This is a genomic window from Belnapia mucosa, assembly GCF_016775475.1.
GTDB lineage: Bacteria > Pseudomonadota > Alphaproteobacteria > Acetobacterales > Acetobacteraceae > Belnapia > Belnapia mucosa.
In genome coordinates this window covers 53521-109567 of record NZ_JAEUXJ010000007.1, presented here as the reverse complement: position 1 = coordinate 109567, position 56047 = coordinate 53521, and the positions used below count along the sequence as shown (strand labels likewise).

Sequence of the window (56047 nt, the reverse complement as noted above, 5' to 3'; positions counted from 1 at the left end):
GCGCATCAGCCATTTCGGCCTGCTGGAGATGTCCCGCCAGCGGCTGCGGCCGAGCCTGACGGAGACCACCTTCGTCACCTGCCCGCATTGCCAGGGCCGCGGCCAGGTCCGCAGCCTGGAGAGCAGCGCGTTGCAGGTGCTGCGCGCGATCGAGGAGGAGGCGGCGCGCCGCCGCTCCGCCGAGATCTGCATCCATGTCGCGGCCCAGGTCGCCTTCTACCTGCTGAACCGCAAGCGCGATCGCCTGCAGGCGATCGAGCAGCGCTTCGGCATGTCCGTGGTGTTCGAGCCGGATGAGGCGCTGATGCCGCCCGCCTTCCGGCTGGAACGGCTGCGCGCTGCCGAGCCGGGCCGCATGCCCGAGGCACCGCCCGCCGCGCTGCGGATGGATTACGCGCCGGAGCCCGAGCCGGAAGCCGAGCCCGAGGAGGAGGAGGCGCCCGAGCCCGAGGCCGCCGCCCCCAGCGCCGAGGAGGCCGAACGCCAGGGCGAGCGCCGCCGCCGCCGCCGGCGCCGCCGTGGCGGCAACGGCACCCGGCCCGATTCGGGCCCCCGCGCCGAGGGTGAGTCCGAGGAGGAAGGCGAGGAGGCCGAGGCCGCCTCCGAGGCCAGCCCCGAGGCCGAAGCCCCGGCACCCGAGGGCGAGCCGGTCGCCGCCGAGGCGCAGCCGGCCGCCGAAGCCCAGCCGGAGGCCGAGGCCGATGGCGAGGCGGAAGCCGGGCGCGACGGCCCGCGCCGCCGCCGCCGTGGCCGCCGCGGCAGCCGTCCCGAGCGTGCCGGCGAGGAGGCCGCGCCGCAGGAGGCCGAGCCTGCCCCCGCCCGCTATATCGGCCCGACCCCGGCCGACCCCTTCGCCGGGCATGTCGATGACATCATGGCCGCGATGGAGGCGGCGGAAGCGGCTGCCGAAGCCGCCGCCGCGGCCCGCCGCTCGGCCCGCTCCGCGCCGCCGCCGGTCGAAGCCATGGCCGGGCCCGCCCCGGTTGAGGCCGAGGCGCCCGCCGAACCGGCTCCGCCGGAGGTCGTGCCGGTCGAGGCTCCCGCCGAGCCGGAGGCCGAGGCGGCGCCGGTCGAGCCCATGCCCGTCGAGCCCATGCCCGTCGAGCCGCCGCCCATTGAGGCTGCTCCTCCTGCCGAGGCTGCGCCCGCCGCACCGGAGCCGGCACCGGAACCCGCTGCTGCCGCGCCGGAGCCCGCGCCAGAGCCCGAAGCGGCGCCGGTGGCCGAGGCGGCCCCCGAGCCCGCCCCGGAGTCGGAGCCCGAGGTGGTCCAGGGTCCGGTCATCCAGCCCGTCAGCGTGGATGCGCTGGACGAGTCCGCCCCGAAGCGCCGCGGCTGGTGGCGCCGCTGACGCCTTGAACAGCCCCGCGCCGCCCGGTCAGGCCGGGCGGCGCGGCGGTGCGTCCCTTCCGGTTAGATAACCCGCAAGGCCCAGCGCCAGCGCGGCCGCCAGCACCCCGAAGGCGATCGGCCATGCCCAGCCGGCCGGCGCCGCCGCCACCGCCCAGCCGGTCACCGCCGGCAGGGCGGCGCTGCCCAAGGTCTGAGCCAGGTTCACCGTCGTCGCCCCGCGCCCGACCAGATGGTCGGGGAAGAGCGAACGGCCATGCGCCACCACCACCACCGGGTAGCAGCTCAGCAGGCAGAGCAGCACCAGCAGCCCCGCCGCCACCGGCAGCGGCGCCGTCGGCCAGGCGGCCAGCGCCAGCAGCACCAGCACCGCGCCGCTCGCCATGCCGGCGACCAGCCATTTGCGGGTGTTCAGCCGCCGCTCCAGCGGCCCGACGCCGAGCAGCCCCAGCACCAGCGCCACGCCCATCGCCCCCAGCACCAGCCCGCGCGGCCCGGGCGCCAACCCATGCACCTCGGACAGATAGGGCCCGGCCCAGACCGCGAGCACGGTCGCCATGGCGGCATAGCCGACCAGATGCATCGCCAGCACCGGCAGCAGGCCGGGCGTCCGCCAGACCGTCAGCTGCCCGCGCAACGCTCCCGCCAGCGTCTCGGCCGGGCGCTGCGGCCTTGGCCGGTCGGGCGGGTCGTCCCGCACCCAGAGCCACCACAGCAGGGCGAGGCCGAGGGTGACGGCGGCCGAGGCGGCATAGGCGCCGCGCCAGCCGAGCCAGCCCGCCAGCCAGGCGAAGGGCGCCCCGGCCAGCAGCACCCCGGCCTGGCTGAAGGCGAAGACCCGGGCCAGCGCCGTGGTCAGCCCCTCCCCCGCATGCCAGCGGGCGCAGAGCACCACGCTCGCCATGAAGGAGGCGGCGCAGCCGAGGCCGAGGAGGAAGCGGCCGGCGAGGAACCATCCGGCATCCGGCGCCAGCCCCTGGGCCAGCGCGCCCAGCGCGGCGGGCAGGCTCAGCGCCGCGACGGTCAGCCGCGGCCCGATCCGGTCGAGCGCCAGCCCGACCGGCACCTGCAGCACCAGCAGCGCCAGGAAGAAGGCGCCATTCGCCGCCCCCAGCAGCCCCGGCCCGGCGTCGAGCGAGGCCGCCAGCTCCGGCCCGATCACGCCAAGCGCGGCGCGGTGGAACTGGCTGGCGCTGGTCATCAGGGTCAGGGCCAGCAGCAGCCGGGTGGCCGGACTCACGCCGCCACGCCCAGCGTCTCGCCCAGGCGGCGCGCCCCTTCCGGCGTCAGCCGCAATCGGCGCCGCGCCAGCGGGTCGCCCTCGCGCTCCGCCGGCAGCCGCGTCACCCAATGCTGGCGGAGGCAGCAGGCGGCGATCTCCCGTCCGAGCCCGCCGGCCAGATGCGCCCGCCGTTCCGACCAGTCCATGCAGTCGCAGGCGAAGCGCCGGGCCCCCCGCGCCGCGGCGAGATCGACGCCAAGCCGGGCCAGCCCCGCCTCGCCCGCCGGCGTCGCCGCCCAGCCGCCAGCGGCCGGGATGATCCAGCCGCGTCCGGCGAGGCCGGCATGCAGCGCGACGCCGAGCCGCCCGGCCAGATGGTCGTAGCAGAGCCGCGCGGCGCGGAAGGCCTCGCCATGCGGCCAGCGGCGGGCGGGCGCCACCGCCTCGGTCAGGCCGCCCAGCGTCTCCAGCATCGCCGCCACCTCCTCGGAGGCGAGGCGGTGGTAGCGGTGCCGCCCCTGCGGATGCACCGCCACCAGCCCGCCCTCGGCGAGGCGCGCCAGATGCGCGCTGGCGGCCGGCGCGCCGATGCCGGCGACCCGCGCCAACTCCCCGGCGGTGAGGGATTCGCCGCCGAGCAGCGCATGCAGCATGGCGGCACGGGCCGGCTCGGCGAGGAGGATGGCGGTGGCGGCGAAGGCGGCGGGGGTGGTCATGGGCGCAGCCTAGCGCGGATGCCGCCCGGCCGCTTCGCCGCAGGGCGAAGGACAGGCTTGTTGCGGCATGGCAGTCTGCGGCATGGGAGGACCCGCATGATCGCCGTGATATTCGAGGTGGAGCCGGCCGAGGGTCGGTTCGAAGACTATCTGGACCATGCCGCCCGGCTGAAGCCGCTGCTGGAGCAGGTGCCGGGCTTCATCTCCGTCGAGCGCTTCCGCAGCCTGACCAACCCGGCGAAGCTGCTCAGCCTGTCCTTCTGGGAGGATGATGCGGCGGTGGCCTGCTGGCGCAACCAGGCGGCGCATCGCGCCAGCCAGGCGGCGGGGCGAGAGGGCATCTTCGCCGGCTACCGGCTGCGGGTGGCGGCAGTGCTGCGCGACTACGGCATGGCGGAGCGACGCGATCAGGCGCCGGCGGATTCGCTCGCCTTGCACGGAGGGTTCTAGGCGGTCAGCCGCCGCAGCCGCTGGCGACGATCTCGCAGGCCGCGCTGCGGTCCCGGCTGCTGCAATCGGCGATGGCCTGGCTTTCCGCCACCTCGCGGGTCGGGCCGGCGCCGCCGGCCGCGAAGGTGACGGTAAAGGTGCTGGGATCGGCGGTGCGGATCAGCCCATTGGCCCGCTTGGCCTGGGCCACCGCGCCGCAACGGTCGGTGAATTCCAGGGCGAGGCGGCAGGCTCCGCCGCGCGCCTGGCAGTGCCGCTCCGCATGGCCATGGGCGGCCAGCCGGTCGGCCATTCCGTAGGACAGGCCGAAGCTCGTGCTCGGCGCCGGCGCCAGATAGATCGCGCCGGTCCGGCCGCCGGCGGGGCGCGTCGCCATGGCCTGGGTGCCGAGGCCGCGCACCTGCGGCACGTACTCGGTGCGCGAGGCAACGGCCAGGCGCTGGCCGGTCGGGCCGGCCAGGGCAGCGTAATTGGCGCTCGCGGGCGGCGGCGGGGTCGGCGCCGCCGCGACCCCGCGGCCGGTCGCCGCGCCGCTCCGGCCGGCATGGCGCTGGAAATCCTGGGCCGCGGCGCAGCGGATCAGGCAGGCCTGCACCGGCGGGGGATTGGCCCGCACCGTGGCAGTGGCGGCGCCGCAGGATCGCAGGCAGGCCGCCGGTGCGGTCACCGTCTGGGCCGCGGCCGGGCCGGCGAGGAGAAGGGCGAGGGAGGGGAGGAGGATTCGCATCGGCTTACCGATAGGTGTCGGCGCTGGCGGGTGGGTGGATCGGCATGGCGATCAGCCCGGCCTCATGCGCGAGGGACAGGCCGAGCCAGCTCCACCAGGCCATGCCGCCGATCAGCAGCAGCGGGACCAGGGGACGGCAGATCTGGGCGAGGTAGCCGCCGATGCCGAGGGCGAGCCAATAGACCGGCCGCACCATGTCCCGCCCCAGCAGCTTCGCCAGCTCCCGCCCGGTTTCGCTGAGCTCGAAGGCATCAGGGTCGGGGATCAGGCCGGCCTGGTTCAGCGCCCAGCCGAGCGGCGCGGCGACCAGCAGCGCCAGGCCGAGCATGCCGAAGACGCCGCCGAAGCCGAAGACGCGGTCCCGGCTCGAACCCTCGGCGGCGTTGCGCTCGATCTCGGCCGCGATGTCGCGTGGAGGGCGACCGATTGTCGTGCGCAATCCCGCCGCGGAGGCGGCATTCGGGCGTTCGCTCCCCATGGCGTTACGACTGGCTCCAACGCGGAACTGCGTTGGGGATAGTTTGAATACCTAACTGGTTTCGTCAACCAGAGATTGTTAACAAAAGGTAGTTCCTGCGCCGCAGGGCAGGAAAGTCAGCCTCCGCGCCGGAGGAAGGCGGCGATCCGGGCCGGCGCCGCCGCCATCGCCGCCTCCGGCCCGCAATAGGACAGACGCAGGAAGCGGCTGCCCCGGTCGGCATCGAAATCCACCCCCGGCGTCGCCGCGATGCCGGCCTCGGCCAGCAGGCGGCGGCAGAATTCGGGGCTGTCATTGGTCAGGTGGCCGATATCGGCCCAGAGATAGAAGGCACCATCCGCCGGCGAGAGCCGGTCCAGCCCCGCCGCTGGCAGGCCTGCCAGCAACGCATCGCGGTTGCGGCGATAGCGGGCGAGGTTGGCCTCCAGCTCCGGCCGGCAGGCGAAGGCCGCCTCGGCCGCCACCTGCGCCACATGCGGCGCATTGATGAAGAGATTCTGCGCCAGGCACTCCACCGGCCGGACCAGATCCTCCGGCAGGACCAGCCAGCCGATGCGCCAGCCGGTCATCGAGAAGTATTTCGAGAAGCTGTTGACCACGACCGCGCTGCCCGAGAGGGCGGCGGCGCTCCGCTCCTCGACCGTGCCATAGGTCAGGCCGTGATAGATCTCGTCCGAGATCAGCCGCACCCCCTCTGCCTCGCACCAGCGGGCGATGGCGGCGAATTCGGCAGCCGGCAGCATGGTCCCGGCGGGGTTGCAGGGGCTGGCAAGGATCAGCCCGGCCGGGCGGGGGTCCAGCGCCTCCAGCATCGCCAGGGTCGGCTGCCAGCGGGTCGAGGCATCGCAGGGCAGGATCTGCGGCTGCATGCCGAGCGCGGTGAGGATGTTCACATAGGGCGGGTAGTAGGGCGCCGCCATGGCCACCGCATCGCCCGGATCGAAGGCGGCGAGGAAGGCGAGGGGAAAGGCGCCCGAGGCGCCGACCGTCACCGCGATGCGTTCGGGCGGCACGGCGGCACCGTAGCGCTCGGCGTAATGCGCCGCGATGCGTTCCCGCAGCGAGCGGAGGCCGAAGGCCTCAGTATAGCCCATCGGCGCCCCGGCCTCGAGCGCGGCCACCACTGTCTCGGCTGCGCCGCGCGGGGCGCCGGTGCCGGGCTGGCCGACCTCCATCCGGATGATGCCCTGGCCGTCCGGGAAGGCGCCGGGCGGCAGGATGGCGGCCCGGGCATTGGCCGCCGCGATCACATCCATCACCAGGAAGGGCGGCGCCGCGGCGCCGCGGCCGATCTTGAGGGCCATTACTGGTCGATGGCGCCCAATGCGACGCCGGTGCCGCGCGGGTCGCTGAGGATGGTGCAGCGGTCCGGGTAGCCCGGCAGGTAGTTCACGCAGGCGCCGAGCTGCACCCGCGCCGCGCCCACCGAGCCGGCCTCGATCGCGGCCAGCGGGGCCTGAGAGCGGAGCAATTGCAGCGCCGCCGTCCCCGCCACGCCGATCGGCGCATAGTCCTGGCCCGAGGCGGCGACGCCCAGCCGGTAGCCCTTGACGTTCGGGTTGTAGGCGATGGCGGCCGAGAGCAGCGGCGCCCGCACCTGGCCGATATTGGCCGCCGGCGCCAGCAGGAAACCGAGGCCCGGCGCCATGCGCCCGGTGCCGAACAGGTTGTTCATGGTGAAGGCGCAGCTCACGCCATTGCCGCTGCGGTCGAAGATCACCAGCCCGGCCGAGGCGCCGAGCGGCCCGGGCGTCGCCGCCGGCAGGTCGGCGGCGAGGATGGCTTTCGGGTCGCCGCCCCGCTGCCGCCAGGCGGTGACGGCGGCGAGGCCGCGGCGATGCGCCTGTTCGAGACTGGCCCCGCCCTGCAGCGCGGTGAAGGCCGCCGCCGCCGCCAGCCCTCCATCCGCCGGGGGCGGCAGGAAGGCGATGCGGTCGCCGTTGCGGGAGGGCAGTTCCAGCGGCGGCACCAGATTGGGCAGCGCGGCCCGCAGCTCCTCCAGCGTCAGGTTGCCGCCGGCGGCGCGGGAGACCACCTCCAGCCGCCGGGCGAGCGTGCCCTGGTGCAGGTCGCCGACGCCGGCGATGCGGAGCTGGCCGAGGGTCGCCGCCAGCTCCGGCTGGGTCATCGTCTCGCCGGCCTGGCGGGGCGCGCCATTCGGTCCGGCGAAGGCCGCCCGCGCCCCGGGATCGGCCAGCAGCGGGCCCGAGACGGCGGCGAGGTCGGCGGCCAGGCCGCGGCTGACCTCGGTGCCGAAGCGGGCGAGCTGCTCGGCCGGGGCCATCAGCTCCTCGAAGGGCCGGCCGGGGTTGCGGGTGTGCAGGCCGAACAGCCCGCGGGCCAGCAGCGGCACGGCGGCCGGGCGATCGGCGCCGGCCGGGGTGGCGCTGCGCGGGCCGGGCAGGAAGAGCACCGCCTCGGTCGCCGCCTTCTGCGGGTCGAAAACCAGGCAGGCGCCGCCGCCGCCTAAGCCCACGCGGGAGGGCAGGGTGACCGAGAGGACGAAGCCGGCCGCGACCGCCGCATCCGTCGCCGTGCCGCCGGCCGCCAGCACATTGCGGGCGGCGAGCGCTGCCGCCGGATCCTCGGTGGCGACCCCGCCCAGGAAGCCGCGGACGAAGCCGGGCGCGCCGGCGGGCGGGCCGCTGCCGATGATCCCGGAGACCAGATTGCTGGTGGTCTCACAGCCCGGCAGCGCCAGGGCGGCGGCCAGCAGCAGGGCGCGGCCCCCGGCGCCGCCGCGCCGCCGCGCATCCCGCCCCGGAGACGCCGCCATGCGGAGGCCGTTCGTCCTGGTCTCGGCACTGCTGGTCATGCTGCTGTCCCTGGTCCCCTTCATGGCGGCGCGGGGCCAGGGCGCGGCGGCGGCGATCCGCGATGCCGCGGCATCGCCCGCCCCCCATTCCGTGCCGCCGGCATGGACGCTGGCCTGGTACGCATCACGCTCAATCCCAGCGCGGCCCATAAACGCCTTCGCCACCAGCGGCAACCGCCTGTTCGCCGCGGCGGCGCTTCGCGGTAGGCTCGGCACGGGGCGGAACGCCCCAGCGGAGACATCCCCGGTGACATCCATCAAGGCCGCCTTCCTCGCCATCACCCTCCTCATCGCCGGGGCGGCCCGGGCCGAGGGTCTCTCGCCCGAGCAGCGGGAGGAGGTGGTGGGCATCCTGCGCGACGCGCTGAAGCAGGACCCGACCATCCTGCGCGATGCCCTGGCAGCGCTGGAGGCGGCCGACCAGCGCGAGCGCGAGGGCGCCACCCGCAGCGCCATCGCCGCCCATGCCGCGGCGCTGTTCCGCGACCCGGCCGACCCGGTGAAGGGCAACCCGCAGGGCGCCGTCACCGTGGTCGAGTTCTTCGATGCCCGCTGCGGCTATTGCAAGCAGCTCCAGCCGGCGATGGAGCAGCTGCTGCGCCGCCAGCGCGATGTCCGGCTGGTGCTGAAGGACCTGCCGATCCTCGGCCCCAGCAGCGTGCTGGCCAGCCGCGCCCTGCTCGCCGCCCAGCGCCAGGGCAAATATGCCGAGCTGTACGATGCCCTGCTGAAGCTGCGCGAGGATCCGACCGAGACAGTGCTGCGGCGGGAGGCGGAGCGGGCCGGGCTCGACTGGGCGCGCCTGCGGCGGGACATGGACGACACCGGCATCCAGGCCCGCATCGCCGGCAATCTCCGCCTCGCCCAGGCGCTGCGGATCGAGGGCACGCCAGCCCTGGTGATCGGCGAGACGCTGGTGCCCGGCGCGGTCGATCTGGCGACGCTGGAGCGGCTGGTGGCCGAGGCGCGACGCGGAGGCTAGGGCGATGCCGCACTGGATCTGCCAGACCTGCACCATCCAGTTCCCCGAGAGCGAGGCGCCGCCGCCGCGCTGCCCAATCTGCGAGGACGAACGGCAATACGTCCCCGCCCGCGGCCAGGCCTGGACCACACTGGACCGGCTGCGCGGCAGCCACACCAATGGCTGGCGGGCGCTGGAGCCGGGGCTGCTGGCGGTGCAGGCCATGCCCGCGCTCGGCATCAACCAGCGGGCGCTGCTGGTCCAGACGCCGGCAGGGAATATCCTCTGGGACTGCATCGCCCTGCTGGATGCGGCGACCGAGGCGATCATCGGCGGGCTGGGCGGCCTGGCCGGTATCGCCATCAGCCATCCGCACTACTATTCGACCATGGTGGAATGGGGCCGCGCCTTCGGGGTGCCGGTCTGGCTGCATGCCGCCGACCGGCAGCATGTGACCCGACCCGATCCCTGCCTCCGCTTCTGGGAGGACGAGCGGCAGGCGCTGCTGCCGGGGATCACGCTGCACCGGCTGGGCGGGCATTTCGCCGGCGGCACCATCGCCCATTGGGCGGCGGGGGCGGGCGGGCGCGGTGCGCTGCTCTCGGGCGACATCCTGCAGGTGCTGCCGGACGGGAAGCATCTCGGCTTCATGCGCAGCTATCCCTGCCTGATCCCGCTGCCGCCGGCTGAGGTGCGGCGGATGGCCGCGGCCTGCGGGGCGCTGGAGTTCGACGCCATCTACGGCGCCTTCCACGAACGGGAGATCACCACGGGCGCGAAGGCGGCGCTGGCCCGTTCGGCCAAGCGCTACTGCGCCTGGGTGGCGGGCATGGTGGAGCCCTGAGCGGGGATACCATCGGCCCCTACCACCGGGGCTTCCGCGAATTCACCGAAGCCTATGAAGCCTTCTCCTTCGAGGAGATCCATGCCGGCGCCATGCCCTTCCTGCCGGCCAAGCCCGGGCTGGTACTGGATGTCGGCGCGGGCAGCGGGCGGGATGCCGCCTGGTTCGCCGGCCAGGGCTGGGAGGTAGTCGCCGCCGAACCCGCCATGGCGCTCCGGCAGGAGGCGGCGCTGCGCCACCGCTCGCCCCGCATCCGCTGGCTGGACGACCGGCTGCCGGCGCTGGCCGGGCTGCACCGCCTCGGCCTCGCCTTCGACCTGGTCTGGGTCAGTGGCGTCTGGATGCACATCCCGCCCGCGGACCGGCCGCGCGCCATGCGGAAGCTGGCGACGCTGCTGAAGCCGGGCGGCCGCATGGTGCTGACCCTGCGCCATGGCCCGGTGCCGGAGGACCGCCCGATGTGGCCGGTCAGCGCGCATGAGGTGGAGCGCCTCGGCCTCGACCACGGCATGGCGCTGCGGGCCGCGACGGAACAGCCCGATCGCGCCAAGCGCGCGGGTGTCCATTGGCAGACGGTGATCCTCGATCTACCCGATGACGGTGCCGGCGCGCTGCCGCTGCTGCGCGGGGTGATCCTGCGGCAGGAGAAATCCGCCACCTACAAGCTGGCCCTGCTGCGCTGCCTGGCACGCATCGCCGATGCCTCGCCCAATGCGGCGCGGGAGGCGGGCGAGGATGTGGAACTGCCGCTCGGCCTCATCGCCCTCTACTGGATCCGCATGTTCAAGCCGCTGGTCGAGCGCCGCCTGCCGCAACTGCCCGGCGAGCGGATGGGCTTCGTCCGGGAGGCCTTCAATGCCCTCGCGCCAGTCGCACCGCCGGAGTTGCGGCCCGGCGCCAGCTTCTCCGGCGATCTCGCCGCGGCGCTGCGCCAGGCGCTGGCCGATGCGGCGCGGGTCATCGCCAATATGCCGGCGCGGCATCTGACTTACGCCGATGACCGGCCGGTCTTCCCGACCGGCTACGGCCGAATCCCCGCCAGTTCCGCAACGCTGGTCTTGGATGCCGAATTGTTCTGGGCCTATGGCACCACCCGCGTGCCGCTGCATGTCTGGCAAGCGCTGCGCCGCATGGCGGCCTGGATCGAACCGATGCTGCTCGCCGAATGGGTCCGGCTGACCCAGGGCTTCGCCGACCGCGAGGTATCCGCCGATGAGGTGCTGAGCGCACTGCAATGGGTCGAGCCGGTGCGGGACACCTTGTTCGTGCGAAGCCTGGCGGAGACGCGGCTGCAGCAGGGCCTCCCGCTCGACTGCGTCTGGAGCGGCCAGCGGCTGCGGCCAGGCGGGTTCGACATCGACCACTGCCTGCCCTGGTCCGCCTGGCCTTGCAACGACCTGTGGAACCTGCTGCCCTCCGCCCGCAGCGTGAACCAGAGCAAGGGCGGCCTGATCGTGGCCGGCGCGGCGCTGGAAGCGGCGCGTCCCCGCATCCTCGGCTGGTGGGAGGAAGCCTATGCCTCCGCCACGCCCGACCTCCGCCGGCGCTTCGCCGAGGAGGCGCGGACGACCCTGCCGCTGCCGCAGGATCGCGACCCATCACCGGAGGAGCTCTTCTCCGCCCTCGACTTCCGCCGCCTGCGGCTGCGGCAGGAGACGCAGCTCGGCGAGTGGCGCGGCCTCGGCGCCGCTCAGCCCGGCTCCCGCCACTCCACCGCCTGATCGATCGGGAAGACCGGGCGCGGCAGCCTCGACCAGTTGAAATTCCCCAGCACCGGGCTGGTCAGCCCGGGCACATCCACCTCGATGATCCGGTCGTCGGGGAAGTTTTCGTCAAAGCCGGCGCGGAAATGGCCGCGGCTCTTCACCAGCAGGCAGCGCAGCGCGGCGATGTCGATGCCGTGCATCTCCAGCATCCGCGGCTCGGCGAGCTGCCGCCGCAGCGAACCGACAACGACGCGCAGCCCCGATCCCTCCAGCTCCAGCAGCGCCGAGGGGCCAAGGTCGAAGCGCCGCCCGGCCATGATGCCGCGCCGCCCCAGGCCCTGGCCGTCACGCAGCGCCAGCACCCGGGCGGGCGCGGCGAAGCGCTGGCCGAACTGGTCCTCGACCCGGTTGAACACCGCCTCAAAGCGCGCGCCCTCGCCCAGGGCATGGGCTTCCGCGGCCAGCGCCGGATCGACCAGCACGCCGGCGGCCGCGCCGGCCACGCCCGCCTCGTGCAGCGCGCGCAGGACGTAAGTGGTGTTGCCGCGCCCCCCGCCGCCGGGATTGTCGGCGACATCAGCGATCAGCAGCGGCGGCGCCTCGCCACGGCCGGCGGCCCCGGCCATCGCCACGGCCTCATCCAGCGGGGTCAGCCGACGCTGAAAGCGCGCATGCCGCGCCCAGAGCCGCTGTGCCAGATCGAGCGCCGCTGCCCGCGCCGCCGCCGCATCGCCATCCCGCGCAGTGACCGTCACCGTCATTCCGCATTTCGGCAGGTCGGAGAAGACGAATCCCGCGGCGACCGAGGCATTGGCGATTCGCCGATCCGCCCGCATCAGCGCCTCGGCCTCGGCGATCGACTCGGCATAGGGGCCGGCGGCGGTCAGCAGCGTGACTGAGGGCGGGGTGAGCGGCAGACGGATGAATGCCTTGGCTGTCTGCATTCCGGCCAAGATTTCCCGCAGCAGGTCGGCGGATTCCGCGGCGCGCTCGGCCATATCGACATGGGGGTTGGTGCGGTAGACGACCAGCGCATCCACCGCCTCGACCAGCCGCTCGCTCACATTGCAGTGAAGATCGTGGCTGCACACCACCGGCACCGCCGGCCCGACAATCCGCCGCACCATGGCCGCGAGCGTCCCGTCGCTATCCTCATCCGCGGTGGCGGAGGAGGCGCCATGGCTGGCGATATAGACGCCATCCAGCGGCAGGGCGGCGGCCAACCCCGCCGCCATCTCATCGAGGAATCCGAGGAAGACGGCCTGCTCGATCGGCCCGCCGGGCGGCGCCGCGGCAATCAGTACCGGGACCGGCTGCCAGGGTCCGGTCGCATCCATCCGCCGGTAGAATCCGGCGATCTCGCCCGGCATATGGCTGGTCTCGGCACGCGCCAGGCGCGTCATCTCGGCGCCGCGCACCAGGCATTGCCGCGTGAAATCCTCCAGCAGCGTCGGCGGGGCGAAGGCATTTGCTTCCAGATGCAACCCCAGCACCGCGATCCTTGGTCCGCCTGCCCGATCCATCTCCGCCCCCCGGATTGCCGATACCGCCACCCCGTATAGACTGGCCCGGGGAGACAAGGGATGGCGGAACTCGGCGAAGCGCTGGGGCTGCTCGAAAGCCTGGTGGGATTCGACACCACCAGCCGCGAGAGCAACCTCGATCTGATCCGCGCGGTGGAAGCGTGGCTGGCGGCGCATGGAATCGCCAGCCGCGTCACGCTCGATGGCGAGGGGCGGAAAGCCAATCTGCATGCGCTGGTCGGGCCGCGCGTGGCGGGCGGCATCGCGCTCTCGGCGCATGTCGATTGCGTGCCGGTCGAGGGCCAGGCCTGGCAGGCCGATCCCTTCCGCCTGCGCCGGCAGGATGGCCGGCTGATCGGTCGCGGCGCCACGGATATGAAGGGCTTCGCCGCCTGCGCCATCGCGATGATGCCGGAATTCGCCGCCATGCCCCTGGCGCGCCCGATGCATCTCTGGCTGACGCATGACGAGGAAACCAATGCCAGCGGCGCCTGGCGGCTGGCGGAGGAGATCGAGGCAGAACCGCGCCCGGCCGCCTGCGTGGTGGGCGAGCCGACCGGCATGGCGCCGGTGATCGGCCATAAAGGCTATGCGAGCTGGGACGTCACCGTCACCGGCCTCTCCGGCCATTCCTCGCGCACCACCGAAACCGCGAATGCCCTGCAGGCGGCGGCGGAGGGAGTCGCCTTCCTCTCCCGCCGCGCCCGCGCCTTCGCCACGGAAGGCCGTCGCGCCCCGGGCTTCGAGCCACCCTGGACCACCGTGCATGTCGGCACCTTCCAGGCCGGCAGCATCCTCAACATCGTCCCCGACCGCGCCGCCTTCACCTTCGAGGTGCGCAGCGTGCCGGGCGACGATCCCGCGGCAGTGCTGGAGGAATTCCGCGCCTTCATGGAGGAGACCGCGCTGCCGCCGCTGCGGGCGGTGCATCCGACGGCGGCGCTCGACATCGCGGTGCGGTCCAGCCTTCCGGCGCTCGACCTCGCCGAGGATGCGTCGCTCACCCTGCTGGTGCAGCGCCTCACCGGGCGCAACGCCCCCGGCCGCGTCAGCTACGGGACCGAAGCCGGAATCTATCAGGGCGCCGGCATCCCTAGCATCGTTTGCGGTCCGGGCCATATCGCCCAGGCGCACCAGCCGGAGGAATGGGTGGCCGAGAGCGAGTTGCAATCCTGCCTCGGCTTCCTGCGTCGCCTGGCCGGGACGCTGGCGGCCTGAGCATGGGCAGCCCCCCGCCCACCGCCCGCAGCGGCGGCTCCGGCATCCTCCGTCTCGATGTGCGGATCGCGGCGCCGGATCTGCGCCCCTTCCTCGGCGGCAATGCCCTGCCCGGCGTCTGGAGCTTCGCCGCCGCGGCGCCCGGACCGCATGTCGCCGTGGTGGCGCTGGTGCATGGCAATGAGATCGCCGGCGCCGTGGTGCTCGACCGCTGGCTGCGCGCGGGGCTGCGGCCGGTGCGGGGCCGGCTCTCGCTGGTTTTCGCCAATATCGATGCCTATGGCCGCTTCGATCCCGAGGACCCGACCGCCAGCCGCTTCATCGACGAGGATCTGAACCGGCTCTGGGACGAGGAGACGCTGGAGGGCGGCCGCCGGTCCTGCGAGCTGCGCCGGGCGCGTGTGCTGCGGCCCTTCTTCGAAGGCGTCGATGTGCTGCTCGACCTGCATTCCATGCTCTGGCCCTCCGACCCGCTGATGCTGGTCGGGCGGTCGGCGCGGGCGGCGGATCTGGCGCTCAGCCTTGGCATCCCGCCGCTGGTGGTCGCCGATGAGGGGCATGCGAGCGGCCAGCGGCTGATCGACTACACGCCCTTCGTCGCGCCTGACTCCGACCGCGCCGCGATCCTGGTCGAGGCCGGCTCGCATTGGGAGGCGGCGACGGTCGCCACCATGGAGGCGACCGGCGCGGCACTGCTGCGGACTCTCCGCGCGGTCGATCCCGCCGATCCGATCCTGGTGCCGGCACCGGCCGAGCTGCCCATGCCGCAACTGGCCGAGGTGACGCGCACCGTCACGGCACACAGCCCGGGCTTCGCCTTCGTCCGCCCCTTCCGTGGCGGCGAGGTGGTGCCGCGGCGGAACACGCTGCTGGCGCTGGATGGCGAGGTGGAGATCCGCTCGCCGCATGACGACTGCCTGCTGGTGATGCCGAGCCTGCGCACCATGCCGGGCCAGACGGCGGTGCGGCTGGCCCGGTTCATCGGCTGAAGCGGCGGCCGGTCAGGCCGGCCGCAGCACCTGTGTCGCACTTGCCTCCCGCTCGATCACCGGCCAGGAATAGCGCATCGGCGCCATCCGGCAGTCGGACCAGAGCGGGTTCTGATCGGCGTAATGCGGGCTGCCGGGCCGGCCCGAGACGCCGTGGAACACCGCCCAGAGGCTGTTGTCCCAATCCCCGACATCGAAGGCGTAGCGCGCCAGCGCGCCATAGGTGGCGGTGGTCCCAACGGAAGGCAGCATCCCCACCGCCAGCACCGTATCGCCATCGCCGCCGAGCGGCAGGGCCGGTGGATCGAGCCCCGCCGCCGGGAATTGCGGCGTCAGCGGATGCACGAAGCGCGGCGCATGCGCCTCGCCCCAGGGGCGCGCCGGCTCGGTGGCGGCACGGCGCAGCGCCTCGGCCAGCGCATCATCCCAGCTCCAGCCGCCGAGCAGCGCCGCATCGTCCTCCCGCAGCAGCCGCGGCAGGCACCACCAGAGCTGGTTCATCGGCACGATGCCGGGCGGGACCGAGAGATAGGGGTGCGCCACGATGGCCGCGAGGCCGCTGCGTTCGGCCAGCAGCGCGGTCAGCGCGCGGCGCAGCGCGATATAGGCGCTGGCCGCGGTGCTGCCCGCTGCCATCCGGCCATCCCAGTCGAGCAGCATGGCCCGCAGCCGCGCCGCCGCCGCATCCCCAGGCGCAGGCAGTGCCGCCAGCCTCTCCCGCAGCAGGAGGGCATTGGGCGAGAGCACATCGGCATGCACCGCCGCCGCCCCGGCCGGCGTCAGCGACGCGCCCCCTTCGATCAGCTCCGCGATGCGCCGGGCGCGGTAGGGCGGATGGCAATCGGTGCAGAGATAGTCCGGATGGTCATCCGCCACGACGCGGTTGTTGGCGGTGACGATGACGCCGCCGGGCGGGTCGATCACCCGCGGCATCTCCGCATGCGGGATCCAGCCCGCCCATTCATGCGCGCCGGTCCAGCCGGGCACCGGCAGCCAGCCATTGGCGCGCGGCCGGCGCGGCAGGGTGGCGCGCACGAGCTGGCCGATATGCCCCGCCGTATCGGCCGCGACCAAGTTGTGGTCGATCAGCCCCCAGCCGGCCGTCGCCGCATAAAGCTCCTCGACAGAGCCGGCGCGCAGCATGCGCGGCAGGCAGTCGAAGGAAAGATCGGTCTCCGCCGTCTGCACCGTCCGCAGCGCGAGCGCCGTGCCGCGCGCCGGGTCGCCGGCGATCACCGCGCCATGATGCGTCTCGATGATCTCGATCTCGCGCGGTGGCGCCCCGCGCACCGCCACCGTCTCGTGGCGCCGCTCGACCGGGCGCCATTCGCCGCGGAAGAGGTACCGCGTCGCGCCGGCATCGAAGCGCTCCACGAAGAGGTCGAAAAGGTCCATGAAGGCATGCGTCACGCACCAGGCGACGCGGCCGTTATGGGCGAAATGCGGGAAGGCCGGCACGCCCGGCACCGTCAGCCCGATCGCATCGAATTCGTCGCAGGCGATGTGGTGCTGGGCATACATGTTCGGGATCTCGAAGACCCGGTGCGGGTCGCCCGCCAGCACCGGCCGCCCGGTGGCGCTGCGGCCCGGCCCCACCGCCCAATTGTTGCTACCGCCGCCCGCCGCATCCGGCGCCGCCGCCTCCAGCAGCGCGGCGAGGCTCGGCGCGAGTTCCGCCAGCGTCGCTTCCCAGCGCTTGGCATCGACACCGGGCGGGATGATCAGCCGGTCCAGCCCGCCATCGTCGTAGCGCAGCTTGCCGACCTGCTCGGCGCCCACCACCGGCAGCGCCGCCGCGCGCCAGAGCTTGAACCAGATGGAGCCCATCAGCAGGCCGAGCCGCCGCATCACCGCGATGCTGTGCCAGCCCTCCCAGGGCTCCGGCCGCTCCTCCAGCAGCCCGTATTCGACCGGCAGCGGGGTGTCCGACGCGATCAGCGCATTCACCCCCTCGGCATAGCGGTCGAGCATCGCCCGAGTCTCCGGCGCCGCCGCGGCATAGTCGCGGCGGGAGGCACGCTCGACGCCGAGCCGGCGCGACAGCACATCCGCCTCCACCGCCGGGGCGCCGAGGAATTCGGCCGCGCGCCCGGTCGCCCGCCGGCGGGTGAGGTCCATCTGGAACAGCCGGTCCTGCGCATGGACGAAACCCAGCGCGAACCAAGCATCGTCTGCGGTTTCGGCGCGGAGATGCGGCACGCCCTGCGGGTCGCGATGGATGGTGACCGGCGCCGCCAGCCCCGGCAGGCGGAGCTCCCCGTCCAGCCTCGGCAATGCCGCCGCGAGATCAGCCATCCTCGTCACTCCATCCTCAGATCTTGCAGGCGGATCAGCCCATCCGGCACGGGCGCCAACCCGCGCAGCCGCGCAGCCGCGCCGAAGAACCAGACCGGATGCCAGAGATAGATGTAGGGCCGGTCCGCCAGCAGCAGCCGCATCGCCTCTCCATAGGCGGCAAGCCGCACCGCCGGATCAACTTGGCTGCGCCCGGCCCGCAGCGCCGCATCCACCGCCGGGTTGCAGTATTTGCCGCCGTTCAACGCCTCGTTGCAGGCGTTGAAGCCCCAGAGATTCTGGTCGGTATCGGTCCGCCCCGACCAGGCGATGATCAGGCTCTCGAACTCGCCCGCGGTCCATTGCCGCAGCAGCGTCGCCACCTCGATCACCTGCAGCTTCAGCTCGATCCCCGCCTCCGCCGCCATGGCCTGGATCACCTCAGCGGCCTGGATGTATTCCGTGGTGTTCGGCACCGACATCCGTACCACCGGGCGGCCGCCAATGGCGCGCACTAGGGCCTTGGCCCGGTCCAGGTTCCGCCCCGGCACGGGCAGGCCGGCGATATGCTGCGGATGGCCGGGCGGGACGGACTGGTTGCCGGGCAGGTAGGTGCCCTCGAAAGCGACCTGGTTCAGCACCGCGCGGTCGATCGAGAGTTCCAGCGCCTCCCGCAGGCGCGGATCGCGGCCGATGGGGCTGTCCGCGGCCGGGCCATTGGCGATGTTGACGGCGATATAGACGCTGGCGAGGCTCGGCACCTCCCGCACCGCGACGCGCCGGTCGCCGCGCAGCTCGCCGAGATCGCTCGGCAGCACCCGCTCGATGAGGTCGAGCTGACCGGCGCGGAGATTGGCGGCGCGCACGGTGGTGTCCGGGACCGGGCGATAGACGATACGGTCGAGATGGATGCGCCCCGCATCCCAATAGCCGGGGAAGCGCTCCAGCTCGATTCGGTCCTGCGCCACCCGCCGCACCAGCTTGAACGGCCCGGCACAGGCCGGCGCGCGGGCGAAATCCGCCCCCGTCACCGAGGCCTGCCGCGGCGAGACGATCATCCCCGCCCGATCGGACAACGCGGCCAGCAATGGCGCGAAAGGCTCGGAGAGGGCGATCCGCACCGTCATCGGCCCGGTCGCCATGACCTCCCGCACCGGCCCCAGCTCGCCACGACGGGTGGAGCCCGGCGTCTTCAGATGCCGCTCCAGCGAGGCGACGACGGCCGCTGCATCCATCTCCGCGCCATCCTGGAACCGCACCCCCGGCCGCAGCTCCAGCACCAGGGCAAGCCCATCCGCTTCCCAGCGCCAGGAGGTCGCCAGCTGCGGCACCACCGCAAGCTTGGCATCGATATCCACCAGCTTGTCGCACATGGCGGCGAAGACCTGCCTTGCGGCGACGCTGCGCGAGAGGGTTGGGTCCAGCACATCCGGATCACTGGCGAGGCCGATCCTGAGCGTGGTCTCCGCCATGGCCGGGGCGGCGATCAGCAGCAGCGTAAGGATCAGGCGTCGCATGGTCTCTCCTCCGGCTTGGCCCTACTATGCGGGGGGACCAGGAGGGGCGCCATGGACGACCTGCCGAATTCGATCGATACCGCGCTCCGCCGGCGCGCCGCGCAGGTGATCCCCGGCGGCCTCTGGGGCCATCTGGATGCGGCCCGCCTGCCTGCCGGCTATCCGCAATTCTTCCGCAGCGCCGAGGGCTGCCGGCTGACCGATGTGGATGGCCACACGGTCATCGACTTCATGTGCAGCTGGGGGCCCATCGTGCTCGGCCATCGCCATCCGGCGGTGGAGGCGGCGACGGCCCGCCAGGCGGCGCTCGGCGATGCGATGAACGGACCGGGCGAGGTGCTGGTCGAGCTGGCCGAGGCGATGGTCGCGCTGATCCCGGCCGCCGCCTGGTGCCTGTTCGAGAAGAACGGCACCGATGCCACCACCGCCTGCGTCACCATCGCCCGCGCCGGGACGGGGCGGCGGAAGATCCTCGCCGCCCGCGGCAGCTATCATGGCGCGGCGCCCTGGTGCTCACCCTCCCTGGTCGGCGTCACCGCCGAGGATCGGGCGCATATCATCCACTACGACTACAACGACATCGCCTCTTTGGAGAATGCGGTGGACCGGGCCGGAGGCGACCTCGCCGGCATCCTGGTCGCCGCCTTCCGCCACGATCTTGGCCGCGACCAGGAGATGCCCACCCCTGCCTTCGCCCGCCGCCTGCGCGAGCTGGCCGACCAGACGGGCGCCGCGCTGATCCTGGACGAGGTCCGCACCGGCTTCCGCCTCGCCCTCGGCGGCTCCTGGGAGGCCATGGGCATCCGCCCCGACCTTTCGGCCTGGAGCAAGGCGATCGCCAATGGGCATGCGCTGGCGGCGGTGACGGGGGCGGAGCGCTTCCGCGAGGCCGCATCCTCGATCTTCACCACCGGCTCCTTCTGGTGCGCCGCGGTGCCCATGGCGGCGGCCCTGGCGACGCTTGCGGAGTTGCGGCGTATCGACGGCCCCGCCCGGATGCTGGCGATGGGGGAGAGGCTGCGCGCCGGGCTGGCCGCCGGAGCCGCCCGGCACGGGCTCGGCATCCGCCAATCCGGCCCGCCGCAGATGCCGCTGATGCTGTTCGAGGGCGATGCGGATTTCGCCCGCGGCAATGCCTTCTGCGCCGCGGCGCTGCGGGCCGGGGCCTATTTCCACCCCAAGCACAACATGTTCCTCAGCTGCGCCCATGGCCCGGCCGAGATCGACGAGGCGCTACGGGCCGCCGAGACCGGCTTCGCCGCCGCCGCAGCGATCGGGTGACGCGGCCGCCGCTCCGTGCCTAAGCTGCCGGCAGAGGAACGGGGAGAGGAACCATGCAGCCGACCACCAGGCGCAACCTCCTGCTCGCGGGCGGCGCCGCCGCGCTGGCCCGCCCCCGCCCCGCGCGTGCCGCCACGACCTTGAATGTGGTGCTGGAGTCCGAGGCGGTGATCCTCGACCCGCATTTCACCACCGCCGCGATCACCCGCAGCTTCAGCTACCATGTCTTCGACACGCTGTTTGCCATGGACAATAGCGGCGCCATCCGGCCGCAGATGGTGGATCGCTACGAGAGTTCGGCCGATGGCCTGACCTGGCGCTTCACCCTGCGCGAGGGCTTGCGCTTCCATGACGGCGCCCCGGTTACCGCCCGCGACTGCGCCCTCTCGCTGCAACGCTGGGCGCCGCGCGATGCCATGGGCCGGCTGCTGCTGGCCGCCGGCGCGCAATTCGAGGCCGCCGATGCCGCGACCCTGGTGCTGACCCTGCGCGAGCCCTTCCCGCTGGTGCTCGACGTGCTCGGCAAGCCCAATGCGCCGGTGCCCTTCATCCTGCCGGAACGCCTGGCCCGCATCCCGGGCGAGACCCGCATCACCGAGATCATCGGCAGTGGCCCCTTCACCTTCCGCACCGATCTCTGGCGGCCAGGCAACAGCATGGTGCTGGAGAAATTCGCCGGCTATGTCCCGCGGCCGGAGCCGGCCGATTTCCTCTCGGGCGGCAAGGCGGTGAAGATCGACCAGCTGGTGCTGCGCGTGATGCCGGACCAGGCGACCGCCGCCACGGCGCTGATGGCCGGCGAGATCGACTACCAGCAATACCTGCCCTTCGACCTGCTGCCGCGGCTGGAACGGGCGCGCGGCATCACGCTGATGGGGCTCGGCGGGCTGCACATGTTCCAGGGCAATTTCCGCCTGAACCATGCCGCCCCACCCTTCGATGACCCGGAGATCCGCCGCGTCCTCTGGCATCTGGTGGACCAGCCCGCGGTGCTGCAGGCGGTCGGCGTGCCGGAACGCTTCGCGGTGCAGCGCTGCGCCAGCTTCTGGATGTGCGACAGCACCTATGAAAGCCGCGCGGCGGCCGGGACGTTCGATTTCTCGATCGAGAAGGCGAAGGCCGCACTGGCCAAGACCCGCTATGCCGGCCAGCCGGTGGTGATGCTGGAAGTGCAGGGCAGCATCAGCCAGACCGCCTCCATGCTGCTGGCGCAGAACCTGCGGGCCGCCGGCTTCACGGTGGAACAACAGGTGATGGATTGGGGCACGGTGCTCGCCCGCCGCGCCCGCAAGGAGGGCTGGGGCATCTTCTCGGTCTATTCCAACGGCATCGACATGATCTCGCCGCTGACGCATTTCTATGTCGCCAGCACCTGTGCCGACTATGCGGGCTGGAGCTGCGATGCGCGCATCCCGCCGCTGCTGCAGGCCTTCTCCCGCGCCCCGGACCTCGCGGCGCGGCGCAAGCTGGCGGATGAGATCCAGGCCATCGCCTATGACCTGACCCCGGCCGTGAGCTGGGGCCAGTTCACCATCCCGGCCGGCTACCGCAACCGGCTGCGGAACCTGCCGCAGTCGAGCTTCCCGATGTTCTGGAACGTGGAGGTCTGAGCAGCGCGCTCAGTCCCCCAATCTATTCCTCCACTGGCACCCGCGCCTCCGCCACCACCCGGCGCCAGCGGGCCATGTCCTGGCGCCAGCTGCGGTCGAAGGCAGCGGCATCCTCGGCCGCGGGAACGGCGCCGAGCGCCCGCAATCTCTCCTGCCCCTGCGGCGAGGCCGCCGCCTCGGTGAAGGCGCGGGAAAGCTGGGCGACCGTCGCCGGCGCCAAGCCGGCCGGACCGAAGGGGCCGACCCAGCTCGTCACCACGAAATCCGCCAGCCCCGCCTCGGCCATGGTCGGCACCTCCGGCAGGCTCGGCGCCCGGGCAGCGGAGGTGACGGCCAGCGCCCGCAGCACCCCCGCCTGCACCTGGCCGATGACCGAGGGCAGGTTGTCGAAGATCACCTGGATCTGCCCCGAGCGCAGATCGGTCGAGGAGCCGCCGGCGCCGCGATAGGGCACATGCGTCATCTCGAGGCCGGTGCGCAGCTTGAACAGCTCCCCGGTCAGGTGGATCGAGGTGCCGACGCCGGTCGAGCCGAAATTCACCCCCTGCGGCCGGCTGCGGGCATAGGCGATGAAATCCTGCACGCTCTGCACCGGCAAGGCGGCGCTGACCACCATCACATTGGGGAAGTCAGCGACACGGGCAATGGCGGTGAAGTCGCGATCCGGGTCGAAGGGTAGGTTGCGCCGCACGGCCGGCGTGACGCCATGCGACCCGCCGCCGCCCATCACCAGCGTATGGCCATCGGGCGCCGCCTTGGCGACGAGGTCGCTGCCGATCACGCCGCCCGCGCCGGTGCGGTTCTCCACCACCACTGGCGCGCCCAGCCGGTCCCGCACCAGCTCCGCCATCACCCGCGCGACGAGGTCGAGCGAGCCGCCCGGCCCATAGCCGACGATGAGGCGGATCGGCCGCCCGGGTTCCAGCTGCGCGGAGGCCGGAGCCATCGCGGCGAGCGTCAGGGCAAGGGTTAGTCCAAGCCAGCGGATCATGCGGGGGCTCCCCAACCACCGGCGCCGGCGGTGCCCATCACCAGCCGGTCGCCCGTCTGCAGCACGGTGCTGAGCTTCGAGCGGATCTCCTCCCGCCCGCCGGCGGCGCGGAGGATATAGGCCTCGGCCGGCCGGCCCGGCCCGCCGCCCAGCGCGCCGCGCGGCGCGTTCAGGTGCCGCTCGCCGCGGAAGCTGAGGGTGAGCGGCCCGCGCAGCACCTCATATTCCCGCAAGATGCCGCAGCCGCCGGGATGCACGCCCGCGCCGCCCGATCCCCGCCGCACCGCGACGCGATGCACGCGCAGCGGCGCATCGCTTTCCAGCATCTCGGCCGGCTGGTTCATGGTGTTGCTGACATCGGTGGAGATGCCGTTGACACCAGGGCCGAAGGCCGAACCGCCGCTGCCGCCGGCGATCACCTCGGTGACGACATAGGGGCTGCCATCCTCCCGCCTTCCGCCGAAGGAGACGATGCAGGAGACGCCGGCATTGGCGGCCGGGATGCGGTCCGGCAGCGCCTCGGCCAGGGCGCCGAGGATGGCATTGGTCAGCACCTTCACCGTCGCGGTCCGCGCATTCACCGCCGCCGGCAGGCGGGGGTTCACCACGCTGCCTTCCGGCAGCACCAGGCGCAGCGGGCGGAAGCAGCCGCCATTGTTCGGGATGTCCGGGCCGGCCACGGCGCGCAGCGCGAAGAAGGCCCCGGCCATGACGCCGGCCGGCGCCGCATTCACCGGCCCCCGCACCTGCGGCGAGGAGCCGGTGAAGTCGATGGTCAGCGTATCCCCTGCGACCGTCACCGTGACCACGATCGGCACCGGCCGGTCGAGATCGACGCCGTCATTGTCGAGCTGGTCCTCGTAGCGCCAGGTTCCGTCCGGGATGGCGCGGATGGCGGCGCGGGTCGCGGCCTCGGCCAGCCGCACCTGCTCCCGCAACATCGCCTCCAGCGGCGCGACGCCATATTTCGCGGCCAGTTCCGCGAGCCGCGCGGCGCCGGTGGTGCAGGCGGAAATCTGCGCGTGCAGGTCCCATTCGAAGGCATCCGGCGTGCGGATGTTGCGGGCGATGATGCGCATGATCTGGGCATCGATCGCGCCCTCCCGCGCCAGGCGCAACGGCGGCAGGCGCAGCCCTTCCTGGTAGATCTCCGTCGCATGGGTCGGCACCGAGCCGGGGGTCAGCCCACCCATATCCTGGTGATGCAGGATGGTGGCCGAGAGGGCGATGACTCGCTCCTCGGCGAAGACCGGCACCAGCAGCGAGACGTCGGGGATATGGGTGCCGCCGTCATAGGGGTCGTTCATCAGGTAGATGTCGCCCGGCCGCATCTCCTCCACCGGGAATTCGCGGATCATCCGGCCGACCGCCGGCACCAGGCAGCCGAGCAGCAGCGGCAGGGAAACGGACTGCGCCAGCACCGTGCCATCGGGCAGGAACAGGCTGGCCGAAGCGTCATTCGCCTCCCGCACGATGGGGGAGACGGCGCTGCGGAGCATGACGCCCTGCATCTCCTCCGCGATCGCCTCCAGGCGGCGGCGGATGATCTCGATGCTGGCCGGGTCGAGGCGGGCGGCGGTCATGGCGCGACGCGCTCCATCAGCAGGTGGGTGGCGGTGGCGGTGAGGCGCCAGCCGGGCGGGACCAGCAAGGTGCTGTCCACCGTCTCGAGGATGGCCGGGCCGCTGAGCGATTCCCCCGGCGCCAAGCCGCGCTGGATGTGGGCGGTGGCGAAGTCGCCGCCCAGCCAGGCGCGGCGTTCCCCGGCCGGGCCGGCGGCAGCGCCGCTGGCGATCAGCGCCGCGCCGCGCGGCCGGGCCCGCTGCACCACGCGCAAGGTCACCAGCCGCACCGGCGCGTCCCGTGTATGGCCATAGGCGGCCCGGTGCGCGGCGATGAAGCCGGCGCGCAGATCGGCGCCCGGCGTCTCGCTCCCGGCGGGGATGGCGACCTCCAGCGTATGGCCCTGGCCGATGAAGCTGGCATCGGCCGAAACCTCCGTCGCGTCGGCCTCGACGCCGTCGCGGGCCATGGCGGCGGCGCAGCGCGCCGTCAGCGCCGCGATCGCATCGCGCAGCGCCTCCTCCGGGATGCTTTCCACGGCGCGGAAGAAGCCCATGCTGGCGTCATGCTCCAGCGGCGCCTCCAGCAGGCCGGTCGCGGCCAGCACGCCGGGGGCGACGGGCAGCACCAGGCGGGTCATGCCGAGTTCCTCGGCAATGGCCGCGGCGTGCAGCCCGCCGCCGCCGCCGGCCGGCACCAGGGGCAGGGCGCGCGGGTCGCTGCCGCGGCCGATGGTCATGCGCCGCACCGCCTCGGTCAGCGCCGCATTGGTGATGCGGTGGATGGCGATCGCCGCCGCCTCCACCGACAGGCCGAGCGGGCCGGCGATCCGTTCGCGGATGGCCGTCTCGGCCGCCGCCGCATCCAGCGCAAGGGTGCCGCCGGCGAAGCGCGCCGGATCGACCAGGCCGAGCACCACCGAGGCATCGAGCACGGTCGGCTGGGTGCCGCCGCGGCCGTAGCAGACCGGGCCGGGATCGGCGCCGGCGGAATGCGGCCCGACATGCAGCCCGCCCGCCGCATCCAGCCAGGCGATGCTGCCGCCCCCCGCGGCGATGGCCAGCACATCCGCGGTCGGCACCCGCATTGGGAAGCCGGCGACGCTGCCATCGCCGCGCAGCACCGGCATGCCGCCCTCGATCACGGCGATATCGGCGCTGGTGCCGCCGATATCGATGGAGATGCCGGCCGGGCACCCGGCCTCCCGCAGCACGCTGGCGGCGCCGATGGCGGCAGCGGAGGGACCGGAGAGCGTCAGGCGGATCGGCCGCGACCGCGCCGCGGCGGCGCCGAGCAGCCCGCCGCGGGAATGCATCACCTGCAAGGGCGCCGGCACGCCGCGGGATGCCAGCATCGCCTCAATCCGGCCGAGATAGGCATCCAGCACCGGCTTCAGCGCGGCGTCGAAGACGGTAGCGCAGCTGCGTTCGTATTCGCGGACTGCCGGATCGACCTCGGAGGAGAGGGAGATGGCGAGGCCCGGCGCAACCTCCTCCACGACCTCGCGCGCCCGCCGCTCATGCGCCGGGTTGAGGAAGGCGAAGAGGAAGGCGATGGCGACGGCCTGCACCCCCTGCCCCGCCAGCGCCCGCGCCGCGGCGGCAACGCCGGCCTCGTCCAACGGGGTCAGCACCGCGCCGTCCGGGCCGATGCGTTCCGCCACCTCCAGCCGCCGCTCGGCCGGCACCAGGGCGACCGGCGTCTGCGGCCCGAAGACCAGGTCGTAATTGGAAGCGCGGGTCATCCGCCCGAGCTCCAGCACATCGGCGAAGCCCGCGGTCGTGATCAGCCCGACCTTCGCCGCCTTGCCTTCCAGGATGGCATTGGTGGCGACGGTGGTGCCGTGCAGGAAGCGCGCGACCTCCGCCGCCGCGCCGGGGAGGATCCGGTCGAGCGCGATGCCGACGGCGCGGGCCGGATCGTCCGGCGTGCTGGGCACCTTCAACAGGCGGAAGGCACCATCCTCGTCGCGGCACACCGCATCGGTGAAGGTGCCGCCGATATCGATGCCGATCTCGATGCTCATGCCAATTCTAATCCAGTCTTACCTGGCCGGCCTTCACCACGGCGGCCCATTTCGGGATCTCCGTCTCCAGCAGCGACCGCAGCTCCTCCGGGGAGCCGACCTCGATAGCGAAGCCCTGGCCGGCGAAGAAGTCGCGCAGCTCGGGCGCGGCCAGCGCCGACCGCACCTCGATCACCAGCCTCTCGATAATGGCGCGCGGCGTGCCGGCGGGGGCGAAGAGGCCCTGCCAGGACAGCGCCAGGAAGCCGGGCAGCCCTGCCTCCGCGATGGTCGGCACATCGGGCAGCAGCGGATGGCGCGTGGCGCCCGTCACCGCGATGGCGCGGATCGTCCCGGCGCGGAGCTGCGGCAGCACCACCAGCAGGTCGCCGAACATCGTCGCCAGATTGCCGGCGACGAGGTCGTTCAGCGCGGGACCGGAACCGCGATAGGGCACATGCGTCAGCCGCGTGCCCGCCTGCATGTCGAACATCACCCCGGTCAGGTGCATCGAGGTGCCGTTGCCCGGCGTGCCATAGGTGATGGCGCCGGGCTCCGATTTCGCCAGAGCGATGAATTCCGCCAAGGTCCGTGCCGGCAGGTCGGGCCGCGTCACCAGCACCAGCGGCGCGGTGACGACGAGGGAGACGGGCGCGAAGTCCCGCAGCGGGTCGTAGCCGAGCCGCGGGAAGAGGCTCGGCGCCACGCCATGCGTGCCGGTGACGCCGAACAGCAGCGTGGTGCCGTCGGGGGCCGCCCGCGCCACCATCTCGGACCCCGTGGTGCCACCGGCGCCGGGGCGGTTCTCCAACACCACCGGCACGCCGAGGGCGGGAGAGAGCTTTTCGGCGACCCGCCGCCCCAGCAGGTCCGTGCTGCCGCCCGGCGGGAAGGGCACGACGATGCGGATGGGACGGCCCGGCCAGTCCTGCGCGCTTGCCGCCGAGGCAAGGAAGGGCAAGGCCAGCACGGCACGGCGGGGCAGCATGGGCGGTCCTTTCAGGCGGCGCGGCGGAAGCGCTGCGGGTCGAAGGGGGCGATGTCGAGCTCCGGCGCACGACCGGCGACGAGATTGGCGACCTCCCGCCCCGTCGCGGGCGCGCCGCACATGCCGACATGGCCGTGGCCGAAGGCGAGCCAGGCATTCTCTGCCGCCGGCGCCCGGCCGATCACCGGCAGGCTGTCCGGCAGGCAGGGGCGGTGGCCCATCCAGCGGCTGGTGCGGGAGGCATCGAGATGCGGGAACATCTCCCGCCCGCGGGCCAGCAGCGCATCGGCCCGGCGCCAGTCCGGCGCGGCGCGCAGCCCGGCGAATTCCACCGTGCCGGCGAGGCGCAGCCCCATCGCCATGGGGTTCACCATCAGGTTGTGCTCCACCGCCATGACGGTGTGGCGCAGTCCGAGATTGTTACTCTCGACCGTCACATGGTAGCCGCGCTGGGTCTCGAGCGGGATGCGGGCACCGAGCTGCGCCGCGAGCTTCGCCGACCAGGCGCCGCCGGCCAGCACCACCCCGTCGAATTCCAGCCGCTCTCCATCCTCCAACCGCACCGCCCGCACCTGGCCGCCACGCGCCTCCAGCGCCGCGACGCGGCGGCGGACCACCTGCGCGCCGTCCCGCTCGCATTGCGCGAACAGGGCGCGGGTCAGCGCCGCCGGATCAGGCGTGGAGCCGTTCTCGGGGGCCAGAAGGCCGAAGCGGAAGCGGCCTTTCAGGTCGGGCTCCAGCGCCTCCAGCTCGTCCTGCTCCACATCACGCAGCTCGACGCCAAGGCGGCGACGGAGGGTCATCCCCCATTGCCACTGCGCCGCCGCCTCCCGCCCCGAATAGACATAGAGGCAGCCGCTGCGGCGCATATGCGACATGCCGCCGGCGCGTTGCAGCAGCGGCTCGTAGCATTCGAAGATCGGCGCCAGCAGGCCGCGCAGCGCCGTCGCGATGCGCGTCACCTCGGCGGGGTTGGAGAAGCGGAGGAAGCGCGCCAGCCAGGGTGCGGCGACCGGGGCATAGGCCCAGCGCACCGAGAGCGGCCCGAGCGGGTCGAGCAGCCAGCGCGGCACCCGCTTCCACATCCCCGGCATGCCGACCGGCAGACAGGCCGAGGGCGAGAGCGACCCCGCATTGCCGAAGGAGGTGGCTTCGGCCGGGCCGAGCGGGTCGATGAAGGTGACCGTGTGGCCGTCCCGCTGCAGCCAGGCGCCACAGCAGGTGCCGACGATGCCATTGCCGATGACAGCGAGGTTCACCGCGTCACCAGCGGGCAGCCGCCCTGGTCGAGCGGACGGAAGGCCTGCTCCGCCGGGATCGTCGCCAGATGCTCGTAATAGTCGTAGGCGTAGCGGCTCTCGCCCGGCGCCTTCACCCGGAAGACATGCATTGCATGCACGGCGCGGCTATCGGGGCGAATGGCGACATGGCCGAACAGCGGGTCCTCGACCGGCGTGGCGCGCATGGCAGCGATCACTGCCTCGCCCTCGATGCTGCCGGTCTTCTGCACCGCGCGCAGCCAAGCCATGGTCGCGGAATAGACGCCGGCATGGTCCATGGTCGGCATCCGCCCGCCCATCCGCGCCGACCAGCGACGCGACCAGGCGCGCGTGCCCTCGTTCAGGTCCCAATAGAAGGGCTCGGCCAGCAGCAGCCCCTGGGCGGTGGCCAGGCCGAGCGAATGGATGTCCGAGATCTGCAGGAACAGCGCCGCGATGCGTGTACGGTTGTTGCGCAGCAAGCCGAATTCCTGCGCCTGCTTGATGGCGTTGATCGCATCCGTGCCGGTATTGGCCAGCGCGATCACCGTGGCGCCGCTCGATTGCGCCCGCAGCAGCAGCGAGGACATGTCGCCGGTATTCAGCGGGTGCCGCGCCGAACCCAGGTTGCGCCCGCCGCCGGCGGTGACGGCGGCCTGCGCATCCGCCTCCAGCGCATGGCCGAGGGCATAGTCGACCGTCAGGTAGTACCAGCTATCGCCGCCCTGGCGCAGCAACCCCTGCGCCACCGCATTGCCCTGCGCCCAGGTATCGCTGACCCATTGCACCGTGGTCGGGGTGCAGGCCCGGCCGGTGACGGCCGAGGTGAGGGTGGAGGAGGCGAGCGCCGTCCGATGCCTCTCCCGCATCACCTCGATCACCGCCAGGCCGACACCGGAATTGGGCAGGTCCACGATCGCCTGCACGCCTTCGGTATCCACCCAGCGGCGGGCGATGGCGCTGCCGACATCCGGCTTGTTCTGGTGGTCCGCCTGGAGGATCTCGACGCGCAGGCCGGGATGGTCGCGCATGAAATCCTCGGCCGCCATCTGCGCCGCGGTGACCGAGCCGGCGCCGACTTGGTCGGAAAAGGGGCCGGACATGTCGGTCAGCACGCCGATCTTCACGGCACTGACCTGCGCCGCGGCCGGCAGGGCAAGGCAGGCGGCAAGCAGGGCGGCGAGCAGGCGCATGCAGGTCTCCGTGGCGCTAGAAGAGGTCGAAATACTCGCGCTGCTCCCACTCCGAGACCTCGGCGTTGAAGCGGGCGATCTCGGCGCGCTTGAGGCGCAGGAAATACTCGATGAAGCTGGGGCCGAAGCCCTCGCGGAACACCGCGCTCGCCTCCAGCGCGGCGAGCGCGGCGTCGAGCGTCGTCGGCAGGGGCGGCGCCGCAGTCTCATAGGGCGCATCGGCCGAAGGGCCGGGATCGCGCCGGGCGGCGAGGCCGGCGAGGCCCGCCACCACTTGCGAAGCCATGTAGAGATAAGGGTTGGCCGCCGGCTCACCGATCCGGTTCTCGATATGCGCGGCGGCGCCGCGACCCAGCACCCGCAGCATCACGCCGCGATTGTCGATGCCCCAGAGGGCGCGGTCCGGCGCCAGGCTCATCGGCCGGTACCGGCGATAGCCGTTCAGCGTCGGCGTAGTGAAGGCCGCCGCCGCCGGCGCCTCGGCCAGCAGCCCGCCCATCCAATGCATCCCGAGCGGCGAGAGCGGCCCGCCATCGCCGGAGGCGAAGGCATTCTGCCCCGCCCGGTCGCGCAGGGACTGGTGCAGATGCCAGCCGCTGCTCATGACATTGGGCAGGCGCGGGCGGCACATGAAGCTGGCATGGTAGCCATGCCGCCACGCCACCTGCTTCACCGCGGAGCGGAACAGCACCATCGCATCGGCCGGGGCGAGGCCCTCGCCGGGGGCGAAGGTGAATTCCACCTGGCTCGGCCCGTATTCCACCTCGACCGAGCGGAGGTCGAGGCCGAGCGCCGTCACCTCCCGCTGCAGGATGTCGAGGATGGGCTGCATCTGATCCAGCCGCGCCTCGGTGAGATACTGGTAACCCTGGGTCAGCAGCGCGACCTCGGGCGGCGTGCCGGGTTGGCCGGCATCCTCCGGCGCCAGCTTCGGGTCGAGCAGCCGGGTCAGATGGAATTCGACCTCGAGTCCGGTGACGAGGCCATAGCCCTCCGCCGCCAGCCGCCCAAGCATGCGGCGGCAGAGGCCGCGCGTGGCGAATTCCACCTCCCGCCCATCCGGCCAATAGGCGTCGCAGAGCATCCAGGCCGTGCCGGGTGCCCAGGGCAGCAGTCGGAAGGTCGTCGGGTCGGGCAGCAGCAGGAAATCCGCCGCGCCCTGCACGTCGCGCAGCCCGATGCCGCCGCCGGCCGAGAAGATCGGCACCACGGTCCGGTGGGAGGTATCCTTCAGCAGCAGGGTCGAAGTGAGCGAGACGCCATCCGCCATCGCCCCGGCCAGCGCCGCCGCCGTCACCGCCTTGCCGCGCAGCACGCCATGCTGGTCGGGGAAGGCGAGGCGGATGAGGCGAATGTCCTCCCGCTCCACCCGCGCCAGCACCTCGGCGGCGGCGGAGGTGGCGGTGTCGTCGCGCAGCCCGTGCCGGTTGGTGAAGCTCGTCACTCCGCGGCGAGCCTTGCCCAGGGCGCACCCTGGCGGCGGCGGCGGTCGACCTCGGGCCAGTAGCGCTCCCAGCCCTCGGTCGGGCCAATACCGTCCATGGTGGCGGGGCCGGTGACGCCCGTGGCCGCGGCCTCGTCGAGCGCCATCAGCGGCCGCTCGCCACGCTCCACCGCCTCCATGGCGCGGAAGAGCAGGCGGCGATTGGCGGCGATCGCCTTGTCGGAGGAGGCGAGGTGCTCCCGCGTCCGGTCCTGGATGCGGCCCTGGCTCTCCACCGCCCATTGGTCATGGACGTTGATGTCCTCGCCCATGCCCGTATAGGTGCGGCGCTGCTGCTCCTCGGCATCGAAGCCATAGGCGTTGTGGCGGCCGACCTTCGGGCGGTAGTCCGGCAGCTCGTACAGGGCCAGGCGCTGCTCGCGCATCCGCACCTTGTCCACCGGCGCGGCGAAGCTGGTGAAGATCGCGTACCAGTAGCAATTCCCGTCATCCACCGGGACATGCCACTGGGTGATCGTCATCTCGGCGGAGAGCGGGATGGCGAAGGCCTGGGGGAAGACCAGGTTGGTGACGCGGACATGGGTATGGCTGTCCGAAAGCCGCCGCAGCGCGGTGATGCGCAGCCCATGCGGCGCCGGCTCCACCTCGATCCGCGGGCGGGGGAATTCCCGCAGCACCCGCGTCATCGGCATGTCGCTATCGGCCGAGGCGGCGCGGAACTGCTTGCCGTAGCTGGCGGCCGCATCCTCATCCTCGAAGAAGCGGTGCAGGAAGCTGGCATGGGCCGGGTCGATGCCGACCTCCAGCGCCTGCAGCCAGTTGCACTCGATCAGCCCCTTGAAAGCGAAGACATGGCTGTCCGGCGCGGCGAAGCAGTCGAGCGCGGGGAAGGCCGGCGGCTCGCCCTCGGCGAGATAGGCCCAGATGATCCCGCCACGCTCCGCGACAGGATAGGCACGCTGGCGGATGCGGTCGCAGAGCCGGCTGCCCTCCGGCTCGGCCGGCGTCTCCAGGCAGCGGCCGGTGGCGTCGAACAGCCAGCCATGGAAGGAGCAGCGCAGCCCGCCATCCTCCAGCCGGCCGAAGGCGAGATCGGCATTGCGGTGCGGGCAGTCGCGGTCGAGCAGGCCGAGGCGCCCGGCCTCATCCCGGAACAGCACCAGGTCCTGGCCGAGCAGCCGCACCGGGCGGACCGGGCGTTGCCCCGCCAGCTCCTCGGCCAGGGCGATCGGCTGCCAGTAGCGCCGCAGCAATTCCCCGCCCGGGGTGCCCGGGCCGGTCTGGGTCAGGCGGCGGTTCTGCTCGGCGCTCATCATGGGCAGAGGCTCCTCGCTGTTCGAAGACCGAACACCTGTTCAATTCTAAGCCTATCCGGGCTAGCCTCGCAACGGCCCGAACGCGGAGGGAGGCAGGGTGCCAAGGCTTGCGGCAGCAGACAGCGCCCGGCGCGCCGGGGAACCGCGCGACCTGTCGGAGGCGCTGGCACGCGGCCTCTCGGTCATGCTCGCCTTCGATGCCGAGCATCCGGCAATGACGCTGGCCGATCTCGCCCGCCAGACCGGGCTGCCGCGGGCGACGGCGCGGCGGGCGCTGCTGACCCTGACGCATCTCGGCTTCGCCGAGGCCGAGGGGCGGCTGTTCCGCCTGACCCCGCGGGTGCTGCGCCTGGCCGGCAGCTATCTCGGCGCCTCCGCCGCCTCCACCGTGCTGCAACCGGCCTGCGACCGGCTCTGCGCCGAACTCGGCGAGACCTGTTCGGCGGCGGTGCTCGATGGGACGGAGGCGGTGATGGTCGCCTATGCCTCGCCGCGCCGGCCCTATACGGCGGGCGCCGGGCCGGGGCTGCGGCTGCCGGCCTTCTGCAGCGCGGTCGGCCGGGTGCTGCTGGCGCATCTGCCGGAGGCGGAGCGGGAGGCGTTCCTCACCCGGCTGCGGCCCGAACCGGTCACGCCCTTCACCGTCACCGCCAAGCCGGCGCTGCGGCGCATCCTGGGTGAGGTCGGCATGGCCGGCTTCTGCCTCGCCGACCAGGAGGCGGAGCTCGGCTTCCGCTCCATCGCCGTACCGCTGCGGCGGCCGGATGGGCGCGTGGTCGCGGCGCTCAACACCGGCTGCGCCGCGGCGCAGGCGAGCCTCGAGACCATGAACCAGCGCTTCCTGCCGCGGTTGCTGGCCGAGGCGGCGGCGCTACACGGGCAGGTGCTGTAGCCGCACCCGGCGCCGGCCCGTAAGCTCCGCCACCCCACCGGAGCCTGCCCTTGCCCGAAAAGCCCCGCTCCGACCTCATCGCGCTTCTGGCCCTGATCGTCATCCTCGGCGTGCTGGTCGGCGGCTACCTGATCTTCCCGAGCCTCCAGCGGGCGATGGGCTATACGGATTGCATCGCCTCGGGCCGCGTCACCGGTTGCTGACGCGGCCCTGGCAGGCCGATCAATGCGCCAGCTTGACCTCGCGCGGCGTCGCTGCCGCCGTCTCCATGCCCTGGCCGACCTTCAGGGTCAGCGCGACCAGCCCGCCGACCAGCGTGACGCCGCCGAGCACCAGCAGGCCGGCGGTGAAGTCGCCAGTCGCGTCCCGCAGATAGCCCATCAGATAGGGCCCGGCGAAGCCGGAGAGGTTGCCGATCGCGTTGATCGCCGCGATGCCGGCCGCCGCCGCGCTGCCGGTGAGCATGGCGCTCGGGATCGGCCAGAGCAGCGGCGGGGTGGCGGAGACGCCGATCTGGCTCAGGCAGAGCAGCCCCAGCACCATCACCGGCGTGGAGACCAGCCCCGCCCCGGCGACGCCGACCGCGGCCAGGATCATGGCGAAGCAGACATGCTCCCGCCGCTTCAGCGTGCGGTCGGAATTGCGCCCCAGCAGCACCATGCCGATCGCGCCGAAGACGAAGGGCAGCGCCGCCAGGAGCCCGGTCTGGAAATTGCTGACGCCGAAGCCCTTCACGATGGTTGGCAGGAAGAAGGCGACGCCGTAGCTGGCGGCATTCAGGCAGAAATAGACGAAGGCGCAGGCCAGGATGCGCGGATCGCTCAGCGCCTTGCCGATACCCCAATGCTCGGCCGCCGCCTTGTGCCGGCTCTCCTCCTCCAGCCGCTGCTCCAGCCAGCCGCGCTCATCTCCGGCAAGCCAGGAGGCGTCTGCCGGCCGGTCGGTCAGGTAGAAGATGACGCCAACGGCCATGAGGATCGAGGGAATCGCCTCCAGCACAAACAGCCATTGCCAGCCCTCCAGCCCTCCTCCGTGCAGGTTCAGCAGCGCGCCGGAGACCGGTGCGCCGACAATCGAGGAGAAGGGGATCGCCAGCATGAACAGCGCCACGACCCGGGCGCGGTAGACGGAGGGGAACCAGAGCGTGAGATAGAAGATGATGCCCGGAAAGAAGCCGGCCTCGGCGATGCCGAGCGCGAAGCGGAGCAGGTAGAAGACCCATTCATTGGAGAGCCCCGTTGCCCCGGCGATCGGCTGGATGAAAGCGAACATCCCGGAGATGATGCCCCAGCTGAACATGATCCGGGCGATCCAGAGCCGGGCACCGAATTTGTCGAGCGCCAGGTTCGAGGGCACTTCGAGCAGGAAGTAGGAGATGAAGAACAGGCCGGCGCCGAGGCCATAGGCCGCCTCGGAGAGGCCAAGCGCCGCATTCATCTGCAGCTTGGCGAAACCGACATTCACCCGGTCGAGATAGGCGACAAAATAGCAGACGAAGAGGAAGGGCATGAGCCGCCACATCACCTTCCTGATCGTTCTTGTTTCGATTTCGCTCATGGCGCCCCATTCCCCTGTCATCAGGACGCCTCCAAAGCGTCGCGCGACCGGGCCGGTTCCGCCAGCCCGGAACCCTGCCGCCGCCGGCGCGTAGCTCCCAATCCGCCCGGCAAATGAAGCCGGGTCCATCTTCGGAGGAACGGCATGACGCGCATCCTTCTCGCCGCGGCGCTGGCCGCCTTGGTGGCCATGCCGGCTGCCGCCCAGCCCTATGCGAACGGCACCTACTACCACCCCGAGCGGGGCTGGATGCCGGCGCCCCCGGGCCCGGGCCCCTATGCGCGTGAGGCCTGGCGCGAGGAGCGCATGCGCCGCGAGGTCCGGCGCGAACGCCGCGCCGCGCGGGAGGACGAGATCGCCCGGGAAGCCTATCGAGCCGGTCGGCGGGATCAGGCGGTGCGGGAAAGGTATCGCGGCTATTAACCGCGCACCCGTCCCGACCGGCGATCTGGCCCAGGCCTGGGAGGCGCGAATCGCCCGGCTGCTGGGTCATCTGCCGTTGCGGGTCCAGTCCGGCGTGGCGGCGTTGCGCCATCCGGCTCGCAAGCCGCTGCGGCTGACGGCCGCCTGCGGCCTGATTCTCGGTGGATTCCTGGCTATCCTGCCAATCTTCGGCCTCTGGATGCTGCCGCTCGGCCTCGCCCTGATGAGCGACGACGTGCCGCGGCTGAAGCCGCCGCTGGAACGCACCGCGCGCTGGACGGAGCGCCAGTGGCGCCGCCTGCGCGGCCGGGAGGCCTGACCGCCTACCGTCGCCCCCCTTATCGCCGCAATGTCGCGTGCCAGCGCAGCAGGCCGATCGCGCCCTCGGCCAGCAGCCGGTGGCGGAGCAGCCAAAGCTCGGCCTCGGCCACCAGGGCGGCGGCGCGAAGGCCGGATGGGCGGCTCTCGGCACGCAGGGACTCCAGCAGGCGGGCCCAGGCGGCGAGTATGGCGGTGGCCTGCCGGCGCCCGGCATCCTCGGCGACATGCAGCTGGAAGCCGGCAGCCTGCAACGCCGCCTCCGCCGCCGGACGGGGCGGAGGCGGCCGGGAGCGGCCTTCCAGCTCCAGCCAACGCTCGAAGCCGGGACGGCCCGGCTTGCCCTGCACCACTTCCAGCAGGACCAGTTGCGCCTCCGGCTTCAGGGCCGCGGCCAGGGCGGGCAGCAGCCGGTCGAGCCGGCCACCGCCCGAGAGCGGCTCCAGCGCCAGGGCGTGATGGTGATAGTGCAGGCGGAAGGCCGGCGCCTCCGGATCCCAGGGCAGGACGCTGGCGCGCTTCCCCTGCGGCCGCAGCCGCGCCGCCATCCGCCGGGCCAGCAGGGGGTCGTGCTGATGCGCCGCCACCCAGGCGCCGCGCTGGGCGATGACCGCGGCCCCCGCACCGCCGGCATCGCGCCCGGCCAGCAGCAGGGTCGTGGCCGGCGAGAGCGGCAGCAGGGCGGAAAGCCGGTGGATCTCCGCCACCCCACCCGGCAGCAGGCACCCATCATCCCAGAGCCGGTCGGACCAATCGGCACGGGCGAGCGCCAGCGCCTCCTCGGGCGAGAGCGCCGGCGGCATGTCCTGGGATTGCGGCGCGTCCATCTCCCCCATGAGGGAGAGCGGATGCGTCCGCTCCATCCGCTGCGCGGCGCGGCGCAGCAGCCTGGCCAGGGATGCGGTCAGGGCCGTCATGGCGGCCTCGGCATGGCGTGTTGCCTGCTCCTGCGGGGTGGCCGGCATTGGGGCAGGAGAAGGTGAAGAATGCGTTCCGCGCCGGGCCGGTACTCGTACCAAATGCGGAATGTCCGCGTCTGTGTCCGAATGCGCCTTCCGCAGGGGCACCGGCAGGAGGTTAGGATACCGTTACGGCCCGTTCAGCCTGCCAGGGCCGGGCCTGCCGCGATTCCGGCCAGGCCGCAGGAGAACCGAATGCTACTGGCAGATCCTCCGTCCTTCCTCCTCGACCCCTGGGAGGGCGCCGGCCTAGCGGCGGAGCCCCGGCTCTACCGGCTGGCGAAGGTGACCGGTCCCTTTCCGGCCATGCTGGACCGGATGTCGCATCTGATCTTCCTGCCGACGGCGGCGGGCGGGCGGCTGCTGGGCCTGCCCCGCACCGGGGCGCTGCTGCCGGGCGAGGCGGTGCTGCTGTTCGGGCCGCATGCGGCGACGCCCCATTGGCAGGCCGTGACTGGCGTGCTCGCCGTGATCGGGGATCAGGCCCTGCGGGCCATGCTGGAACGCCTCGGCGGCACCCTGCCGGAGGGCGAGCCGCTGCGCAGCCGCGACCCCCTGCTCACCCAGCTTCTGCTGGCCATGGCCGAGGCGGCCGAGCGGGGCGGCGGGGCGGTGCTGCCCGCCTTCGCCGCAGCGCTGCTGGCCCGGATGGCGGAGCTGGTGCAGGCCCGGCTGCCCCTGCCGAGCAACGATACCGGCGCCCTGGCCGCCTGGCGGCTGCGCCGGGTCGAGACCTTCGTCGCGGAGAATCTCGGCCGCCCGATCCGGCTGGCGGAACTGGCCGAGGCGGCCGGGCTCAGCGTCTTCCACTTCAGCCGCGCCTTCAAGCGCAGCACCGGCTTGGCGCCGCAGGCCTGGCTCATGCGGCGGCGGCTGGCGCGGGCGCAGGAGTTGCTGGCCGATGGCGCGACTTCGCTGATCGATGCCGCCTTTGAGGCCGGCTTCTGCTCCCATGCCCATCTGACCTCGAGCTTCCGCCGGGTGCTGGGGACGACGCCGAGCGCCTGGCGGGCGCATGCCCTGGACCGACGGGCGGCTGGGCAGCCGGCCCGGGCCGCGGAGGCCGGTTAACGCCAGGTCATGCGGCGCCATGGGCGCAACTTCGGCTGCTTCGACGCAACCGCATGCAAGCGGCCCATGGCATGGCGCGCGGATGATCGGACATCCATCTATCCATGGAGGACTTGCCATGATCACCCGCATTGCCCTGGTCGCGGCGCTGGCCGCCCTTGGCGCCTGCGCCGATGCCCGTTCCGGCCCGCCGATCGCCGGCGAGTCCCGCGGCACGGGCGCCCCGCCGCTCCGCCAGCAGGTGGAACAGCAGCCGCATAGCGGCAATGCCTCGGCCGGCAGCGCCACCATCACCGGCACCGACGGCCAGGGCCGCCCGACCATTGACCGGACCGGCCCAGCGGGTGGCGGTATCGGCGGCGTCGGCCCGGCCCCGCGTTCGCCCGGCAGCCAGGGTGGCGGCCGCGGCGGCTAAGGAGTTGTAACCCTCCGGGGCGCGCGGCCTGCTTGCCGCCGCCGCCCCGGCGGTCTATCCGCTGGCCTATGCCGGAAGCGCCCTACCCGATCCGCTACGTGGCCAAGAATATGCGGCTCGACCTCCGGCTGATCGCCGAGATGGTGACGCCGGGCGCGCGGGTGCTGGATATCGGCTGCGGCGACGGCGCGTTGCTGGCCTATCTCACCGCCGAGAAGGGTGCCGATGCCCGCGGCATCGAGATCGACATGGCGGAGGCGACGCGGGCCGTGGCGGCCGGCCTCGCGGTGATCCATGGCGATGCCGATCACGACCTCGCCTCCTACCCCGAGGGGGCCTTCGACTATGTCGTGCTGTCGCGCACCCTGCAGGCCGTGGAGCGGCCGCGGGAGGTGTTGCGGCAGATGCTGCGCATCGGCCGGCGGGCTGTCGTCAGCTTCCCCAATTTCGGCCATTGGCTGGTACGCTGGCAAATGCTGACGACCGGGCGCATGCCGATGACGGATACCTGGCACCGCGCCTGGTACGAAACGCCGAACATCCATCCCTGCACGATCAGGGACTTCTTCGACCTCTGCGCCCTGGAGGGCTATGTGGTCGAGCAATGGCTGGCGGTGGATGAGAAGGGGATGCAGGCGCCCTGGAAGCGCTCCGCCTGGCTCGCCAACCTGTTCGGCGAGCAGGCGCTGTTCCTGTTGCGGCGCGCCTGAGCCGCCGGGGCTAGAGCCGGCCCCGTCTGATCAATGCAAGCGTGCGTTGCGGGACCGAGGACGGCTTTCGACCTGCGGCGCCACGCCCTTCGGCATGAGCGACGCAGCCATCGCCGCATGCCTGGCCGCATCGGTGGCGCCGATCCGCAGGCACTCAGACTCGACATAGGAGAGCATCAGGCGCAGCGCCGAATGATCCCCGGTTTCGGTATCGGCCTCGAGAGGCTCGATCGCAACGCTCATGCCGCGGCTCCGGGTAACGTGATGTGACACAACACATACTATTGACCTGTCCGTACGGCAACATGGAATTCATTGTGCGGTTGCGGTACATCCCGCAAGAACCGTGATCCCATCACGATTTCCGCCAAACGGTTCGCGCCGCCGGAGCAGTTCTACCGCTAGTGTCGCGATCATGAATGCGACCGGGAGGCGCTTTTCTACTTATTCGTGAGAGTCCTTACCGAAAGCCTGCTTCAGAATTTCTCAACCCAGGGTCGAATTTCCAACTCCCAGCTCCAGGCGCTGCGCGGCTGCCGGATCAGGTGCCAGTAGCTTTCGGAGATCGCATCGGGGTCGAGCAGCGTATCCTCCCCCGGCTCCGGCCGGCGGGCGCTGCGGATGCCGCCATCGATGACGACATGCGCGACATGGATGCCCTTCGGGTGCAGTTCCCGCGCCGCGGATTGCGCCAGGCCGCGCAGGGCGAATTTGCCCATGGCGAAGGGCGCGCTTAGCGGATAGCCCTTCACCCCAGCGCTGGCCCCGGTCAGCAGGATGGTGCCGCGCCCGGCGGCCTGCATGCGCCGGGCTGCCTCCCGCACCGCGAGGAAGGCGCCGAAGGCGCAGACCTGAAGGCTTTTCTGCACCTCCGCCGGATCCAGCTCCGCGATCGGGCCGCGGGTGCGGTAGCTGGGGTTGTAAACCACGACCTCGGCATCGCCCTCCGCCTCGAACAGGGCGGCGACCGCCGCGGCATCGGCCGCGTCGCAGGCATGGGTGGCGGCGCCGGTCTCGGCGGCCAGCGCCGCGAGCTTCGCCGTGTTGCGGGCGGCGAGCGCCACCGCATAACCCTCCCGCGCAAGGAGCCGGGCGAGGGAGGCGGAGAGCCCGTCCCCGGCGCCGATGATCAGGGCCTTCGGCATGGTGGCGTCCTTCCTATCCCAGGGTTTCCAGCAGCTCGCAGAGGGTGGCGCAGCGCGGTGCCAGGTCGGGCCAGCGGATATGCTCCTCCGGCGCATGCGCCCCGGCGCCGGTGCAGCCGAGGCCATCCAGGGTCGGGATGCCCATGGCGGCGGTGAAATTGCCGTCCGACCCGCCGCCGCGATGCTGCTTCGGCAGGTCGTAGCCCTGCCGCGCGGCGATGGCGCGGGCCATCTCATACAGGGCAAGGTTGGCCGGGCTTTCCTCCAGCGGCGGGCGGTTCAGGCCACCCTCGACCGTGATGCGGATGCCGTCCTCCTCCCGGGCCAGGGCCTGGATGGCGGCGACGATCCGCTCCGCCTCGCCGAGGCTCGGGGCGCGGAAATCGATGCGGCAGCTTGCCTCGGGCGGGATGACATTCGGCCGGGTGCCGCCCGAGATCGGCGCGACATTGGTGGTGACGCCCCGCTCCAGGTCGGTCAGCGCATGGATCTCGAGGATGGCGCGGGAGAGGGCGACGACGGCGCTCCGCCCCTCGGACCAATTGCCGCCGGCATGGGCGCTGCGGCCCTGGACGGTCAGGCTGAAGCCGCCGGTGCCCTTGCGGGCGGTGACGCAGGCGCCCTGCGGGCCGCCGGCGGGCTCCGGGATCAGCACGGCGCAGGCGCCGCGGGCGGCCGCCTCGATCGGGGCGCGGCTGGTGGGGCTGCCCACTTCCTCATCGGGGGTGAGGAGGAGGGTGATGGGGCGGCGGGTCTTCACCCCCTGGCGCAGGATTTCCCGCACCGCATGGAAGGCGAAGAAGCTGCCGGCCTTCATGTCATAGATGCCGGGGCCATGGGCCCGCTCGCCCTCGACCCGCCAGGGCATCGACCTCGCCAGGGTGCCGTGATCCCAGACCGTGTCCAGATGACCCGCGACGACCACCGGCGCACCCTCGCCCGGGGTGCGGGCGATCAGCGTGTCGCCGAAGCCGTCGCGGCCGGGCAGGCGCTCGATGGCGGCGCCGGCGCCGGCGAGTTCCGCCTGGCAGCGATCCAGCAGGGCGTTGACGGCCGCCGCATCGGTGGTCGGCGTCTCATGCTCCACCCAGGTCCGGAGCTCGGCGAGGAGGCGGTCGGAACTGCCGATATCGGTCTGGGGCATGGGGCGGGTATCCTGTTGCGGCCACCGTCACTGTGGCGATGGCGCGCCGCTTGTCCACCCGGGCGGGGCTGGCTAGACCCGCCGCCATGACCCAACCCCTCGTCCTCACCGATTGGCATTCGCTGCCGCCCGGGCTGCGCGGCGCGACCGTCGCGCTCGGCAATATGGACGGGGTGCATCTGGGGCATCGGGCGGTGCTGGCCGCGGCGCACGCGGCCCGGCCCGGGGCGCCGCTCGCCGCGCTGACCTTCGAGCCGCATCCGCGCGAGCATTTCCGCCCGGAGGACCCGCCCTTCCGCCTCACCCTGCTGCCCGCCAAGGCGGAGGCGCTGGGCGCGGCCGGCGCGGCGCTGGTGGTGGCGCTGCCCTTCGATGCGGCACTGGCCGCCATGCCGGCCGGGCGCTTCTTCCAGGAAGTGCTGCGGGAGGGGCTCGGCGCCATCCACCTCGCCTGCGGCCAGGACTTCGCCTTCGGCCACCGCCGCGGCGGGGATGCGGGAACGCTGACGGGCCTCGCCGAGGCGGCCGGGATCGGGCTGACGGTGGTGCCGCCGGTCGTGGATGCGCAGGGGCCGATCTCCTCCACCCGCATCCGCCGCGCCTTGCAGGACGGCTATCCGGAGCGGGCAACGGCCATGCTCGGCCGGCCCTGGGAGATCCGGGGCGAGGTGGTGCATGGCGACAAGCTCGGCCGGGTGCTGGGCTGGCCGACGGCCAATCTCTGGCTCGGCCGGCATCTGGAGCCGGCGCGCGGGGTTTATGCCGTGACGGCGATGCTGCCGGATGGGCGGGAGGTAAAGGGCGTCTCCAATATCGGCCGCCGTCCGACCCTCGGCGGCGACCCTGAGACGCGGCTGGAGACCTATCTCTTCGACTTCTCGGGCGACCTGTACGGGCAGGAGATCGGCGTGCGGCTGCGGCATTTCCTCCGGCCGGATGCGAAATTCGATGGGTTGGAGACGCTGAAGGCGGCCATTGCCCAGGATGCGGAGGATGCGCGGGTGGCGCTGGGCTGAGCGGCGCGCAGCCATGCTTGACCCCCTGCCCCTCTCCTCCGCATAAGCCTGCCATGCCTTTCCCGGTGGCCCATCCGCGAATTAGCCGCCCGGCCCTCGCCTGAGGGCCGGGACCCGTTGCGCGCCCGCCACCGCTGACCCGCTGCCGGATCGCCGGCGGCCGGAGACCCGCCCCGATGAACGACACCGAAGCCCCCGCCCGAGCCCCAGGGGCACAATCTGGGACCCAAGACTACCGCGGCACCGTCTTCCTGCCGCAGACCGCCTTCCCCATGAAGGGCGACCTGCCGAAGCGGGAGCCGGACTGGCTGAAGCGCTGGGAAGGCCTCGGCCTCTGGTCCCGCCTGCGCCAGCAGTCGGAGGGCCGCCCGTCCTTCATCCTGCATGATGGCCCTCCTTACGCGAACGGCCCGCTGCATATCGGCCACGCGCTGAATAAGATCCTGAAGGACGTCATCAACCGCGCCGCCCAGATGTCCGGCCACGACGCCGACTACATCCCTGGCTGGGACTGCCATGGCCTGCCGATCGAATGGAAGGTCGAGGAGGAATATCGCGACCCCAAGGGCAAGTACCAGGGCGGCCGCAAGAAGGACGACGTGCCGGTCCTCGAATTCCGCGCCGAGTGCCGCGCCTATGCCGCGCGCTGGCTGGATGTGCAGCGGGAGGAGTTCAAGCGCCTCGGCGTCGCCGGCGACTGGGCCGGGCGCTATGCGACGATGGACTTCCCCTCGGAAGCCACCATCGTCGGCGAGATCGGCAAATTCCTGATGAACGGCTCGCTCTATCGCGGGCTGCGCCCGGTGATGTGGAGCCCGGTCGAGAAGACGGCGCTGGCCGAGGCGGAGATCGAGTATCACGACCATGTCTCGCCGACGCTCTGGGCGCGCTTCCGCGTGGTCAAGGCCGCGGCCGAGGATCTGGCCGGCGCCAGCGTCGTCATCTGGACGACGACGCCCTGGACCATTCCCGGCAACCGCGCCGTCGCCTATGGGGCGGAGATCGACTACGCGCTGGTGCATGTCGCGGGCGTCGCCGAGGGCAGCTACCTCGTCCCCGGCGAGCGGCTGCTGGTCGCGCTGCCGCTGCTGCCGCAATTCGAGAAGGATGCGAAGCTCGGCGCCCATACGGTGGTGCGCATCCTCAAGGGCGAGGAGCTGAAGGGCGCCGTCACCGCGCATCCGCTGCGCGGCGCCGGCTACGACTTCGACGTGCCGCTGCTGGCCGGCGATTTCGTCACCACCGAGGCGGGCACCGGCTTCGTCCATATCGCGCCCAGCCATGGCGAGGACGACTTCAACCTCGGCCGGGAATACGGGCTGCCGGTGCCGGAGACGGTGAATGACGACGGCACCTTCACCCTGCAGGCGCCGGGCTTCACCGGCCTGCATGTCTTCAAGGCGCATGATGCCGTCTATGCCGCCTGCGAGGCGGCCGGCACGCTGGTCGCCAAGGGCAAGCTGACGCACAGCTACCCGCATAGCTGGCGCTCGAAGAAGCCGGTGATCTTCCGGGCGACGCCGCAATGGTTCATCGCCATGGACGATGCCAATGCGATCCGCGAGAAGGCGCTGGCGGCGATCGACGCCACGCAATTCGTCCCCGACCAGGGCCGCAACCGCATCGGCAGCATGGTCGCGGCGCGGCCGGACTGGTGCATCAGCCGCCAGCGGGCCTGGGGCGTGCCCATCGCCGTCTTCGTCGACCGCAGCACTGGCCAGCCGCTGCGCGACACAGCAGTGATGGACCGCATCGTGGACGCCTTCCGCACCGAGGGCGCCGATGCCTGGTACCAGCCGGGCGCCGCCGCCCGCTTCCTCGGCGAGGGGCGCGACCCGGCGGACTACGAGCAGGTCATGGACATCGTCGATGTGTGGTTCGAGAGCGGCTCGACCCATGCCTTCGTGCTGCGCGACCGCGGCATGCCCTTCCCGGCCGATCTCTACCTCGAGGGCTCCGACCAGCATCGCGGCTGGTTCCACTCCTCGCTGCTGGAGAGCGTCGGCACCAATGGCGTCGCCCCGTTCAAGGCGGTGCTGACGCATGGCTTCGTGCTCGACGAATCCGGGCGGAAGATGTCGAAGTCGCTCGGCAACGTCACCGCCCCGCAGGAGGTGATGCAGCAATACGGCGCTGACATCCTGCGCCTCTGGGTGATGAACTCCGACACCGCCGAGGACCTCCGTATCGGCAAGGAGATCCTGAAGCAGCAGGCGGAGCTCTACCGGCGCCTGCGCAACACCCTGCGCTGGCTGCTCGGCAACCTCGCCGGCTTCGAGGAGGCCGAGCGCGTCCCCCATGCCGAGCTGCCGGAGCTGGAGCGCTGGGTGCTGCACCGGCTGACCGAGCTGGATGCGAAGCTCAGGAAGGCGGCGAAGGATTACGACTGGACCGGCGTCTATCCCGAGATCCATGCCTTCTGCTCGACCGACCTCTCGGCCTTCTACTTCGACATCCGCAAGGATAGCCTCTACTGCGATGCGGCCGACAGCCACCGGCGGCGCAGCGCGCGGACGGTGCTCGATGTGCTGCACCGCTGCCTCTGCGCCTGGCTGGCGCCGGTGCTGGTCTTCACCGCGGAGGAGGCTTGGCTCGCCCGCTTCCCCGACGAGAAGGACAGCATCCATCTGCATGAATTCCCGGCCCTGCCGGGCGAGTGGCGGGACGAGGCGCTGGCCGAGCGCTGGGCCGCGCTGCGCGCCCGCCGCGCCGAGGCGACCGGGCTGCTGGAGGAGCTGCGGCGCTCCGGCGAGATCGGCTCCTCCCTGCAGGCGAGCGTCGCGGTGCCGGAAGCGGCCGGCTTCGATGCCGGCTTCTGGGAGGAAATCCTGATCGTCTCCCGTGCCGAGCTGGTGCCGGCCGAGGGCTTCACCGCCACCAAGGCCCCCGGCGCCAAATGCGACCGCTGCTGGCGCGTGCTGGAGGAGGTCGGCCAATCCGCCGCCCACCCCACCCTCTGCCGCCGCTGCGAGGCCGTGGTGGCGGGCCAGTGATGCGCCTCGGCCTCGCCATGGCGGCGCTGCTGCTGGCCGCCGACCAGCTGAGCAAGTGGTGGGTGCTGGAGGTGCTGGACCTCCCCGCCCGCCGCAGCCTGCCACTGGTCGAAGCGGGGCCGCTCGGCCTCGACCTCACCATGGTCTGGAACCGCGGCGTCACCTTCGGCCTGCTCTCGGGCGATGGGCCGCTGAACCATGTGATTCTCGCCGTGCTCGCCGCCGCCATCGCCGCCTTCCTGCTGCGCTGGCTGGCCCGGGCCGAGACCCGGCCGGTCGCCGCCGCCCTCGGCGCCGTCATCGGCGGGGCGATCGGCAATGTCATCGACCGGCTCCGCTTCGGGGCGGTGGTTGATTTCATCGATGCCCATGGCTGGGGCTGGCATTGGTACGTCTTCAACATCGCCGATGCCGGAATCGTCTGCGGGGTCGGCCTGCTCCTCGCAGACGCCTTGTTCCGGCGCCCACCCGCGAGTAGAGAAGCCGCATGAGGAACCGCCGCCTGCCGGGCCCCATCCTGGCCCTGTCCGCCCTGCTGCTCGCCACCCTGACGGGCTGCGGCGGCGATACCGCGCGGACCTTCGGCTTTACCCGGGACGCGCCGGACGAGTTCCAGGTCACCACCCGGGCGCCGCTCTCCATGCCCCCCTCGCTGGGCGGGGAGCTGCCGGTGCCGCGGCCCGGCGCCGACCGGCCGCAGGAAGTCTCGACCCGCCAGGCCGCCGAAGCAGCGCTGGTGCCGGGCGCGGTGCTGAACAGCGGCCCCGCCGCCGGCCCGCGCAGCCAGGCCGAATCGGCGCTGCTCACCCAGGCCGGCCGGCCGGTCGGCAACGACATCCGCCGCCGGGTCGATGAGGAAAGCCTGAAGCTCGACCAGCCCGACCGCAGCCTGGTGGACCGGCTGATCTTCTGGCGCGGGCCGGAGCCCTCGGGCACCGCCCTCGACCCCCGGCGTGAAGCCCAGCGGCTGCGGGAGAATGCGGCACTCGGCCGCGACGTGACCGAGGGCGAGACGCCCATCATCCAGCGCAGCCGCAGCCGCAACCCGGTCACCGCGCTGTTCGAGAGCATTTTCTGACCTGACCTAGGCCCCCCCGCAAAGCCGCGCAGCGGCTGTGTGGGGATGTCAGAAACTGCTCCGCAGCCGCAGCGCCAGGACCGGGATCGGCCCCCGGTCGGCATTGTAGGCGGGGTTGAGGTTCAGCTGGGCATCCGCCGTCAGCACCGTCCCCGCCGCCATCCCCCAGGCGTAATAGCCCTCCAGCGCGACCTCCGGCCGGTAGCGCAGCCTGCCATCGCCGATGATGAAGCCGGCACCACCGGCCGCCACGAAGCGCCGGTGCCCGTCCGACAGGCCGGCGACATTCCCGGCCAGCCCGACCGCATCCGCCGGCTGGCCCCAGCGCGCCCCGCCGATCACCAGCCCGGCCGAGGCGGCCCAGTCCATCTCGGTATACATCCATTGCTGGGTGCGGCCGTCATTCCAGGACAGGCGGGCGAAGGCGCCCAGCGCCTCGGCCAGCTCCTGCTCGCCGTTCAGGACCAGCATCGCCTTGCCGATGCCGCGGCCGCGCGGGCCACTCTCGGTCTGGGTGATGTCGCCGCCGAGCAGCGTCGCATAGCTTTGGGACCGCGTCTGCGACCAGCCGCCCAGCAGCCGCACTGCCCCCGGCCGCCCGCTCCAGTCGAAGAAACGGTCGGCCTGGAGCAGGATCTGGTGCCCGCGCAGCGGCTTCGGGTCGAGCGAGAGGGTGTTGATCCGCTTCGCCACCTGCATCGCCCCGGCGCGCACCGCCCAGCACCCATCCTCCCATTCCACCGCGATGCCGTTGGTATAGCCCTTGGCGTCGTTGGCGAAATCGAAGGCGCCGGCGGAGACGAAGGCCCAGTTCAGGAATTGCGTGCGCGGATCATGGGCGTAGCGATTGTCGTCGAAGATGTCGAAGACCGCGATCTTGCCGGCGGTGATGGTCACCCTCTCCCGCGGCAGCGGCCCCGCGAAGCGGTAGGGGTCATCATCGCCCGCCACCGTCTCGCCGGACAAGGCGATGGTCTGCCGCAGGAAGGCCCGGGTCATATAGGTCGCCGGCCCTTCGGAGCCGGTGCGGAAGGCCTCGCCATTCGGGAAGGCCGCGGCGCCGCGGGTGCCCGAAAGGCCGAAGCCGCGGGATATCTGCGGGTCGATGATAAACTCCGCCCCACTCCACAACCGCCGGCCTACCACCAGATCAGCGGAAAGCGTGTTCCGCTGCATCGCCTTGGCCTGCATGCTGTTCTCGCCCCGATAAGGCGAGGGGAAGCCGGGATGGCCCTGTTCGACGAAGGTGGCTTGGCCGCGCAGCAGCCAGCCCTCCGCCGCCAGCGCCTCCTGCCAGGCCACCAGCCTGGGAAGGAGGGGCTCGGCGCGGGCCGGCAGGGCAAGCAGCAGCCCCGCCAGGGCAAGGATGCATGAAGACCTGCTCATATGCAGAGATGACAAGGATTTTTCTATATTTTTCAGCCACATAGCCGCTCATGATGGAAAATCCCACGGGCCGCAAGCGGCGCTGGCGCAGTGCAGCCAGCGTCCCCACATCGGAGAGATGCCCAGCGTGACCCGCCGAACCGCCCTCCGCTCCGCCGCCGCCCTGCCGGTCGCGGCCGCCGCTCCAACTGCCCTGGCCCAATCCCCCTTGGCCCAGCCCGCGCTCGTCCCCACCGCCCCGCCGACCGAGAAACTGGCCGACCGGCCGCTGTTTGGCGCGACGAGTTGGACGCTGCCGAATGGGCTGCGGGTGGTGCTGGCGGAAAGCCGGCGCGTGCCGGTGGTCTCCCACTACCTGTTCTATGGCGCCGGCGCCGGGGAGGATCCGGCGGGGAAATCCGGCCTCGCCCATTTCCTCGAGCACATGATGTTCAAGGGCAGCCGCAACGTCGCCCCCGGCGCCCTGTCGCTGGCCGTGGCGCGGGAAGGTGGGCAGGACAATGCCTTCACCTCGCGCGACGTCACCGCCTATCACCAGACCGTCGAGGCCTCCCGCCTGCCGCTGGTCATGCGGATGGAGGCGGACCGCTTCGCCGGCCCCCTGCTGCCCGGGGCGACGGTGGAGCCGGAGCGGGCGGTGATCCTGGAGGAGCGCGGCTCCCGCATCGGCAGCAATCCGCGCGGCCGCTTCTGGGAAGCCTTCGAGGCGGCGATGTGGGGCCCGCAGCACTGGCGCGGCCGGCCGCTGATCGGCTGGGAGGAGGAGATCCGCGCCATCAGCCGCGACGACCTCCATGAATTCTACGCCGCCCGCTACGCCCCCGTCAATGCCACGCTGGTCGTCACCGGCGATGCGCGGGAGGCGGAGGTGCGCGCCCTGGCCGAGGAATTCTACGGCGCCGTCCCGGCCCGCCCCTTTGCCCGGCGCGACCGCGCCGCGCCGCCCGCCGCCGCCGGGGAGCCGCGCTTCACCCAGACCGACCGGGCGGTGCGGGAGGCGAGCTTCCTCCGCGCTGCCATCGCCCCGAGCCTGACCTGGGGCGAAGCCCGGCATGCCTGGCCGCTGGAGGTTCTGGCGCATCTGATGGGCGGCGGCCCCGGCAGCCGGCTGCATGCGGCGCTGGTCGAGACCGGCCTCGCCACCGGCGCCAGCGCCTCCTACGACTCGGAGACGGTGGGGGCCGGCACCTTCACCCTCTCGGCCACCGCCCGGCAGGGCGTCGCACCGGAGCGGCTGGAGGCGGCGGTCGATGCTGCCATCGCCGCCCTGCTGCAGGACGGGCCGAGCGAGGCGGAGACCATCCGCTCCATCCGCCAGCTCACCGCCGGCGCCGTGCTGTCGCTGGACGGGATCGGCAGCGCGCCGCGCATCCTGGGCGGCGTGCTGGCCATCGGCCTGCCGCTGGAGATGGCGGAATTCTGGCCGCGCTACCTGCGCGAGGTGACGCAGCCCCAGGTCGCGGAGGCGGCCCGGGCGGTGCTCGGCCAGCCGGTCGGCACCACGGGCTGGCTGCTGCCGGGGGCGCCGGCATGAGCGGGACCACCCCTGCCCCGGGCGAGGAGCACGGCTTCTCCCTGCCGATCCAGGTCGTCGAGGCCGAGGGCATCACCGCCTGGCTGGTCGAGGACCAATCGGTCCCGGTCGTCTCCTTCGCCTGGTCCTGGTCGGGCGGTGCCGCGCTCGACCCGACGGGGCAGGAAGGCGCCGCCGCCATGGCCGCCAACCTGCTGACCGAGGGCGCCGGATCGCTGCGTGCCAATGATTTCGCCGATGCGCTGCGCGATCAGGCGATCACCCTGAACTTCTCCGCCGACCGGGACAGTCTCGAAGGCGGGTTCCGCGCCCTCACCACCGCCCTGCCGGAGGCGGTGCGCCTCGCCCGGCTGGCGATGACCGAGCCGCGGCTCGATGAGGATGCGGTGGAGCGGGTGCGCGCCCGCTCGGTCGCCGCCGCCCGCCGCGCGCTGGAAACGCCGCGCGGCCAGGCGGGCCAGGCCTTCTGGGCCGCCGCCTTTCCCGGTCATTCGGCCGGCCGGCCGAGCGGCGGCACGCCGGACAGCCTCACTGGCCTGCCGGTGGAGGCGATTCGCGCCGCGCTCGGCCGCCAGCTCCGGCATGAGGGGCTGCTGGTCGCAGTGAGCGGCGCCATCTCGGCCGCCGATCTTCGCGCCCTGCTGCCCACCTTGTTTGCCGGGCTGCCGGCGGGGGCGCCACCTGCCCTGCCGCCGCTGCCGCCCTTCCGCGCCTTCGGCCAGCAGGTGCTGGCGGTGGCGACGCCGCAATCCTCTGTGGTCTTCGGGCAGGAGGGGCTGTCCGCCGCCGACCCCGATTGGGAGGCGGCGCAGGTGATGCTCCGCATCCTGGCCGGGGGCAGCTTCACCTCCCGCCTGATGCAATCGGTGCGGGAGGAGCGGGGTCTCGCCTATGGCATCGCCGCCGGCATCGACCTGCTCTTCGGCCATGGGATCGTCATCGGCAGCGTCGCGACCGAGAATGCCCGCGTCGCCGAGACGCTCTCGGTGACCCGGGCGGAATGGGCCCGCATGGCCGCCGGGGGCCCGACCGAGGCGGAGCTGGCCGATGCCGTCGCCTTTCTCACCGGCTCGATGCCACTGCAACTTTCCGACAGCCGGCGGGTCGCCGACACGCTGCTCTCGCTGCGGCAGAACAACCGGCCGAGGAATTGGCTGGCGGAACGGCCGGCCCGGCTGCGGGCGCTGACCCGGGAGAGGCTGGCGGCGGTGGCGGCGCGGGTGCTGGCGCCGGACGCGCTTTCGGTCATCATCGCCGGACAGCCGGCCGGGCTCTGACCCGGCGGCAAGCCCGGAGGAAGACATGGCAGAGGGTCTGGCGGCCGCCTGGGCGGCGGTGGAGGCACTGGCGCGGCAGCGGCGGCCGGATGGCAGCGCGGCCGGCTCCATCCGGCCCCTCTTCGCCGCCGATCCCGACCGCTTCCGCCGCTTCTCCCATGCCGCCGATGGGTTGCTGCTCGACCTCTCGAAGACGTCGCTGACCGATGCGGTGCGGGCGGCGCTGCTCGACCTGGCCCGCGCTGCCGAGCTGCCGGCGCGGCGGGACGCCATGGCGCGGGGCGAGGCGGTGAATGTCACCGAGCGCCGCGCCGCGCTGCATATGGCATTGCGCGGCACCAATGGCTTCCGCGCCGGCGAGGAGGACGCCTCGGCCGAGGTGGCGGGGGTGCTGGCGCGCATGCGCGACTTCACCCTGGCCGTCACCGAGGGCCGGCTGCGCGGGGCGACTGGGGAGCGCTTCACCGATGTGCTGAATATCGGTATCGGCGGCTCCGATCTCGGCCCAGCCATGGTCGCGCGGGCGCTCTGGACGCCCGGTGCGCCGCTGCGGCCGCATTACCTCGGCAATGTCGATGCCCATGCCTGGGAGGAGATCCAGCCCCGGCTCGACCCGCGGCGGACGCTGGTGCTGGTGGCGAGCAAGACCTTCACCACCCAGGAGACCATGACCAATGCCGCGCTGGTCCGCGCCTGGCTGGCCGAGGGGGTGGGCGAGGCGGCGGTCGGCACCCACCTCGCCGCGCTCTCGACCAACCTCAAGGCGACCGAGGCTTTCGGCATCGCCGCGGACCGGGTCTTCCCTTTCCGTGACTGGGTGGGCGGGCGCTTCTCCCTCTGGTCGGCGATCGGCCTCTCCCTCGCCCTCTCGCTCGGCTGGCAGTCCTTCGAGCGGCTGCTCGCCGGCGCCCGGGCGATGGATGCGCATTTCCTGGCGGCGCCGCTCGAGGCCAATCTTCCGGTGCTGCTGGCCCTGACCGAGATCTGGCACGTCAACGGCCTCGGCTGCGCGACGCGGGCGGTGCTGCCCTATGACGAACGCCTCGCCCGCCTGCCGGCGCACCTCCAGCAGCTGGAGATGGAGAGCCTCGGCAAGCGGGTGACGCTGGACGGCGCGCCGGTCGCGCATGATACGGGGCCGGTGGTCTTCGGCGAGCCGGGGACCAATGCCCAGCACAGCTTCATGCAGCTGGTCCACCAGGGCACGCGGCCGGTGCCGGCCGATATCATCCTGGTGAAGCGCCCCGACCACGCCCATGCCGACAGCCACCGCAAGCTGCTCGCCAATGGCCTCGCCCAGGCGGCGGCGCTGATGCGCGGCAAGACCGAAGCCGAGGTGCGGGCCGAGATGGCGGCCTCTGGCACTGCACCGGCCGAGATCGAGCGGCTGCTGCCGCATCGCGTCTTCCCCGGCGACCGGCCGACCGTGACCCTGCTGCTGCCCCATCTCGACGCCTTCACCCTGGGGCAGGTGGTCGCGCTCTATGAGCACAAGGTGGCCTCGCTCGGCATCCTCTGGGGCATCAATGCCTTCGACCAATGGGGGGTGGAGCTGGGCAAGCAGCTCACCGGGCCGATCCTGAAGGCGCTGGAGGGCGGTCCGGCGGAGGGCCAGGACGCCTCGACCCTCGGCCTGCTGGCCGCATTGCGGGCGGGCTGAGCATGCGCATCGCTGTCATCGCCGATATCCATGGCAATCTCCGCGCGCTGGAGGCGGTGCTGGCCGACCTGCCGCGGCGCGGCGTCGATCTCGTGGTCAATCTCGGGGATTGCCTCTCCGGCCCGCTGCAGCCGGCGGAGGTTGCCGACCGGCTGATGGCGCTCGGCTGGCCGACCGTGCGCGGCAACCATGACCGGCAGCTGCTCGACCGGCCGGTCGAGGCGATGATCCCCTCCGATGCCTTCAGCGCGGTGCGGCTCCATGCCGCGCATCGGGACTGGCTGGCCGGGCTGCCGCCGGTGCTGCACCCGGCCGAGGGGGTGCTCGCCTGCCATGGCACCCCCACGGACGACCTGACCTATGCGCTGGAGGTGGTGGCCGGCCCGCACCATCTGCGCCCGGCGACGGCGGCGGAGGCCGCGGCGCGGATCGGGCCGACGCCAGGGGCGGGCCTCATCCTCTGCGGCCATTCCCATCTGGCGCGGATGGCCCGCCTGCCGGATGGGCGGCTGGTGGTGAACCCTGGCAGCGTCGGCCAGCCCGGCTACTGGGATACCGCGCCGCATCCGCATGTCGTCTTCGCCGGCACGCCGCATGCGCGCTATGCCGTTATGGAACGCGGCCCGGCGGGCTGGAGCGCCGAATTCCTCGCCCTGCCCTATGACTGGGATGCCGCCGCCGCGGAGGCCCTGGCGGCAGGTCGGGCGGATTGGGCCCGGGCGCTGGCGACCGGGCAGCTGGACTACCCCTGACCATGCCCATCCGCCTCCTTCCCGAGACCACTGCCAACCGCATCGCCGCCGGCGAGGTGGTGGAGCGGCCGGCCGCGGTGGTGAAGGAGCTGGTGGAGAACGCCCTCGATGCCGGGGCGCGGCGCATCGCCGTGACGCTGGAAGGCGGCGGGATCGAGCGGGTGGTGGTCGAGGATGACGGCGCCGGCATGGGGCCGGAGGATCTCGGCCTCGCCGTCGAACGCCACGCCACCTCCAAGCTGCCGGAGGAGGCGATGCTGTTCCGCATCGCCACCCTCGGCTTCCGCGGCGAGGCGCTGCCCTCGATCGGCGCCGTCGCGCGGCTCTCTATCACCAGCCGGCCGGGGGGCGGGGATGCGCATGCCCTGACGGTCGAAGGCGGGCGGAAGGGCGCGGTGGTGCCGGCCTCCGGCGCGCCCGGCACGCGGATCGAGGTGCGGGACCTGTTCTACGCCGTCCCCGCCCGCCGCAAATTTCTGAAATCCCCCCGCACCGAGGCCGACCAGGCGGTGGAGGCGGTGCGCCGCTTGGCGCTCGCCTGGCCGGAGGTCGGCTTCCGGGTGACGCAGGATGGGCGGGAAGTGCTGGCCCTTGCCCCCGCCGAACGGGATGCGCGGATCGCCGATCTGCTCGGCCCGGATTTCGCCGCGGCCAGCCTGCCGGTGGTCGGCGAGGGCGCCGGGCTCGCCCTGTCCGGCCTCGCCGCCCAGCCGGCCTATACGCGGGCGACGGGGATGGAACAGCATCTGGTCGTGAACCGCCGCCCGGTGCGGGACCAGATGATGCGGACGGCGCTGCGCGTCGCCTATCGCGACCTGGTCGCGGCGGGGCGGCATCCGGTGGCGGCGCTCTTCCTCGACCTGCCGCCCGAGGCGGTGGATGTGAACGTCCATCCGATGAAGACCGAGCTGCGCTTCCGCGAGGAGGCGGCGGTGCGCGGCCTGCTGATCGGCGCGCTGCGGCGCTCGCTCTCGGCCGGCGCGGGCGTCGCGGCACCGGCCCCGGCGCTGACCGCCTATGCGCCGCGCACCGGCTGGTCGGGTGGCTGGCGACGGCCGGAGCCGGCGCCGCTGCCGGACCGGATCGGCCTGGCCGAGATGCAGCTCGCCCTCACGCCAGCCGCCGCGCCGCCGCCCGTACCGGCCCCCAGCCTGCCGCTCGGCTTCGCCCCGCCGCGCCCGCCCGCCCCGGCGCCGGAGCCGGCGCCCGCCGAACACCCGCTCGGCCGGGCGCTCGCCCAGCTGATGGAGACTTATATCCTCGCCGAGGCGCCGGATGGGGCGCTGGTCCTGGTGGACCAGCACGCGGCGCATGAACGCCTGACGCATGAGGCGCTGCGGGCCCAGCTGGTCGAGGGCGGGGTGCGCGCCCAGCCCCTGCTGCTGCCCGCGGTGATCGACCTGCCGCCGGCCGATGCCGCCCGGCTGCTGGGCTTTGCCGAGGACCTCGCACGGCTCGGCCTCGAGGTCGAGGGCTTCGGCCCCGGCGCGGTGCTGGTGCGCGCCCTGCCGGCGCTGCTCGGCGCCGCCGATCCCGGCCCGCTGCTGCGCGACCTGGCCGAGGAGCTGGCCGCCTATGACGAGGCGACGGCGCTCGACCGCAAGCTGGATGCCGCCGTGGCACGGCTGGCCTGCCATGGCTCGGTCCGCGCCGGGCGGCGCCTCACCCCGCCCGAGATGGATGCCCTGCTGCGGCAGATGGAGGCGACGCCGCGCGCCGCCACCTGCTCGCATGGCCGCCCGACCTTCCTCCGCCTCGGCGCCGCCGAATTGGAGAAGCTGTTCGGCCGGCGCTGACATTTTCGTTCCACCTTAGGCGACCGGAAAGCTTGAGCGGGAACGGCATCCATGGGACAGCATCGGGTGATGCCGCCCCACCGCGACACCATTGCCCCCCGAGACCCGGCCCGGCTGCGCAGCCTGCTCGCCTGGTCGCCCAGCCCGGTGGTCCGCGCCTCGCTCGGCCTGCATGCCGGCGGCCTTCTCGCACTCGCGGCCGAACCCGCTGCCTGGCCGGAGGTGCTGGGGCTGCTGGCGGCGAATCATGCCGGCCTCGCCGGCTGCATGCATCCGCGCTGCGGCCTGCTTGGGCCGAACCTCACCCGCCTGCCGGGGGCGCCGCCGCGCGTGGCGCTGACCTTCGATGACGGGCCCGACCCCGAGGTGACGCCGCGCGTGCTCGACCTGCTGGATGCGGCGGGCGCCCGGGCCAGCTTCTTCGTCCTCGGCGAGGCGGCGGCGCGGCAGGGCCCGCTGCTGCGGGAGATGCTGCGGCGCGGCCATGGCATCGAGAACCACACCCATCGCCACCCGCTCGGCTTCGCCACCTGGGGGCCCGGCGCCATGCTGGCCGAGATCGAGACGGCGCAGCGCGCCATCGCCGATGCCTGCGGCCAGGCGCCGCGCCTGTTCCGCCCGCCGGCCGGGCTGCGCAGCCCGCTGCTGGACCCGGTGCTGGCCCTCGCGAGCCTCTCCCTCGTCTCCTGGACGCGGCGCGGCTACGACACCGTCTCCTCCCGGCCGGAACGGGTGCTGGCCCGGCTGCTGCGCGGCCTGGCGCCCGGCGATGTGCTGCTGCTGCATGACGGCCGGCTCGGCCGGCGGCAGGGTCAGCCCTCGGTCGCGCTCGCCCTGCTGCCGCGGCTGCTGGCGGCGCTGGCCGCGGCCGGGCTCAGCGCGGCGTCGCTGGACGAGGCGCCCGTCGCCGATGCCACAGCAGCGCCGGCAGGCGCAGCAGCATCCCCAGGATCAGCCGCGTATGCATCCAGGTGAGCAGCAGGTTGTCCCGCCCGTAATGGAAGTGTGAGACGCCGCCCTCCTCCTTGGACAGGTAGCGGCAGGGCACCGGCAGGTTCACCACCGGCAGGCCGCGCCAGCAGAGCCGCACCGCTGCCTCCGGGTCGAAATCGAAGCGGCGCATCCAGGGGCGGCGCCCCATCACCGCGATCAGCGGCCCGATCGGATAGACACGGAAGCCGAAGAGGCAGTCGCCGATGCCGCCCCCCAGCGTCTCCAGCCCCGCCAGCCCGTTCGAGAGTCGCCGCCCCTGGACGCGGACCCGCGGCGCCTCCGGCCCGAAGATGGGCAGGCCCAGCACCAGCGCCTCCGGCGCCGCCTGGGAGGCCGCCATCATCGCGCCGATCCGGTCGGCCGGATGCTGGCCATCGGCATCCATCACCAACGCATGGGTGAAGCCCTGCCCCGCCGCCTCCCGCAGCCCGTGCAGCACGGCGGCGCCCTTGCCGGCATTGCGCGGCAGCACGATCACCCGGAGCCCC

General features: G+C 72.7%; 50 protein-coding genes (2 of these 50 running past the window's edge). 26 read left to right on the top strand and 24 right to left on the bottom strand.

Annotation, left to right across the window (positions count from 1 at the left end; translation table 11 throughout):
• Positions 1–1351: the 3' end of an Rne/Rng family ribonuclease gene (locus tag JMJ55_RS17320; RefSeq protein ID WP_202826838.1), read on the top strand. The gene continues 1616 nt to the left of window position 1, outside the view; the window shows 1351 of its 2967 coding nt (coding positions 1617–2967); the start codon falls outside the window, past its left edge; it ends in the stop codon at positions 1349–1351.
• A gap of 27 nt (positions 1352–1378) precedes the next feature.
• Here JMJ55_RS17320 and JMJ55_RS17315 read toward each other — a convergent pair whose 3' ends face one another.
• Entirely contained in the window at positions 1379–2590 is a 1212-nt protein-coding gene (locus tag JMJ55_RS17315; RefSeq protein WP_202826837.1) for an MFS transporter, read from the bottom strand.
• Positions 2587–3288 carry an ArsR/SmtB family transcription factor gene (locus JMJ55_RS17310; protein WP_202826836.1) on the bottom strand — a complete coding sequence of 234 codons (702 nt, stop codon included), beginning with the start codon at positions 3286–3288 and terminating at the stop codon, positions 2587–2589. Before JMJ55_RS17310 ends, JMJ55_RS17315 begins: the two co-directional genes overlap by 4 nt.
• Before the next feature lie 96 nt (positions 3289–3384).
• Here JMJ55_RS17310 and JMJ55_RS17305 point away from each other — a divergent pair, with 96 nt between their 5' ends.
• Positions 3385–3738, top strand: a complete 354-nt coding sequence (locus tag JMJ55_RS17305) for an antibiotic biosynthesis monooxygenase family protein (RefSeq protein ID WP_202826835.1) — start codon at positions 3385–3387, stop codon at positions 3736–3738.
• 4 nt (positions 3739–3742) lie between these two features.
• On the opposite strand, the gene JMJ55_RS17300 is transcribed toward JMJ55_RS17305, so the two are convergent.
• From JMJ55_RS17300 to JMJ55_RS17285, 4 genes are all read right to left on the bottom strand, one after another.
• Complete coding sequence (locus JMJ55_RS17300) at positions 3743–4465, bottom strand: DUF4189 domain-containing protein (protein WP_202826834.1); 723 nt, start codon at positions 4463–4465, stop codon at positions 3743–3745.
• A 4-nt stretch (positions 4466–4469) separates the two neighbouring features.
• The gene (locus tag JMJ55_RS17295; RefSeq protein ID WP_202826833.1) at positions 4470–4943 is read right to left on the bottom strand and encodes a hypothetical protein; all 474 of its coding nucleotides are present in this window, start codon (positions 4941–4943) and stop codon (positions 4470–4472) included.
• 116 nt (positions 4944–5059) lie between these two features.
• Entirely contained in the window at positions 5060–6247 is a 1188-nt protein-coding gene (locus JMJ55_RS17290) for a pyridoxal phosphate-dependent aminotransferase (RefSeq protein WP_202826832.1), read from the bottom strand.
• Positions 6247–7758 carry a gamma-glutamyltransferase gene (locus JMJ55_RS17285; protein WP_202826831.1) on the bottom strand — a complete coding sequence of 504 codons (1512 nt, stop codon included), beginning with the start codon at positions 7756–7758 and terminating at the stop codon, positions 6247–6249. The genes JMJ55_RS17290 and JMJ55_RS17285 overlap by 1 nt, the downstream gene beginning before the upstream one ends.
• Here JMJ55_RS17285 and JMJ55_RS17280 point away from each other — a divergent pair.
• The 3 genes from JMJ55_RS17280 (at position 7718) to JMJ55_RS17270 (ending at position 11284) form a co-directional block, all read left to right on the top strand.
• Positions 7718–8740, top strand: a complete 1023-nt coding sequence (locus tag JMJ55_RS17280) for a DsbA family protein (RefSeq protein WP_236033794.1) — start codon at positions 7718–7720, stop codon at positions 8738–8740. The two genes, JMJ55_RS17285 and JMJ55_RS17280, sit on opposite strands and share 41 nt — an antisense overlap.
• 4 nt (positions 8741–8744) lie before the next feature.
• Positions 8745–9563 carry an MBL fold metallo-hydrolase gene (locus JMJ55_RS17275; RefSeq protein WP_202826830.1) on the top strand — a complete coding sequence of 273 codons (819 nt, stop codon included), beginning with the start codon at positions 8745–8747 and terminating at the stop codon, positions 9561–9563.
• 92 nt (positions 9564–9655) lie between these two features.
• A complete protein-coding gene (locus JMJ55_RS17270; protein WP_202826829.1) occupies positions 9656–11284 on the top strand; it encodes a class I SAM-dependent methyltransferase in 1629 nt (542 codons plus the stop codon).
• Here the strand turns inward: JMJ55_RS17270 and JMJ55_RS17265 are convergent.
• Positions 11254–12792, bottom strand: coding sequence for a M81 family metallopeptidase (locus tag JMJ55_RS17265; RefSeq protein ID WP_202826828.1), 1539 nt, complete (start codon positions 12790–12792; stop codon positions 11254–11256). The two genes, JMJ55_RS17270 and JMJ55_RS17265, sit on opposite strands and share 31 nt — an antisense overlap.
• Positions 12793–12852: 60 nt before the next feature.
• Here JMJ55_RS17265 and argE point away from each other — a divergent pair, with 60 nt between their 5' ends.
• Together argE and JMJ55_RS17255 are read left to right on the top strand one after the other, a co-directional pair.
• Positions 12853–14010 (top strand): acetylornithine deacetylase, encoded by a 1158-nt coding sequence (argE, locus tag JMJ55_RS17260; protein ID WP_202826827.1) that lies wholly within the window; start codon positions 12853–12855, stop codon positions 14008–14010.
• Positions 14011–14012: 2 nt separating this feature from the next.
• Positions 14013–14999 carry a M14 family metallopeptidase gene (locus tag JMJ55_RS17255; RefSeq protein WP_202826826.1) on the top strand — a complete coding sequence of 329 codons (987 nt, stop codon included), beginning with the start codon at positions 14013–14015 and terminating at the stop codon, positions 14997–14999.
• Positions 15000–15011: 12 nt separating this feature from the next.
• On the opposite strand, the gene JMJ55_RS17250 is transcribed toward JMJ55_RS17255, so the two are convergent.
• Together JMJ55_RS17250 and JMJ55_RS17245 are read right to left on the bottom strand one after the other, a co-directional pair.
• Positions 15012–17294 carry a penicillin acylase family protein gene (locus tag JMJ55_RS17250; RefSeq protein ID WP_202826825.1) on the bottom strand — a complete coding sequence of 761 codons (2283 nt, stop codon included), beginning with the start codon at positions 17292–17294 and terminating at the stop codon, positions 15012–15014.
• A gap of 5 nt (positions 17295–17299) precedes the next feature.
• Positions 17300–18790 (bottom strand): ABC transporter substrate-binding protein, encoded by a 1491-nt coding sequence (locus JMJ55_RS17245; RefSeq protein WP_202826824.1) that lies wholly within the window; start codon positions 18788–18790, stop codon positions 17300–17302.
• Positions 18791–18841: 51 nt separating this feature from the next.
• Here JMJ55_RS17245 and JMJ55_RS17240 point away from each other — a divergent pair, with 51 nt between their 5' ends.
• Positions 18842–20071 carry an aminotransferase class III-fold pyridoxal phosphate-dependent enzyme gene (locus tag JMJ55_RS17240; protein WP_202826823.1) on the top strand — a complete coding sequence of 410 codons (1230 nt, stop codon included), beginning with the start codon at positions 18842–18844 and terminating at the stop codon, positions 20069–20071.
• A 53-nt stretch (positions 20072–20124) separates the two neighbouring features.
• Complete coding sequence (locus JMJ55_RS17235; RefSeq protein WP_202826822.1) at positions 20125–21681, top strand: ABC transporter substrate-binding protein; 1557 nt, start codon at positions 20125–20127, stop codon at positions 21679–21681.
• A 22-nt stretch (positions 21682–21703) separates the two neighbouring features.
• Here the strand turns inward: JMJ55_RS17235 and JMJ55_RS17230 are convergent, their stop codons facing one another.
• Genes JMJ55_RS17230 through JMJ55_RS17195 form a run of 8 tightly spaced genes read right to left on the bottom strand, consistent with a single transcriptional unit; the run spans position 21704 to position 32440 of the window.
• Positions 21704–22672, bottom strand: a complete 969-nt coding sequence (locus JMJ55_RS17230; protein ID WP_202826821.1) for a Bug family tripartite tricarboxylate transporter substrate binding protein — start codon at positions 22670–22672, stop codon at positions 21704–21706.
• Complete coding sequence (locus JMJ55_RS17225) at positions 22669–24255, bottom strand: hydantoinase B/oxoprolinase family protein (RefSeq protein WP_202826820.1); 1587 nt, start codon at positions 24253–24255, stop codon at positions 22669–22671. Before JMJ55_RS17225 ends, JMJ55_RS17230 begins: the two co-directional genes overlap by 4 nt.
• On the bottom strand, positions 24252–26261 hold the full coding sequence (locus tag JMJ55_RS17220) for a hydantoinase/oxoprolinase family protein (RefSeq protein WP_202826819.1): 2010 nt from the start codon (positions 26259–26261) through the stop codon (positions 24252–24254). Before JMJ55_RS17220 ends, JMJ55_RS17225 begins: the two co-directional genes overlap by 4 nt.
• Positions 26262–26268: 7 nt before the next feature.
• Entirely contained in the window at positions 26269–27228 is a 960-nt protein-coding gene (locus JMJ55_RS17215; protein WP_202826818.1) for a Bug family tripartite tricarboxylate transporter substrate binding protein, read from the bottom strand.
• A gap of 11 nt (positions 27229–27239) precedes the next feature.
• Positions 27240–28487, bottom strand: a complete 1248-nt coding sequence (locus JMJ55_RS17210) for an NAD(P)/FAD-dependent oxidoreductase (RefSeq protein WP_202826817.1) — start codon at positions 28485–28487, stop codon at positions 27240–27242.
• On the bottom strand, positions 28484–29680 hold the full coding sequence (locus tag JMJ55_RS17205; protein WP_202826816.1) for an ABC transporter substrate-binding protein: 1197 nt from the start codon (positions 29678–29680) through the stop codon (positions 28484–28486). Before JMJ55_RS17205 ends, JMJ55_RS17210 begins: the two co-directional genes overlap by 4 nt.
• A gap of 16 nt (positions 29681–29696) precedes the next feature.
• Positions 29697–31124 carry a glutamine synthetase family protein gene (locus JMJ55_RS17200; RefSeq protein WP_202826815.1) on the bottom strand — a complete coding sequence of 476 codons (1428 nt, stop codon included), beginning with the start codon at positions 31122–31124 and terminating at the stop codon, positions 29697–29699.
• Positions 31121–32440: an aromatic ring-hydroxylating dioxygenase subunit alpha gene (locus JMJ55_RS17195; protein ID WP_202826814.1), complete on the bottom strand. Its 1320-nt coding sequence runs from the start codon at positions 32438–32440 to the stop codon at positions 31121–31123. The genes JMJ55_RS17200 and JMJ55_RS17195 overlap by 4 nt, the downstream gene beginning before the upstream one ends.
• 97 nt (positions 32441–32537) lie before the next feature.
• On the opposite strand from JMJ55_RS17195, the gene JMJ55_RS17190 reads away from it, so the two are divergent.
• Positions 32538–33332, top strand: coding sequence for an IclR family transcriptional regulator domain-containing protein (locus tag JMJ55_RS17190; RefSeq protein ID WP_202826813.1), 795 nt, complete (start codon positions 32538–32540; stop codon positions 33330–33332).
• A gap of 50 nt (positions 33333–33382) precedes the next feature.
• Positions 33383–33535 (top strand): hypothetical protein, encoded by a 153-nt coding sequence (locus JMJ55_RS17185; protein ID WP_202826812.1) that lies wholly within the window; start codon positions 33383–33385, stop codon positions 33533–33535.
• 19 nt (positions 33536–33554) lie between these two features.
• Here the strand turns inward: JMJ55_RS17185 and JMJ55_RS17180 are convergent, their stop codons facing one another.
• Complete coding sequence (locus JMJ55_RS17180) at positions 33555–34889, bottom strand: MFS transporter (RefSeq protein ID WP_236033793.1); 1335 nt, start codon at positions 34887–34889, stop codon at positions 33555–33557.
• 144 nt (positions 34890–35033) lie between these two features.
• On the opposite strand from JMJ55_RS17180, the gene JMJ55_RS17175 reads away from it, so the two are divergent.
• A complete protein-coding gene (locus JMJ55_RS17175; RefSeq protein WP_202826811.1) occupies positions 35034–35312 on the top strand; it encodes a hypothetical protein in 279 nt (92 codons plus the stop codon).
• A 76-nt stretch (positions 35313–35388) separates the two neighbouring features.
• Positions 35389–35631 carry a hypothetical protein gene (locus JMJ55_RS17170; protein WP_236033792.1) on the top strand — a complete coding sequence of 81 codons (243 nt, stop codon included), beginning with the start codon at positions 35389–35391 and terminating at the stop codon, positions 35629–35631.
• Between the two features lie 19 nt (positions 35632–35650).
• On the opposite strand, the gene JMJ55_RS17165 is transcribed toward JMJ55_RS17170, so the two are convergent.
• Entirely contained in the window at positions 35651–36547 is an 897-nt protein-coding gene (locus JMJ55_RS17165; RefSeq protein WP_202826810.1) for a hypothetical protein, read from the bottom strand.
• A 237-nt stretch (positions 36548–36784) separates the two neighbouring features.
• On the opposite strand from JMJ55_RS17165, the gene JMJ55_RS17160 reads away from it, so the two are divergent.
• From JMJ55_RS17160 to metW, 3 genes are all read left to right on the top strand, one after another.
• Positions 36785–37660: a helix-turn-helix transcriptional regulator gene (locus JMJ55_RS17160; protein ID WP_202826809.1), complete on the top strand. Its 876-nt coding sequence runs from the start codon at positions 36785–36787 to the stop codon at positions 37658–37660.
• A 118-nt stretch (positions 37661–37778) separates the two neighbouring features.
• Complete coding sequence (locus tag JMJ55_RS17155; RefSeq protein ID WP_202826808.1) at positions 37779–38075, top strand: hypothetical protein; 297 nt, start codon at positions 37779–37781, stop codon at positions 38073–38075.
• Positions 38076–38185: 110 nt separating this feature from the next.
• Entirely contained in the window at positions 38186–38785 is a 600-nt protein-coding gene (gene metW, locus JMJ55_RS17150) for a methionine biosynthesis protein MetW (RefSeq protein WP_202826989.1), read from the top strand.
• Between the two features lie 30 nt (positions 38786–38815).
• On the opposite strand, the gene JMJ55_RS17145 is transcribed toward metW, so the two are convergent.
• The 3 genes from JMJ55_RS17145 to JMJ55_RS17135 form a co-directional block, all read right to left on the bottom strand.
• On the bottom strand, positions 38816–39028 hold the full coding sequence (locus tag JMJ55_RS17145; protein ID WP_202826807.1) for a hypothetical protein: 213 nt from the start codon (positions 39026–39028) through the stop codon (positions 38816–38818).
• 233 nt (positions 39029–39261) lie between these two features.
• Complete coding sequence (locus JMJ55_RS17140) at positions 39262–39930, bottom strand: SDR family NAD(P)-dependent oxidoreductase (protein WP_202826806.1); 669 nt, start codon at positions 39928–39930, stop codon at positions 39262–39264.
• A gap of 13 nt (positions 39931–39943) precedes the next feature.
• Positions 39944–41074 (bottom strand): M20 family metallopeptidase, encoded by a 1131-nt coding sequence (locus JMJ55_RS17135; protein ID WP_202826805.1) that lies wholly within the window; start codon positions 41072–41074, stop codon positions 39944–39946.
• A gap of 86 nt (positions 41075–41160) precedes the next feature.
• Here JMJ55_RS17135 and JMJ55_RS17130 point away from each other — a divergent pair, with 86 nt between their 5' ends.
• The 4 genes from JMJ55_RS17130 (at position 41161) to JMJ55_RS17115 (ending at position 46161) form a co-directional block, all read left to right on the top strand.
• Positions 41161–42090 (top strand): bifunctional riboflavin kinase/FAD synthetase, encoded by a 930-nt coding sequence (locus tag JMJ55_RS17130; RefSeq protein ID WP_202826804.1) that lies wholly within the window; start codon positions 41161–41163, stop codon positions 42088–42090.
• Positions 42091–42266: 176 nt separating this feature from the next.
• Positions 42267–45083, top strand: coding sequence for an isoleucine--tRNA ligase (ileS, locus tag JMJ55_RS17125; protein WP_202826803.1), 2817 nt, complete (start codon positions 42267–42269; stop codon positions 45081–45083).
• The gene (gene lspA, locus JMJ55_RS17120) at positions 45083–45574 is read left to right on the top strand and encodes a signal peptidase II (protein WP_202826802.1); all 492 of its coding nucleotides are present in this window, start codon (positions 45083–45085) and stop codon (positions 45572–45574) included. Before ileS ends, lspA begins: the two co-directional genes overlap by 1 nt.
• Positions 45571–46161, top strand: coding sequence for a DUF3035 domain-containing protein (locus JMJ55_RS17115; protein WP_202826801.1), 591 nt, complete (start codon positions 45571–45573; stop codon positions 46159–46161). The genes lspA and JMJ55_RS17115 overlap by 4 nt, the downstream gene beginning before the upstream one ends.
• A gap of 48 nt (positions 46162–46209) precedes the next feature.
• Here JMJ55_RS17115 and JMJ55_RS17110 read toward each other — a convergent pair whose 3' ends face one another.
• Complete coding sequence (locus JMJ55_RS17110; protein WP_202826800.1) at positions 46210–47547, bottom strand: carbohydrate porin; 1338 nt, start codon at positions 47545–47547, stop codon at positions 46210–46212.
• A gap of 118 nt (positions 47548–47665) precedes the next feature.
• Between JMJ55_RS17110 and JMJ55_RS17105 the strand changes: the two genes are divergently transcribed.
• From JMJ55_RS17105 to JMJ55_RS17080, 6 genes are read left to right on the top strand one after another with little or no spacing between them, the layout of a single operon-like run.
• Positions 47666–49081 (top strand): M16 family metallopeptidase, encoded by a 1416-nt coding sequence (locus JMJ55_RS17105; RefSeq protein WP_202826799.1) that lies wholly within the window; start codon positions 47666–47668, stop codon positions 49079–49081.
• Positions 49078–50358: a M16 family metallopeptidase gene (locus JMJ55_RS17100; RefSeq protein ID WP_202826798.1), complete on the top strand. Its 1281-nt coding sequence runs from the start codon at positions 49078–49080 to the stop codon at positions 50356–50358. The genes JMJ55_RS17105 and JMJ55_RS17100 overlap by 4 nt, the downstream gene beginning before the upstream one ends.
• Before the next feature lie 25 nt (positions 50359–50383).
• Positions 50384–52018 carry a glucose-6-phosphate isomerase gene (gene pgi, locus JMJ55_RS17095; RefSeq protein WP_202826797.1) on the top strand — a complete coding sequence of 545 codons (1635 nt, stop codon included), beginning with the start codon at positions 50384–50386 and terminating at the stop codon, positions 52016–52018.
• A 2-nt stretch (positions 52019–52020) separates the two neighbouring features.
• Positions 52021–52770: a metallophosphoesterase family protein gene (locus tag JMJ55_RS17090; RefSeq protein WP_202826796.1), complete on the top strand. Its 750-nt coding sequence runs from the start codon at positions 52021–52023 to the stop codon at positions 52768–52770.
• 2 nt (positions 52771–52772) lie between these two features.
• Positions 52773–54566 (top strand): DNA mismatch repair endonuclease MutL, encoded by a 1794-nt coding sequence (gene mutL, locus JMJ55_RS17085; RefSeq protein WP_202826795.1) that lies wholly within the window; start codon positions 52773–52775, stop codon positions 54564–54566.
• A 51-nt stretch (positions 54567–54617) separates the two neighbouring features.
• On the top strand, positions 54618–55541 hold the full coding sequence (locus JMJ55_RS17080) for a polysaccharide deacetylase family protein (RefSeq protein WP_202826794.1): 924 nt from the start codon (positions 54618–54620) through the stop codon (positions 55539–55541).
• On the opposite strand, the gene JMJ55_RS17075 is transcribed toward JMJ55_RS17080, so the two are convergent.
• Positions 55441–56047, bottom strand: the 3' portion of a protein-coding gene (locus JMJ55_RS17075) for a glycosyltransferase family 2 protein (RefSeq protein ID WP_202826793.1). Its footprint extends 167 nt past the window's final position; only the last 607 of its 774 coding nucleotides appear in the window; the start codon falls outside the window, past its right edge; its stop codon occupies positions 55441–55443. The genes JMJ55_RS17080 and JMJ55_RS17075 overlap by 101 nt on opposite strands.

Bases quoted from the DNA above. Each gene is read 5' to 3' on its own strand.
- JMJ55_RS17310 (WP_202826836.1), bottom strand. From the start codon at position 3,288: ATGACCACCCCCGCCGCCTTCGCCGCCACCGCCATCCTCCTCGCCGAG.
- JMJ55_RS17305 (WP_202826835.1), top strand. From the start codon at position 3,385: ATGATCGCCGTGATATTCGAGGTGGAGCCGGCCGAGGGTCGGTTCGAA.
- JMJ55_RS17300 (WP_202826834.1), bottom strand. From the start codon at position 4,465: ATGCGAATCCTCCTCCCCTCCCTCGCCCTTCTCCTCGCCGGCCCGGCC.
- JMJ55_RS17295 (WP_202826833.1), bottom strand. From the start codon at position 4,943: ATGGGGAGCGAACGCCCGAATGCCGCCTCCGCGGCGGGATTGCGCACG.
- JMJ55_RS17290 (WP_202826832.1), bottom strand. From the start codon at position 6,247: ATGGCCCTCAAGATCGGCCGCGGCGCCGCGGCGCCGCCCTTCCTGGTG.
- JMJ55_RS17280 (WP_236033794.1), top strand. From the start codon at position 7,718: ATGCGGAGGCCGTTCGTCCTGGTCTCGGCACTGCTGGTCATGCTGCTG.
- JMJ55_RS17285 (WP_202826831.1), bottom strand. From the start codon at position 7,758: ATGACCAGCAGTGCCGAGACCAGGACGAACGGCCTCCGCATGGCGGCG.
- JMJ55_RS17275 (WP_202826830.1), top strand. From the start codon at position 8,745: ATGCCGCACTGGATCTGCCAGACCTGCACCATCCAGTTCCCCGAGAGC.
- JMJ55_RS17270 (WP_202826829.1), top strand. From the start codon at position 9,656: ATGCCCTTCCTGCCGGCCAAGCCCGGGCTGGTACTGGATGTCGGCGCG.
- JMJ55_RS17265 (WP_202826828.1), bottom strand. From the start codon at position 12,792: ATGGATCGGGCAGGCGGACCAAGGATCGCGGTGCTGGGGTTGCATCTG.
- argE (WP_202826827.1), top strand. From the start codon at position 12,853: ATGGCGGAACTCGGCGAAGCGCTGGGGCTGCTCGAAAGCCTGGTGGGA.
- JMJ55_RS17255 (WP_202826826.1), top strand. From the start codon at position 14,013: ATGGGCAGCCCCCCGCCCACCGCCCGCAGCGGCGGCTCCGGCATCCTC.
- JMJ55_RS17250 (WP_202826825.1), bottom strand. From the start codon at position 17,294: ATGGCTGATCTCGCGGCGGCATTGCCGAGGCTGGACGGGGAGCTCCGC.
- JMJ55_RS17245 (WP_202826824.1), bottom strand. From the start codon at position 18,790: ATGCGACGCCTGATCCTTACGCTGCTGCTGATCGCCGCCCCGGCCATG.
- JMJ55_RS17240 (WP_202826823.1), top strand. From the start codon at position 18,842: ATGGACGACCTGCCGAATTCGATCGATACCGCGCTCCGCCGGCGCGCC.
- JMJ55_RS17235 (WP_202826822.1), top strand. From the start codon at position 20,125: ATGCAGCCGACCACCAGGCGCAACCTCCTGCTCGCGGGCGGCGCCGCC.
- JMJ55_RS17230 (WP_202826821.1), bottom strand. From the start codon at position 22,672: ATGATCCGCTGGCTTGGACTAACCCTTGCCCTGACGCTCGCCGCGATG.
- JMJ55_RS17225 (WP_202826820.1), bottom strand. From the start codon at position 24,255: ATGACCGCCGCCCGCCTCGACCCGGCCAGCATCGAGATCATCCGCCGC.
- JMJ55_RS17220 (WP_202826819.1), bottom strand. From the start codon at position 26,261: ATGAGCATCGAGATCGGCATCGATATCGGCGGCACCTTCACCGATGCG.
- JMJ55_RS17215 (WP_202826818.1), bottom strand. From the start codon at position 27,228: ATGCTGCCCCGCCGTGCCGTGCTGGCCTTGCCCTTCCTTGCCTCGGCG.
- JMJ55_RS17205 (WP_202826816.1), bottom strand. From the start codon at position 29,680: ATGCGCCTGCTCGCCGCCCTGCTTGCCGCCTGCCTTGCCCTGCCGGCC.
- JMJ55_RS17195 (WP_202826814.1), bottom strand. From the start codon at position 32,440: ATGATGAGCGCCGAGCAGAACCGCCGCCTGACCCAGACCGGCCCGGGC.
- JMJ55_RS17180 (WP_236033793.1), bottom strand. From the start codon at position 34,889: ATGAGCGAAATCGAAACAAGAACGATCAGGAAGGTGATGTGGCGGCTC.
- JMJ55_RS17175 (WP_202826811.1), top strand. From the start codon at position 35,034: ATGACGCGCATCCTTCTCGCCGCGGCGCTGGCCGCCTTGGTGGCCATG.
- JMJ55_RS17165 (WP_202826810.1), bottom strand. From the start codon at position 36,547: ATGACGGCCCTGACCGCATCCCTGGCCAGGCTGCTGCGCCGCGCCGCG.
- JMJ55_RS17160 (WP_202826809.1), top strand. From the start codon at position 36,785: ATGCTACTGGCAGATCCTCCGTCCTTCCTCCTCGACCCCTGGGAGGGC.
- JMJ55_RS17155 (WP_202826808.1), top strand. From the start codon at position 37,779: ATGATCACCCGCATTGCCCTGGTCGCGGCGCTGGCCGCCCTTGGCGCC.
- metW (WP_202826989.1), top strand. From the start codon at position 38,186: ATGCGGCTCGACCTCCGGCTGATCGCCGAGATGGTGACGCCGGGCGCG.
- JMJ55_RS17145 (WP_202826807.1), bottom strand. From the start codon at position 39,028: ATGAGCGTTGCGATCGAGCCTCTCGAGGCCGATACCGAAACCGGGGAT.
- JMJ55_RS17140 (WP_202826806.1), bottom strand. From the start codon at position 39,930: ATGCCGAAGGCCCTGATCATCGGCGCCGGGGACGGGCTCTCCGCCTCC.
- JMJ55_RS17135 (WP_202826805.1), bottom strand. From the start codon at position 41,074: ATGCCCCAGACCGATATCGGCAGTTCCGACCGCCTCCTCGCCGAGCTC.
- JMJ55_RS17130 (WP_202826804.1), top strand. From the start codon at position 41,161: ATGACCCAACCCCTCGTCCTCACCGATTGGCATTCGCTGCCGCCCGGG.
- ileS (WP_202826803.1), top strand. From the start codon at position 42,267: ATGAACGACACCGAAGCCCCCGCCCGAGCCCCAGGGGCACAATCTGGG.
- lspA (WP_202826802.1), top strand. From the start codon at position 45,083: ATGCGCCTCGGCCTCGCCATGGCGGCGCTGCTGCTGGCCGCCGACCAG.
- JMJ55_RS17115 (WP_202826801.1), top strand. From the start codon at position 45,571: ATGAGGAACCGCCGCCTGCCGGGCCCCATCCTGGCCCTGTCCGCCCTG.
- JMJ55_RS17110 (WP_202826800.1), bottom strand. From the start codon at position 47,547: ATGAGCAGGTCTTCATGCATCCTTGCCCTGGCGGGGCTGCTGCTTGCC.
- JMJ55_RS17105 (WP_202826799.1), top strand. From the start codon at position 47,666: ATGCCCAGCGTGACCCGCCGAACCGCCCTCCGCTCCGCCGCCGCCCTG.
- JMJ55_RS17100 (WP_202826798.1), top strand. From the start codon at position 49,078: ATGAGCGGGACCACCCCTGCCCCGGGCGAGGAGCACGGCTTCTCCCTG.
- pgi (WP_202826797.1), top strand. From the start codon at position 50,384: ATGGCAGAGGGTCTGGCGGCCGCCTGGGCGGCGGTGGAGGCACTGGCG.
- JMJ55_RS17090 (WP_202826796.1), top strand. From the start codon at position 52,021: ATGCGCATCGCTGTCATCGCCGATATCCATGGCAATCTCCGCGCGCTG.
- mutL (WP_202826795.1), top strand. From the start codon at position 52,773: ATGCCCATCCGCCTCCTTCCCGAGACCACTGCCAACCGCATCGCCGCC.
- JMJ55_RS17080 (WP_202826794.1), top strand. From the start codon at position 54,618: ATGGGACAGCATCGGGTGATGCCGCCCCACCGCGACACCATTGCCCCC.